Origin of the sequence: Bordetella genomosp. 7 (assembly GCF_002261415.1) — a bacterium.
GTDB lineage: Bacteria > Pseudomonadota > Gammaproteobacteria > Burkholderiales > Burkholderiaceae_B > Bordetella_A.
Genome location: NZ_NEVI01000005.1, coordinates 111,613 through 166,535, shown reverse-complemented (window position 1 = coordinate 166,535; position 54,923 = coordinate 111,613). Strand labels below are relative to the sequence as shown.

The 54,923-nt window shown below is 65.2% G+C and carries 53 protein-coding genes, 3 tRNA genes and 1 pseudogene (2 of these 57 only partly in view); 27 read left to right on the top strand and 30 right to left on the bottom strand.

All coding sequences use genetic code 11. The features are described from left to right. Together serS and CAL18_RS03540 are read right to left on the bottom strand one after the other, a co-directional pair. Positions 1–1,295, bottom strand: the 5' portion of a protein-coding gene (gene serS, locus CAL18_RS03545) for a serine--tRNA ligase (protein WP_026638418.1). The gene continues 52 nt to the left of window position 1, outside the view; only the first 1,295 of its 1,347 coding nucleotides appear in the window; its start codon is at positions 1,293–1,295; its stop codon lies off the left edge, out of view. Between the two features lie 42 nt (positions 1,296–1,337). Continuing rightward, on the bottom strand, positions 1,338–2,678 hold the full coding sequence (locus tag CAL18_RS03540; RefSeq protein ID WP_026638419.1) for a replication-associated recombination protein A: 1,341 nt from the start codon (positions 2,676–2,678) through the stop codon (positions 1,338–1,340). Between the two features lie 214 nt (positions 2,679–2,892). Here CAL18_RS03540 and CAL18_RS03535 point away from each other — a divergent pair, with 214 nt between their 5' ends. From CAL18_RS03535 to CAL18_RS03495, 9 genes are read left to right on the top strand one after another with little or no spacing between them, the layout of a single operon-like run. Further along, positions 2,893–4,176, top strand: coding sequence for an amino acid deaminase (locus tag CAL18_RS03535; RefSeq protein ID WP_051423630.1), 1,284 nt, complete (start codon positions 2,893–2,895; stop codon positions 4,174–4,176). A gap of 38 nt (positions 4,177–4,214) precedes the next feature. Continuing rightward, positions 4,215–5,774: an ABC transporter substrate-binding protein gene (locus CAL18_RS03530; RefSeq protein ID WP_026638421.1), complete on the top strand. Its 1,560-nt coding sequence runs from the start codon at positions 4,215–4,217 to the stop codon at positions 5,772–5,774. A gap of 27 nt (positions 5,775–5,801) precedes the next feature. Beyond that, entirely contained in the window at positions 5,802–6,743 is a 942-nt protein-coding gene (locus tag CAL18_RS03525; RefSeq protein ID WP_026638422.1) for an ABC transporter permease, read from the top strand. Between the two features lie 7 nt (positions 6,744–6,750). Then, positions 6,751–7,614: an ABC transporter permease gene (locus CAL18_RS03520; protein ID WP_026638423.1), complete on the top strand. Its 864-nt coding sequence runs from the start codon at positions 6,751–6,753 to the stop codon at positions 7,612–7,614. A gap of 24 nt (positions 7,615–7,638) precedes the next feature. Further along, positions 7,639–8,670 carry an ABC transporter ATP-binding protein gene (locus CAL18_RS03515; protein ID WP_094796392.1) on the top strand — a complete coding sequence of 344 codons (1,032 nt, stop codon included), beginning with the start codon at positions 7,639–7,641 and terminating at the stop codon, positions 8,668–8,670. Then, positions 8,667–9,650 (top strand): ABC transporter ATP-binding protein, encoded by a 984-nt coding sequence (locus CAL18_RS03510; protein WP_026638425.1) that lies wholly within the window; start codon positions 8,667–8,669, stop codon positions 9,648–9,650. The genes CAL18_RS03515 and CAL18_RS03510 overlap by 4 nt, the downstream gene beginning before the upstream one ends. Next, positions 9,647–10,555, top strand: a complete 909-nt coding sequence (locus CAL18_RS03505) for a MurR/RpiR family transcriptional regulator (RefSeq protein WP_051423631.1) — start codon at positions 9,647–9,649, stop codon at positions 10,553–10,555. The genes CAL18_RS03510 and CAL18_RS03505 overlap by 4 nt, the downstream gene beginning before the upstream one ends. 3 nt (positions 10,556–10,558) lie before the next feature. Further along, the gene (locus tag CAL18_RS03500; protein WP_094817346.1) at positions 10,559–12,022 is read left to right on the top strand and encodes an N-acyl-D-amino-acid deacylase family protein; all 1,464 of its coding nucleotides are present in this window, start codon (positions 10,559–10,561) and stop codon (positions 12,020–12,022) included. Positions 12,023–12,045: 23 nt separating this feature from the next. Next, positions 12,046–12,459 (top strand): RidA family protein, encoded by a 414-nt coding sequence (locus CAL18_RS03495; RefSeq protein WP_026638428.1) that lies wholly within the window; start codon positions 12,046–12,048, stop codon positions 12,457–12,459. 37 nt (positions 12,460–12,496) lie between these two features. Here the strand turns inward: CAL18_RS03495 and CAL18_RS03490 are convergent, their stop codons facing one another. The 3 genes from CAL18_RS03490 to CAL18_RS03480 are packed head-to-tail and all read right to left on the bottom strand — an operon-like array spanning position 12,497 to position 16,366. Beyond that, positions 12,497–13,393, bottom strand: a complete 897-nt coding sequence (locus CAL18_RS03490; protein WP_094817345.1) for an alpha/beta fold hydrolase — start codon at positions 13,391–13,393, stop codon at positions 12,497–12,499. Then, positions 13,377–14,003, bottom strand: coding sequence for an outer membrane lipoprotein chaperone LolA (lolA, locus tag CAL18_RS03485; protein WP_026638430.1), 627 nt, complete (start codon positions 14,001–14,003; stop codon positions 13,377–13,379). The genes CAL18_RS03490 and lolA overlap by 17 nt, the downstream gene beginning before the upstream one ends. Further along, positions 14,003–16,366 carry a DNA translocase FtsK gene (locus tag CAL18_RS03480; RefSeq protein WP_026638431.1) on the bottom strand — a complete coding sequence of 788 codons (2,364 nt, stop codon included), beginning with the start codon at positions 16,364–16,366 and terminating at the stop codon, positions 14,003–14,005. Before CAL18_RS03480 ends, lolA begins: the two co-directional genes overlap by 1 nt. A 42-nt stretch (positions 16,367–16,408) precedes the next feature. Between CAL18_RS03480 and trxB the strand changes: the two genes are divergently transcribed. The 3 genes from trxB to CAL18_RS03465 are packed head-to-tail and all read left to right on the top strand — an operon-like array spanning position 16,409 to position 18,349. Beyond that, entirely contained in the window at positions 16,409–17,365 is a 957-nt protein-coding gene (gene trxB, locus CAL18_RS03475) for a thioredoxin-disulfide reductase (RefSeq protein WP_094796071.1), read from the top strand. Beyond that, entirely contained in the window at positions 17,355–18,023 is a 669-nt protein-coding gene (locus tag CAL18_RS03470; protein ID WP_094817344.1) for a Smr/MutS family protein, read from the top strand. The genes trxB and CAL18_RS03470 overlap by 11 nt, the downstream gene beginning before the upstream one ends. Beyond that, positions 18,020–18,349, top strand: a complete 330-nt coding sequence (locus CAL18_RS03465; protein ID WP_094817343.1) for an SMR family transporter — start codon at positions 18,020–18,022, stop codon at positions 18,347–18,349. The genes CAL18_RS03470 and CAL18_RS03465 overlap by 4 nt, the downstream gene beginning before the upstream one ends. On the opposite strand, the gene CAL18_RS03460 is transcribed toward CAL18_RS03465, so the two are convergent. After that, complete coding sequence (locus CAL18_RS03460) at positions 18,350–20,431, bottom strand: sodium:solute symporter family protein (protein ID WP_094817342.1); 2,082 nt, start codon at positions 20,429–20,431, stop codon at positions 18,350–18,352. Continuing rightward, on the bottom strand, positions 20,431–20,712 hold the full coding sequence (locus CAL18_RS03455; protein ID WP_026638436.1) for a DUF4212 domain-containing protein: 282 nt from the start codon (positions 20,710–20,712) through the stop codon (positions 20,431–20,433). Before CAL18_RS03455 ends, CAL18_RS03460 begins: the two co-directional genes overlap by 1 nt. 346 nt (positions 20,713–21,058) lie before the next feature. Here CAL18_RS03455 and CAL18_RS03450 point away from each other — a divergent pair, with 346 nt between their 5' ends. Continuing rightward, positions 21,059–21,532, top strand: coding sequence for a pyrimidine dimer DNA glycosylase/endonuclease V (locus CAL18_RS03450; protein ID WP_081745616.1), 474 nt, complete (start codon positions 21,059–21,061; stop codon positions 21,530–21,532). Here CAL18_RS03450 and CAL18_RS03445 read toward each other — a convergent pair whose 3' ends face one another. Next, positions 21,533–22,669 carry a porin gene (locus CAL18_RS03445; protein WP_026638437.1) on the bottom strand — a complete coding sequence of 379 codons (1,137 nt, stop codon included), beginning with the start codon at positions 22,667–22,669 and terminating at the stop codon, positions 21,533–21,535. It lies immediately after the preceding gene. A 329-nt stretch (positions 22,670–22,998) separates the two neighbouring features. After that, positions 22,999–24,255, bottom strand: a complete 1,257-nt coding sequence (gene icd / locus CAL18_RS03440) for an NADP-dependent isocitrate dehydrogenase (protein ID WP_094817341.1) — start codon at positions 24,253–24,255, stop codon at positions 22,999–23,001. 227 nt (positions 24,256–24,482) lie between these two features. Between icd and CAL18_RS03435 the strand changes: the two genes are divergently transcribed. After that, positions 24,483–24,908: a DUF1841 family protein gene (locus CAL18_RS03435; protein WP_026638439.1), complete on the top strand. Its 426-nt coding sequence runs from the start codon at positions 24,483–24,485 to the stop codon at positions 24,906–24,908. A gap of 69 nt (positions 24,909–24,977) precedes the next feature. On the opposite strand, the gene CAL18_RS03430 is transcribed toward CAL18_RS03435, so the two are convergent. After that, the gene (locus CAL18_RS03430; RefSeq protein WP_094796066.1) at positions 24,978–25,337 is read right to left on the bottom strand and encodes a c-type cytochrome; all 360 of its coding nucleotides are present in this window, start codon (positions 25,335–25,337) and stop codon (positions 24,978–24,980) included. A 14-nt stretch (positions 25,338–25,351) separates the two neighbouring features. After that, positions 25,352–25,693, bottom strand: a complete 342-nt coding sequence (locus CAL18_RS03425) for a c-type cytochrome (protein ID WP_026638441.1) — start codon at positions 25,691–25,693, stop codon at positions 25,352–25,354. A gap of 151 nt (positions 25,694–25,844) precedes the next feature. On the opposite strand from CAL18_RS03425, the gene CAL18_RS03420 reads away from it, so the two are divergent. Continuing rightward, positions 25,845–26,717 carry an AAA family ATPase gene (locus CAL18_RS03420; protein WP_026638442.1) on the top strand — a complete coding sequence of 291 codons (873 nt, stop codon included), beginning with the start codon at positions 25,845–25,847 and terminating at the stop codon, positions 26,715–26,717. Positions 26,718–26,734: 17 nt separating this feature from the next. Further along, complete coding sequence (locus CAL18_RS03415) at positions 26,735–27,907, top strand: vWA domain-containing protein (RefSeq protein WP_094796064.1); 1,173 nt, start codon at positions 26,735–26,737, stop codon at positions 27,905–27,907. 11 nt (positions 27,908–27,918) lie between these two features. On the opposite strand, the gene CAL18_RS03410 is transcribed toward CAL18_RS03415, so the two are convergent. Then, positions 27,919–28,473, bottom strand: a complete 555-nt coding sequence (locus CAL18_RS03410; RefSeq protein WP_094796391.1) for a GNAT family N-acetyltransferase — start codon at positions 28,471–28,473, stop codon at positions 27,919–27,921. 46 nt (positions 28,474–28,519) lie between these two features. After that, on the bottom strand, positions 28,520–28,882 hold the full coding sequence (locus CAL18_RS03405) for a hypothetical protein (RefSeq protein WP_026638445.1): 363 nt from the start codon (positions 28,880–28,882) through the stop codon (positions 28,520–28,522). Positions 28,883–29,123: 241 nt separating this feature from the next. On the opposite strand from CAL18_RS03405, the gene CAL18_RS03400 reads away from it, so the two are divergent. Beyond that, positions 29,124–31,874 (top strand): M16 family metallopeptidase, encoded by a 2,751-nt coding sequence (locus CAL18_RS03400; RefSeq protein WP_094796063.1) that lies wholly within the window; start codon positions 29,124–29,126, stop codon positions 31,872–31,874. 103 nt (positions 31,875–31,977) lie between these two features. Here CAL18_RS03400 and dnaJ read toward each other — a convergent pair whose 3' ends face one another. The 7 genes from dnaJ to hrcA form a co-directional block, all read right to left on the bottom strand. After that, entirely contained in the window at positions 31,978–33,102 is a 1,125-nt protein-coding gene (gene dnaJ / locus CAL18_RS03395) for a molecular chaperone DnaJ (protein ID WP_026638447.1), read from the bottom strand. 113 nt (positions 33,103–33,215) lie between these two features. Continuing rightward, positions 33,216–35,129 carry a molecular chaperone DnaK gene (dnaK, locus tag CAL18_RS03390; protein ID WP_094796062.1) on the bottom strand — a complete coding sequence of 638 codons (1,914 nt, stop codon included), beginning with the start codon at positions 35,127–35,129 and terminating at the stop codon, positions 33,216–33,218. A 56-nt stretch (positions 35,130–35,185) separates the two neighbouring features. Next, positions 35,186–35,584 carry a thioredoxin family protein gene (locus tag CAL18_RS03385; protein WP_026638449.1) on the bottom strand — a complete coding sequence of 133 codons (399 nt, stop codon included), beginning with the start codon at positions 35,582–35,584 and terminating at the stop codon, positions 35,186–35,188. Between the two features lie 4 nt (positions 35,585–35,588). Continuing rightward, positions 35,589–36,146 carry a nucleotide exchange factor GrpE gene (grpE, locus tag CAL18_RS03380; protein WP_026638450.1) on the bottom strand — a complete coding sequence of 186 codons (558 nt, stop codon included), beginning with the start codon at positions 36,144–36,146 and terminating at the stop codon, positions 35,589–35,591. Between the two features lie 84 nt (positions 36,147–36,230). After that, entirely contained in the window at positions 36,231–36,476 is a 246-nt protein-coding gene (locus tag CAL18_RS03375) for a hypothetical protein (RefSeq protein WP_026638451.1), read from the bottom strand. 39 nt (positions 36,477–36,515) lie between these two features. Beyond that, positions 36,516–37,655 (bottom strand): ferrochelatase, encoded by a 1,140-nt coding sequence (hemH, locus tag CAL18_RS03370; RefSeq protein WP_051423633.1) that lies wholly within the window; start codon positions 37,653–37,655, stop codon positions 36,516–36,518. Between the two features lie 50 nt (positions 37,656–37,705). Then, on the bottom strand, positions 37,706–38,713 hold the full coding sequence (gene hrcA, locus CAL18_RS03365; RefSeq protein WP_026638452.1) for a heat-inducible transcriptional repressor HrcA: 1,008 nt from the start codon (positions 38,711–38,713) through the stop codon (positions 37,706–37,708). A 116-nt stretch (positions 38,714–38,829) separates the two neighbouring features. On the opposite strand from hrcA, the gene CAL18_RS03360 reads away from it, so the two are divergent. Next, positions 38,830–39,729: an NAD kinase gene (locus CAL18_RS03360; protein ID WP_026638453.1), complete on the top strand. Its 900-nt coding sequence runs from the start codon at positions 38,830–38,832 to the stop codon at positions 39,727–39,729. Between the two features lie 9 nt (positions 39,730–39,738). Beyond that, complete coding sequence (gene recN / locus CAL18_RS03355) at positions 39,739–41,400, top strand: DNA repair protein RecN (protein ID WP_094817340.1); 1,662 nt, start codon at positions 39,739–39,741, stop codon at positions 41,398–41,400. A 111-nt stretch (positions 41,401–41,511) separates the two neighbouring features. Here the strand turns inward: recN and fur are convergent, their stop codons facing one another. Then, positions 41,512–41,934, bottom strand: coding sequence for a ferric iron uptake transcriptional regulator (gene fur, locus CAL18_RS03350; RefSeq protein WP_026638455.1), 423 nt, complete (start codon positions 41,932–41,934; stop codon positions 41,512–41,514). Positions 41,935–42,093: 159 nt separating this feature from the next. Between fur and CAL18_RS19770 the strand changes: the two are divergent. Together CAL18_RS19770 and dapB are read left to right on the top strand one after the other, a co-directional pair. Further along, positions 42,094–42,630, top strand: a pseudogene (locus tag CAL18_RS19770) (outer membrane protein assembly factor BamE); the annotation flags it as partial. A gap of 184 nt (positions 42,631–42,814) precedes the next feature. Then, positions 42,815–43,606: a 4-hydroxy-tetrahydrodipicolinate reductase gene (gene dapB / locus CAL18_RS03340; RefSeq protein WP_026638456.1), complete on the top strand. Its 792-nt coding sequence runs from the start codon at positions 42,815–42,817 to the stop codon at positions 43,604–43,606. A gap of 10 nt (positions 43,607–43,616) precedes the next feature. Here the strand turns inward: dapB and murB are convergent, their stop codons facing one another. Continuing rightward, positions 43,617–44,684, bottom strand: a complete 1,068-nt coding sequence (gene murB / locus CAL18_RS03335; RefSeq protein WP_026638457.1) for a UDP-N-acetylmuramate dehydrogenase — start codon at positions 44,682–44,684, stop codon at positions 43,617–43,619. A 138-nt stretch (positions 44,685–44,822) separates the two neighbouring features. Here murB and CAL18_RS03330 point away from each other — a divergent pair. The 3 genes from CAL18_RS03330 (at position 44,823) to hutG (ending at position 46,871) form a co-directional block, all read left to right on the top strand. Beyond that, a tRNA-Gly gene (locus CAL18_RS03330) sits at positions 44,823–44,898 on the top strand. A gap of 299 nt (positions 44,899–45,197) precedes the next feature. After that, positions 45,198–45,911 carry an aquaporin Z gene (gene aqpZ / locus CAL18_RS03325; RefSeq protein WP_026638458.1) on the top strand — a complete coding sequence of 238 codons (714 nt, stop codon included), beginning with the start codon at positions 45,198–45,200 and terminating at the stop codon, positions 45,909–45,911. Positions 45,912–46,082: 171 nt separating this feature from the next. Further along, entirely contained in the window at positions 46,083–46,871 is a 789-nt protein-coding gene (gene hutG / locus CAL18_RS03320; RefSeq protein ID WP_094817339.1) for an N-formylglutamate deformylase, read from the top strand. A 3-nt stretch (positions 46,872–46,874) separates the two neighbouring features. Here hutG and CAL18_RS03315 read toward each other — a convergent pair whose 3' ends face one another. The 5 genes from CAL18_RS03315 to CAL18_RS03295 are packed head-to-tail and all read right to left on the bottom strand — an operon-like array spanning position 46,875 to position 51,761. Further along, positions 46,875–47,717 carry an SDR family NAD(P)-dependent oxidoreductase gene (locus CAL18_RS03315; protein WP_094796056.1) on the bottom strand — a complete coding sequence of 281 codons (843 nt, stop codon included), beginning with the start codon at positions 47,715–47,717 and terminating at the stop codon, positions 46,875–46,877. Then, a complete protein-coding gene (locus CAL18_RS03310; protein ID WP_026638461.1) occupies positions 47,714–48,454 on the bottom strand; it encodes an SDR family oxidoreductase in 741 nt (246 codons plus the stop codon). Before CAL18_RS03310 ends, CAL18_RS03315 begins: the two co-directional genes overlap by 4 nt. Before the next feature lie 2 nt (positions 48,455–48,456). Further along, a complete protein-coding gene (locus tag CAL18_RS03305; protein ID WP_094796055.1) occupies positions 48,457–49,239 on the bottom strand; it encodes a citryl-CoA lyase in 783 nt (260 codons plus the stop codon). Then, positions 49,236–50,753, bottom strand: a complete 1,518-nt coding sequence (locus tag CAL18_RS03300) for a class I adenylate-forming enzyme family protein (RefSeq protein WP_094817338.1) — start codon at positions 50,751–50,753, stop codon at positions 49,236–49,238. Before CAL18_RS03300 ends, CAL18_RS03305 begins: the two co-directional genes overlap by 4 nt. 18 nt (positions 50,754–50,771) lie before the next feature. Then, the gene (locus CAL18_RS03295) at positions 50,772–51,761 is read right to left on the bottom strand and encodes a Bug family tripartite tricarboxylate transporter substrate binding protein (RefSeq protein ID WP_094817337.1); all 990 of its coding nucleotides are present in this window, start codon (positions 51,759–51,761) and stop codon (positions 50,772–50,774) included. Positions 51,762–51,866: 105 nt separating this feature from the next. Between CAL18_RS03295 and CAL18_RS03290 the strand changes: the two genes are divergently transcribed. Beyond that, positions 51,867–52,616, top strand: a complete 750-nt coding sequence (locus CAL18_RS03290; protein WP_094817336.1) for an IclR family transcriptional regulator — start codon at positions 51,867–51,869, stop codon at positions 52,614–52,616. Here the strand turns inward: CAL18_RS03290 and CAL18_RS03285 are convergent. Further along, on the bottom strand, positions 52,613–53,416 hold the full coding sequence (locus CAL18_RS03285) for a class I SAM-dependent methyltransferase (protein ID WP_094817335.1): 804 nt from the start codon (positions 53,414–53,416) through the stop codon (positions 52,613–52,615). The genes CAL18_RS03290 and CAL18_RS03285 overlap by 4 nt on opposite strands. Further along, complete coding sequence (locus tag CAL18_RS03280) at positions 53,413–53,982, bottom strand: DUF2478 domain-containing protein (protein WP_094817334.1); 570 nt, start codon at positions 53,980–53,982, stop codon at positions 53,413–53,415. Before CAL18_RS03280 ends, CAL18_RS03285 begins: the two co-directional genes overlap by 4 nt. Positions 53,983–54,166: 184 nt before the next feature. Between CAL18_RS03280 and CAL18_RS03275 the strand changes: the two genes are divergently transcribed. Further along, positions 54,167–54,242 (top strand) — tRNA-Gly (locus CAL18_RS03275). 227 nt (positions 54,243–54,469) lie between these two features. Then, positions 54,470–54,543: transfer RNA gene (locus CAL18_RS03270), tRNA-Cys, on the top strand. A gap of 203 nt (positions 54,544–54,746) precedes the next feature. On the opposite strand, the gene CAL18_RS03265 is transcribed toward CAL18_RS03270, so the two are convergent. After that, positions 54,747–54,923: the final stretch of a DeoR/GlpR family DNA-binding transcription regulator gene (locus CAL18_RS03265; protein WP_094817333.1), read on the bottom strand. Its footprint extends 612 nt past the window's final position; only the last 177 of its 789 coding nucleotides appear in the window; its start codon lies off the right edge, out of view; its stop codon occupies positions 54,747–54,749.

Genomic DNA, 54,923 nt, shown 5'->3' with positions numbered 1-54,923 from the left:
ACCAGGACACTGCCATCGGCCTGCTGGTGGTTTTCGAGCACGGCCACCAGTGCGCGGCCCACCGCCAGGCCCGACCCGTTGAGCGTATGCACGTAATCGGGCTTGCCTTGCGCCCCCCGGAAGCGCGCCTGCATGCGGCGTGCCTGGAAGGTTTCGCAGTTGGATACCGACGAAATCTCGCGCCAGGTGTTCTGTGCCGGCAGCCAGACCTCGAGGTCGTAGGTCTTGGCCGAGCCGAAACCCATGTCGCCCGTGCACAGCAGCACGACCCGGTAAGGCAGTTCGAGCAATTGCAGCACGTGCTCGGCATGGCCCACCATCTCTTCGAGCGTGTCGTACGACGCATCGGGATGGGTGATCTGCACCATTTCGACCTTGTCGAACTGATGCTGCCGTATCATGCCGCGCGTGTCGCGGCCGCCGCTGCCGGCCTCGGAACGGAAGCAAGGCGTATGGGCGGTCAGGCGCAGCGGCAGGTCGCCCTGCGCGATGATGCTGTCGCGGGCCACGCTGGTCAGCGTGATTTCCGAAGTAGAGATCAGGTATTGGTCTTCGCGGGCCAGCACGTTGCCCCGTTCGTCGACTTTGGGCGCGTCGTCGTCGCCGCCCTTGGTGACGAAGAACATGTCGTCCTTGAACTTGGGCAGCTGCCCGGTGCCGAACAGCGTGGAACTGTTGACGATGTAGGGCGTGTAGCACTCGGTATAGCCATGCTGGCCGGTCTGTACGTCCAGCATGAACTGCGCCAGGGCGCGGTGCAGGCGCGCGACCGGGCCGCGCATGAACGAAAAGCGCGCCCCCGACAGCTTTGCAGCGGTGTCGAAATCAAGCCCCAGGGGCTCGCCCAGCGCGACATGGTCTTTGGGGTCGAACGGCAGCGGCGGCGGGTTGCCGTCGGCACCCGGCTGGCCGGGCAGCCAACGGCGCACTTCGACGTTGTCGTCGGCCGACGCGCCGATCGGCACGCTGGCATGCGGCAGATTGGGCACGGCCATCAGCATTTCGTTGAGCGACTGCTGCACCGATGCGAGATCTTCCTCGAGCTGCTTCAGGCGCGCGGGTATGGCCTGGGATTCGGCCATGACGGCGGATGCATCCTGGCCTTGCGCCTTGAGCTGGCCGATCTGCTTGGCCAGCGCATTGCGGCGCGCCTGCAAGGATTCGGTCTCGGTTTGCACGGCCTTGCGGCGCGATTCGAGTTCGTTGAACTGTTCCGTATCGAAGTCGACGCCGCGGGCTTTAAGGCGGCTGACGACGGTTTGCAGGTCTTTGCGCAGCAGGGTGGGATCTAACATGGACGAAGTGTTCAAGTGTGAGTAGAGGCGGCGGGCGCGCGGCTATCGTTTCCGCGCCCGTTCCTGGGCATCGAGTTCGCGCAGGAACGCCAGCTTTTGCTGGATTTTAGCCTCCAGTCCGCGATCGGTAGGCCGATAGAACGTGGCCTTGATGCCATCGGGAAAATACTGCTCGGCGGCTGCGTAGCCATGCGGCTCGTCGTGGGCGTATCGATACGCGCGGCCATGGCCCAATTGTTTCATCAACTTGGTGGGCGCGTTGCGCAAATGCAGGGGCACGGGCGCGCTGCCGTGTTCAGCGGCAAACTTGCGGGCTGAATTGTAGGCGTTATATACAGCATTGGACTTGGCGGCGCACGCCATGTAAACCACAGCCTGTGCCAGCGCCAGCTCGCCTTCGGGCGACCCCAGGCGCTCGTAGATGTCGGCGCCATGAATGGCCAGTTCAGTGGCGCGCGGGTCGGCCAGGCCGATGTCTTCGATCGCCATGCGCACCAGGCGGCGCGCCATGTACTTGGGGTCGGCGCCGCCATCGAGCATGCGCGCGAACCAATACAGCGCCGCGTCCGGGTCGGACCCGCGCACCGCCTTGTGCAGGGCGCTGATCTGGTCATAGAACGCATCGCCGCCTTTGTCGAAGCGGCGCAGGTTCTGCGACAGCGAGGTCTCGAGCCAGCCGGCGTCGACGACGTCGCGGCCGGCGGCCTGCGCGGATTCGGCCACCACTTCGACAGCGCTGATCAGCCGGCGGGCATCGCCGTCGGCCCATGCCGCCAGTTGCTCGCGGGCATCGTCGGTGAAACTGACGGGCGCAGCGTCGTCGCGTCCTTCGTTCAGGGCATGTACCGCGCGATCCACCAGTTGCTGCAGTTCGTCGGCGCTGAGCGACTGCAATACATAGACGCGCGCCCGCGACAGCAGCGCCGAGTTGACCTCGAACGAGGGGTTTTCGGTGGTGGCGCCAATGAAGGTGAACAAGCCGCTTTCGACATAAGGAAGAAATGCGTCCTGCTGTGACTTGTTGAAGCGGTGCACCTCGTCGACAAACAGGATGGTGCGGCGGCCCTGGCCTTGCGCCACCTGGGCGGTGGCCACGGCATCACGTATGTCTTTGACACCGCCAAGCACAGCAGAAATGGCGATGAACTGCGCGTCGAACCCATCGGCCATCAGCCTTGCCAGGGTGGTCTTGCCCACGCCAGGGGGGCCCCAGAAGATCATGGAGTGCGGCCGCCCCGACTCGAACGCCACGCGCAGCGGCTTGTCGGGGCCCAACAGGTGTGACTGGCCCACAACATCGGCCAGGGTGCGGGGGCGCAAGCGCTCGGCCAGCGGAACATAGGGCCGGTGCGCGGGATCGGCAGCGAAGAGATCTGGACTCATGCGGTGGATATACAACCGGCCATGCGGTGGTGACGCGACCCGCTCGGCCTGCGCGGTGCAACAAAGCACCCATTACACCATGTTGGCGCGCCGACTTCCGCCCCCCTCTTCCCTACCTCGCCCTACGGGTTAGCCCCAACTGCCTTTGTAAATTATTTTCATAATAATCGTGCATCGTCGATTTGACGGTAATTTTTTTCACAGAGACCGGGTCATGGAAAACACTGCCGACATCGCTCCGAATGCCGGGTTCGCGCTGGATGCCGACGGCAAAGGGCTGGGCGCGTTTCCCGGCGGCTGGCCGGCAGACCAGGTGGGCGAGCTGGGTTGGAACCTGTTGCGTGAAGATGTCAGCCTGCCGGTGGCGGTGCTGTACGAAGCCCGCATGAACCACAACCTGCAATGGATGCAGCAGTTCATGCAGGAATACCGGGTCAAGCTGGCGCCGCACGGCAAAACCACCATGAGTCCCGCGCTCTTCCAGCGCCAGATCCAAGGCGGCGCGTGGGGCATCACCCTGGCCACGGCGCCACAGGTGCGCGCGGCGTATCGCCACGGGATACGCACGGTGCTGATGGCGAACCAGTTGGTGGGGCGGGCGAACATGGCGATGATCGCCGAGCTGCTGCGCGACCCTGAGTTCAGTTTTTTTTGCCTGCTCGACTCGGCCGCCAACGCAGCCCAGTTGGGTGATTTTTTCTCCCGGCAGGGCCTGCGCCTGCCGGTGCTGATAGAACTCGGCGTGCCCGGCGGCCGCACCGGTGTTCGCGATGAATCGCAACTGCAGGCGCTGTTGGCTGAAATCGAACGTTGGCCGCAGGCCCTGGCGCTGTGCGGCATCGAAATCTACGAAGGCGTGCTGCAAGAAGAGGACGCGATCCGGGCCTTCCTGCAGCGCGCGACCCGCACGCTGAGCGCCCTGGCCGCACACGGCCGGTTGCGCAAAGACGGCCCTGCCATGCTGTCGGGCGCGGGTTCCGCCTGGTTCGACGTGGTTGCCGAAGAGTTCTCGGGCCTGGATATCGGCATGCCGCTGGACATCATCTTGCGGCCGGGCTGTTATCTGTCGCACGACGTAGGCATTTATCGCACGGCGGCCGAACGCATTGCCGCGCACAACCCGGTCGCGCGCCGTCTGGCGCCCGGCCTGCTGCCCGCTCTGCAGGTCTGGGCCTATGTCCAGTCGGTGCCTGAGCCCGGACGTGCCATCGTGGCCATGGGCAAGCGCGACGCGGCCTTCGACGCGGGCTTGCCGGTGCCTGCGGTGCATTACCGCCCGGGCGGCGCGGCTCCGTTGCCTGTCCCGCCGACTTGGCGGCTGACCGCCATGATGGACCAGCATGCGTTCCTCGAAGTCGCGCACGGCGAGGACATCCGGGTCGGCGACATGATTGCATTCGACATTTCCCATCCCTGCCTGACTTTCGACAAATGGCGGCAGGTACTCCTGATCGATGAGCAGTACCAGATCACTGGCGTGGCGCCGACCTGCTTCTGACGCCACCGCATGTTGTTGACCCCACTGGAGACAGACCCATGAAACTCTGTACCTTCCGGCAACGCGCCGGCTTGAGCGGTGTGCTTGCGGCCGGCGTCATCGGCCTGGCCACGCTGACGCTGCCGGCGACGGCCGCCACGCCAACCAAGGGCGGCACCATCACGGTAGCGACGATCGGCGAGCCGCCCACGCTGGACCCTATGGCCAGCACGGCCGACCTGGTCGGGATACTGACGCAGCACATCTTCGAAACGCTATATACCTTCGATGCAAAGTGGAGCCCCACGCCGCTGCTTGCGGCCAAGCTGCCGCAGATCAGCGACGACGGCCTGACCTACACCATCGCGCTTCGCCAGGGCATCAACTTTCATGACGGCTCGGCCATGGATTCGGCCGACGTCGTGGCGTCGCTCAAGCGCTGGACGGAAACGGCATCGCGCGGCAAGCAGGCCGCCAAGCTCATCAGCGCCATCGAAGCAACCGACGCCCACACGGTGCGCATCGTGCTGAAAGAACCCTACGCGCCGCTGACCGCCCTGCTGGCCATGAACAACAGCGCGGCAGTCGTCATGCCGCAGGAAAAGCTGGCCACGCCCCTTAAAGAGTTCATCGGCACGGGGCCCTACCAGCTCAAGGCCCGCGTGCCCGACCAGTACATCCAGCTCGCCCGCTACGATGGCTATCAACCCCTGGACGGAGAGCCCGATGGCTACGGCGGCGCGCGCAAGCAATATCTGGACGAGATCCGTTTCGCCCCCGTCAGCAATGCCAATACACGCGTAGAAGGCGCCGCGGCGGGGCAATACGACTATGTGGATGCCCTGTCCGTGGAGTCGATCGGCAAGTTGAAGAACGGCCGCTCGGATCCGGTATTGCTCAAGCCCTTCGGCTGGCCGCGCCTGGTGTTGAATACCCGCCAGGGCATCATGTCGAGCCTGCCCGCGCGCCAGGCCGTGCAACGCGCCCTGAACGAAGAAGACATGCTGTACGCGGCCTTTGGCAACAAAGACTTCTACAGCCTGAACGGCGACCTGTATCCGCAGGGCTTTCCCTGGGCCACGAGCCTGGGCGGCAAGGTCTACAACCAGGGCGATGCGGCAGGCGCGAAGAAGCTGCTGGACGAGGCAAATGTGCAGGACCGTACCATCCGCATCCTGACCAGCCAGCAATACGAGTTCCATTACAAAATGGCGCTGGTGGCGGCGGAGTACCTCAAGGCAGCCGGCTTCAAGGTCGACATGCAAGTCGTTGACTGGGCCACGCTGACGCAACGCCGCCAGGATCCCGCCTTGTGGGACATCTTCATCACCCACAGCCCGTTCCTGCCCGAGCCGGCGCTGATCGATTTCCCGTCCAAGGACGCGCCCGGCTGGTGGGACACGCCGCGCCGCGCCCAGGTGCTCGATGCCTTCAACCAGGCGCGCACGCAGGAAGAACGGATCAGGCTGTGGGCCGACGTGCAGCAGGCGGTGTTTGACGAAGTGCCGTTCATCAAAGTGGGCGACTTCAATTCGCTGGCCGCGAAATCGCCCTCGCTGCAGGGCGTGCAGCCGGCGCCGTGGCCGTACTTCTGGAACGCCTGGAAGGCAGCCAAATAATGCACGCGCAACACTGAGGACGGCACCGTGCTGCGCTATCTGTTGAACCGGCTGGTGGGCCTGGTGGCGGTGATGTTCATCGTGGCCACCATCGCATTCGTGATCCTGCGGCTGACGCCCGGCGACCCGGCGGCCGTGATGCTGGGCCCGCAGGCAAGCCAGCAGGACATCGACACCCTGCGTGCGCGCCTGGGGCTGGACCAGCCGCTGGCGCTGCAGTACGTCACCTGGCTGGGCCAGCTGGCCCGGGGCGACCTGGGCCAATCCATATTCCTGGACCAGCCCGTGATCTCTGCCCTGGCCGACCGCGCCGAGCCCACGTTCCTGCTGACCCTGATGTCCCTGGCCCTGGCCAGCGCCATTGCCGTGCCAGTGGGCATCCTGTCGGCAGTAAAGCGCGGCACCCGGCTGGATCAGTCGGTGTTGAGCTTTTCCATGTTCACCTCCAGCGTGCCCAGCTTCTGGCTGGGGCTGCTGCTGATGCAATTGTTCTCGGTAAAACTGGGCTGGCTGCCGGTGGCGGGCTATGGCGGCCCGGACGCCAGCCTTGCGACGCGCCTGTCGCATCTGGTGCTGCCGGCGGTGGTGCTGGGGCTGGTGAATTCCGCGCTGATCACGCGTTTCATCCGCGCCAGCATGCTCGACGTGCTGCGCGACGACTATGTGCGCACGGCCCGCGCGAAGGGGTTGCCGGAATTCAAGGTGATACTCAAGCACGCGGTGCGCAACGCGCTGATTCCCATCCTGACGGTGCTGGGCCTGACCACGGCACTGCTCGTCAGCGGGGCCGTGGTCACCGAAACCGTGTTCGGGCTGCCCGGCGTGGGCAACCTGGTGGTTTCGGCGGTGCTGCGCCGCGACTACCCGGTGATCCAGGGCGCATTGCTGGTCATCGCCGCGATCTACGTGTTGATCAACTTGTTTATCGATCTGCTGTATCTGCTGGTCGACCCCAGGGTGAAGTACTGACATGGGCATGGCAATCCCTACTCCGGCCGGCGGCGAGCGCTGGCAACTGTTGCGCCTGATGGCGGCGCGCAAGACGGTACTGGTCAGCCTGATTGTGCTGGTCGTGCTCGTGGGCGCTGCGTTGCTGGCGCCTTGGATCAGCCCTTTCGACCCTTACAAGCTTTCCATCATGAACCGCCTGCAGGCGCCGGGCGCGGCGCACTGGTTCGGCACCGACGACTTCGGCCGCGATGTCTTCAGCCGCGTCATATACGGTGGCCGGCTGTCGTTGCTGGTGGGGTTTCTCGTCGTGCTGCTGGCCAGCGTGCTGGGAATCGCCCTGGGCCTGACCGCGGGTTTCTTCCGCGGCGCCGACAAGGTGGTGTCGCGGCTGATTGACGCGATGATGGCGTTTCCCGACATCCTGCTGGCCATTGCGCTGGTGGCGGCGCTGGGACCTTCTCTGCTGAACGTCGTGATCGCGCTGGGCATCGTGTATGCGCCGCGGCTGGCGCGCATCGTGCGCGCGTCCACGCTGGTCATCCGCGAACTGCCATTCGTCGAAGCGGCGCGTGCGCTGGGCGTGCCGACGTGGCGCATCGTCACCGTGCACGTGCTGCGCAACCTGATGTCGCCCCTGCTGGTGCAGGGCACCTTTATTTTTGCGTACGCGATTCTTGCCGAGGCCGGCCTGTCGTTCCTGGGCGTGGGCGTATCGCCCGACATTCCCACCTGGGGCACCATGATCAACGCCGGTCAGCAATACATGGGCACCGCCGACTGGATCATGGTGTTTCCCGGCATAGCCATCGTGCTGTCCGTGCTGTCGCTGCAACTGGTGGGCGACGGCCTGCGCGACGTGCTCGATCCGCGCCTGCGCAACGAACTGTAGGCGGCGAAAACCATGGAACAACTCATGACTACGCCGGCCCCGGCCGCCGCGCCTGACCGGCAACAAGACATCATCCTGTCGGTCGATGGCCTGAAAACCTGGTTCCACAGCCGCGAGGGCATCGCCCGCTCGGTAGACGGCGTCACCTTCGACCTGGCGCGCGGCGAAACGCTGGCGCTGGTCGGCGAATCGGGTTCTGGAAAATCGGTCACCAGCCTGTCGATCATGGGGCTGCTGCCCAAGCCGGCCGGCCGCATACAGGCTGGCAGCATCCGGTTCCGCGACCGCCGCGGCCAGGTGCACGACCTCACCCAGGCATCGCCGGCCACGCTGCGCCGCATCCGCGGGGCCGAGATCGCGATGATCTTCCAGGAACCGATGACCAGCCTGAATCCGCTGTACACGGTGGGCGACCAGATCGCCGAAGCCGTGCTGCAGCACGAGGGCGGTACGCGGGCGGCCGCGACGGCTCGCGCGCGCGACATGCTCGAGCGCGTCGAAATACCGGCCGCCGCGCGCCGCGTGAACGACTACCCCCACCAGATGTCGGGCGGCATGCGCCAGCGTGTCATGATCGCGCTGGCGCTGGCGTGCAACCCGTCGGTGCTGATTGCCGACGAGCCCACTACCGCACTGGACGTCACAGTACAGGCGCAGATCCTGGACTTGTTGCGCCGCCTTCAGGCGGAATCGGGCATGAGCATTCTGTTCGTGACGCACAATCTGGGGGTGGTCGCCGAAATCGCGCACCGGGTGGCCGTCATGTATGCCGGCCGGGTCGTAGAGGACGCCGGGGTGCACGACCTCTTTGACCAGCCCTCGCACCCCTACACGCGCGGACTGCTGTCGTGCATACCCACGGCCGCCCTGCTCGCCTCGCGACAACGGCTGCAGCCCATTCCCGGCAACGTGCCCAGCGTGCTGGCCCTGCCGCCCGGCTGCACCTTCGCGCCCCGCTGCGCGCTGGCCGATGCCGCCTGCACGCAGGCTGTGCCCGAGCTGGCGCCGGTGCGGGCGGCGCACCTGGCACGCTGTATCAAGGTAACGCCTCAATGATGAAGCCGATATCCGCAGACCCCCTCGTACGCGTGCAGGGCCTGACCGTGCACTTTCCCACCGGCCCCGCACGTCGCGGACAGGTGGTGCGCGCCGTCGAAGACGTCAGTTTCGATGTGCCCCGCCGCTCGATTGTGGGGCTGGTGGGCGAGTCGGGCTCGGGCAAAACCACTACGGGCCGCGCCCTGCTGCGGCTGTTTCCCCCCACTTCGGGCAAGGTCGTCTTTGACGGTACCGACCTGACCCGGCTGGAAGAATCACGCATGCTGCCCTGGCGCCGCCGCATGCAGATCGTGTTCCAGGACCCTTATGCCAGCCTGAACCCGCGCATGACGGTGGGCGAGATCCTGGGCGAAGCTCTGGATACTCACGGCCTGGCGCGCAATCGGCGCACCGAGCGCATCGGCGAGCTGCTGGAGCGGGTGGGCCTGCATCCCGACCAGAGGCGCCGCTACCCGCACGAGTTCTCGGGCGGACAGCGCCAGCGCATCGGCATCGCGCGCGCGCTGGCCGTGGAGCCCGAATTTATCGTGGCGGACGAACCGGTGTCGGCGCTGGACGTGTCGGTGCAGGCGCAGGTGCTGAACCTGCTGCAGGACTTGCAGCGCGACCTGGGCCTGACCATGCTGTTCGTCGCGCACGACCTGGCCGTGGTGGACTACCTGTGCGATGAAGTGGTGGTCCTGTACCTGGGCCGCGTGATGGAACGCGGCCCCACGCGCCGCGTATACGATAATCCGCGCCACCCGTATACGCGCGCGCTGTTGTCGGCGGCGCCCGTGCCCGACCCGCGCGCCCCGCGCTCGCGGATTCTGCTCAAGGGCGAAATTCCCAGCCCGGTGGACCCGCCCTCGGGGTGCGTGTTCCGCACACGCTGCCCGCATGCGGCCGCCATCTGCGCCGATGCCGCGCCCGTCGCCCGCGACCTGGGTGACGGTCATTACGCCGCCTGTACCCGCCTGGACGAGATTCTTCCATGACAGCTTCTTCCCCTGCCGGCAAACGCAATACCGCCCTGCCCACGCCACGCGACATCGTCTACCAGGTACGCAGCCGGCGCGACGCACTGAGCGCCACCGAACGCAAAGTGGCCGACGCCATTCTGGACGACATTGCCGCCGCAGCAGCCGCTACCGTAGACCAGCTGGCCGCCAAGGCGGGCGTCAGCATCGCGACCATCTCGCGGTTTGCCCGGTCGGTGGGGTGCGACGACACCCGCGACCTCAAGCTGAAACTGGCGCAGGCCAGCGCGGTCGGCGAACGCTTTCTTGATCCGTCGACCCCCGAAGAAAGCACTTTCTACGCACGCCTGTACGCGGACATCGAGACCACGCTGCGCGAACACCTGCCGCTGTTTTCCGAGGCCCTGTTCGAACAGGCCGCAGGCATCGTGCGCGACGCGCGCATGACGTACGTATTCGGCATGGGCGGCGCCTCGGCGGTGCTGGCCCAGGAAATGCAGTCGCGGCTGGTGCGGCTGGGCTACGCCGTGGCGGCCTACAGCGATGCCGTGCTGCTGCGCATGGTGGCAGCCACGCTGGATGAACGCGACGTGGTGGTGGTGCTGTCGACATCGGGCCTCACGCCCGAGATCCTGGCGGCCGCGCGCATCGTTAAACAGTACGGGGCGCAGCTGCTCGCGCTGACCGATCCCACTTCGCCGCTGGCCGAGCTGGCCGACGTATCGGTGCCCATCCGCACCGCCGAAACGGACTTCATCTACAAGCCCTCATCGTCTCGCTACGCCATGCTGCTGGCGATCGACATCCTGGCGACCGAACTGGCCCTGGCGCGCCAGGAAGCCACGCAGGAACGGCTGCGCCGCATCAAGCTGGCGCTGGATGCATACCGTGGAGGCCCCAACCGCCTGCCGCTGGGAGACTGACACATGTACGACACCTTGATCCGCGGTGCGTGCGTGCTCGACGGCAGCGGCGCGGAAGGCTTCGTGGCCGACGTCGCGGTGGCCGACGGGCGCATCGCCGCCCTGGGCGACCTGGGCGAGGCCCGCGCGCGCGAGCACATCGACGGCGCCGGCCTGGCGCTGGCGCCGGGCTTCATCGACGTGCATACGCACGACGACACGAATGTGATCCGCACGCCAGACATGCTGCCCAAGCTGTCGCAAGGCGTCACCACGGTGATAGTGGGAAACTGCGGCATCAGCGCCGCGCCCGTGACGCTGCGTGGCGACCCGCCCGACCCCATGAACCTGCTGGGCGGCCGACGCGACTTCACGTATCCCTCATTCGCCGCCTATACCCGTGCGGTGGACGCCGCGCGGCCCACGGTGAACGTGGCGGCGCTGGTGGGCCATACGGCCCTGCGCAGCAACCACATGGACAGGCTCGACCGCCGCGCCACAGACGCCGAGATCCGGGCCATGCGCGCGCAGCTGCGCGACGCGCTGCAACATGGCGCCCTGGGTCTGAGCACCGGGCTGGCCTATGCATCGGCCCATCATGCGGATACATCCGAAGTGCAGGCGCTGGCAGAGGAACTCGACGCGTTCGGCGCCCTGTACACCACCCACTTGCGATCCGAATTCGCCGAGATCCTGCAGGCCATGCAGGAAGCCTACGACATCGCCGGGCATGCGCGCGTGCCCCTGATCGTTTCGCACCTGAAGTGCGCCGGCGCGGGCAACTGGGGCCGCAGCCACGAGGTGCTCGACAGCCTGGACACCGCCGGACGCTACTTGCCCGTGGGCTGCGACTGCTATCCCTATTCCGCCAGCTCGTCCACCCTGGACCTGAAGCAGGTCACCAGCGACTTCGATATCGACATCACCTGGTCGCAGCCGCATCCCGAGATGGCCGGCCGCAAGCTCGCGGCTATCGCCGAGCAATGGGATGTGTCGCTGCTGGAGGCCGCGCGCCGGCTGCAGCCGGCAGGCGCCGTCTATCACGGCATGCGCGAAGACGACGTGCGCCGCATCCTGGCGCATCGCCTGACGATGGTGGGTTCCGATGGCCTGCCCAACGACCCCCTGCCGCATCCGCGCCTGTGGGGCGCTTTCCCGCGCGTGCTGGGCCACTACAGCCGCGAACTGGGCCTGTTTCCCCTGGCCCAGGCGGTGCACAAGATGACAGGCCTGTCCGCGGCCCGCTTCGGGCTGCGCGAACGCGGGCTGCTGCGGCGCGGACACTATGCGGACCTGGTGCTGTTCGACCCGTCCAGCATCGCCGACCGCGCGACCTATGCCGAGCCCAGGCAGCCCGCGGCCGGCATCGTTGCCGTGTGGGTCAACGGGGCGCTTTCGTACCATGACGGCGGCCTTACCGGCGCGCGCGCAGGCCGCTGGCTGCCGCGCGGCGGCGACCTGCGCGACGGCTTCAACGCATTTTCCTAGTCTTGCCCATTCAGGAGCGCTACATGAATTCAAGCCCTACCGCCGACGCGAACGGCATCATCCGCTATGGCGCCGCGGGCGGCACCGGCCAGGGCGGCCAGCACATGCCATTTTCGCGAGCCGTGCAGGCTGACGGCTGGCTATACGTGTCGGGCCAGGTGCCCATGCGGGACGGAGAAGTCGTAGAAGGCGGCATAGTCACGCAATCGCGCGTGGCCATCGAAAATGTGCTGGCCATCCTGCGCGAGGCAGGCTACGGGCCGGAGCACGTGGTTCGCTGTGGCGTCTGGCTAGACGACCCCCGCGATTTCGCCGCATTCAATAAGGTGTTCCTGGAGGTCTTCGGCGCCCATCCGCCGGCGCGGGCCTGCGTGGAATCGCGGCTGGTGATCGACGCCAGAGTAGAGGTCGACTGCGTAGCGTACAAGAAGCCCTAGCCCTGCACGGCCGGTGCAGGGCACGCTGCCGGAATGCTTATGGCAGCGGCTGGCCGGCAAACCAGCGCGACAGCAGGTCGTTGACCACGGCCGCGCCTTCGTACTGCACCCAATGGCCCGCATCGGGCACGACACGCCATTCACGCCCCGCCCCCTGCGCGGCGATGGCGGGCGCCACCTGGCGCGCCCGGGCAGTGACGTCTTGTTCGCCCCAGATCAGCAGCACGGGGCCGGCGTACTGGCGCAGCGCCCGCACCATGCCGTCGCCCTGCGAAGCCGTGCGGCTGCGAAAGCGCGTGGCCAGGCAGCTGATCTCGTGCACATCCAGGGCGAGCTCGTCGGGGTCGTGCCGATACAACATCAATTCGTTGAGGTTGTGGCGCAGGATGTCGCGCCGCTGCGTGGCCGAGCCTGCCGAGCGCCACTGGCGCAGGTCCAGCGTGCGCGGACGCGGCGTGCCATGGCCACCCGAGCCCATCAAGGCCAGCCGCGTCACGCGAGGGCGCTGCGCAGCCAGGCGCGCCGCGACCAGGCCGCCAAAAGAAAAGCCGGCCAGGCCGATGGGCGTGTCGGGCCCGACGGCATGGTCCAGCGATGTACGCAGCGCGTCCAGCAAGGGCGCCAGATCGTCGTCACCATCGGCGGGCGGAACATCGGCCGAATTCAGGTAGCCCGGCATGTTGGGCACCCACACCGTGTAGCGCCGCGCCAGCGCCTCGATGTTGCGTATCCAGTGCAGCCAGCTTCCATGGCCGCCGTGCAGCAGCACCAGCGGTTCGCCGCTGCCCAGCCGCTGCCACCGCACCGTGCCGTGCGGTCCGGGAACATCCAGGGACTCTACCCGTGCGCCAAGCCGCAGAATTTCCGGGTGCGCGGCCGAAACCGCCCCGGGCGTGCCCGCCACGCGGGCTGGTGCGTCACATCTTGACGACATCGACGCCGGCCGGCGGGGTGAAACCGAACTCGCCAGCGGGCAGCGCAGGGTTGGCCTGGATATTGGAAAGCTCGACGCGCGTGGTCTGGCCGAAGGCATCGAGCAGCTCGACACGCGCCGGCAAGTTGCCGCGCATGCCGATGTCCACCTGCGCAAAGCCGGCGTCGGCGTTGCGGGGCTTGGCACGCAGCCATTCCATGCCATCGCGGGCCGGCAATGCGCTGACCTCGAACGCCTGTTCCAGTTCGCCCGAGCCGAACAGGATGGCGGCCGGAGAGGTGCCGATTGCCTGGTCGACCTTGCGTACGGTTACCTGGGCCAGATCGGGGTCGTATTGGTACACCTGCTGCCCGTCCGACACCACCAGCTGTTCATAAGGCTGGCTGACCGCCCACTTGAACTTGCCGGGGCGCTGGAAGGCGAAGGTGCCGCTTTGCGGCCGTTGCGGGTTGCCCTGCGGCCCTGTGGTGGACTGCGTGAAGCTGCCCGTGGCGGTTTTGATTTCGGCCACGAAGGCCTTGAGCTGGGTGCGCGCGTCGGCCGCCATGGCGGCAAGGGGGCAAAGCAGCAGCAACGTGGCCGTGGCGGCCAGGCGGCGTAGACCGGGCATCAGGCTTCCTCTTTGGACGGCACCAGGATTTCGCGGTTGCCGTTGGATTGCATAGGCGACACCATACCCGATTGTTCCATTTGTTCGAGTAACCGGGCCGCACGGTTGTAACCGATCCGCAAGTGGCGCTGCACCAGTGATATCGACGCGCGGCGGTGCTTCAGCACGACTTCGCATGCCTGGTCGTACATGGGATCGCTTTCGGAATCGGTGAATCCGGTAACGCTGCCCACGCCGTCGCCCGTTTCGCCTTCCACCGCACCTTCGAGCAGGCCCTCGACATAGTTGGGTTCGCCCTGCGTTTTCAGGTGCTCGACCACCCGGTGCACTTCGTCATCGGACACGAACGCGCCGTGCACGCGCACCGGCAGGCCGGTGCCCGGCGGCATGTACAGCATGTCGCCCTGGCCCAGCAGGGTTTCCGCGCCCATCTGGTCGAGGATGGTGCGCGAATCGACCTTGGACGACACCTGGAACGCGATGCGCGTGGGGATGTTCGCCTTGATCAGGCCCGTAATGACATCGACGCTGGGCCGCTGGGTGGCAAGAATAAGATGAATGCCGGCTGCGCGCGCTTTCTGCGCCAGGCGGGCGATGAGTTCTTCGATCTTCTTGCCCACCACCATCATCAGGTCGGCAAGTTCGTCGATCACCACCACGATAGTGGGCAGCGTCGTAAGCGGCTCGGGCTGGTCGGGCGTCAGCGAGAAGGGGTTGGGTATGGGCTCTTCGCGCTTGATGGCATCGCGTATCTTGGCGTTGTAGCCAGCCAGGTTGCGCACCCCCATCTTGCTCATCAGGCGGTAGCGCTTTTCCATTTCGCCCACGCACCAGTTCAGCGCGTTCGCGGCCTGCCGCATGTCGGTGACCACCGGCGAAAGCAGGTGCGGAATGCCTTCGTAGACGCTCATTTCGAGCATCTTGGGGTCGATGAGGATCAGGCGCGTGTCGGTGGCGCTGGCCTTGTACAGCAGCGACAGGATCATCGCGTTGATGCCCACCGACTTGCCCGAGCCCGTGGTGCCCGCCACCAGCAGGTGGGGCATCTTGGCCAGGTCGGCCACCACCGGATTGCCGGCGATGTCCTTGCCCAGCGCCATGGTCACCGTCGAATGGCTGGCGTGATAGGTTTGCGAACCCAGGATTTCAGACAGCTTCACCATCTGGCGGCGCGGGTTCGGCAGTTCCAGGCCCATGAGGTTCTTGCCCGGAATGGTTTCCACGACGCGGATACTCACCAGGCTCAGGGCGCGCGCCAGGTCTTTGGCCAGGTTGACGATCTGGCTGCCCTTCACGCCGGTGGCCGGCTCGATTTCATAGCGCGTGATCACCGGCCCCGCCTGGGCGGCCACGACCGTGACATTGACGCCGAAGTCGGCCAGTTTCTTTTCGATCAGACGGGACGTGAATTCGATAGTCTCGGCAGAGACGGTTTCCTGGTTGGTTGCGGCAGGATCGAGCAGGCTGACGGCGGGCAAGTCGCCCTCGCCGGCCGGCGGCGCGAACAGGGTCTGCTGCTTTTCTTTTTCGACTCGGTCGGAACGCGGCACGACGGTGATGGCAGGTTCGATGCGCACCGGCTGTTCGTGGGTCAGCTTTTCGTGCTTGGCCTCGACCTGTTCGGTACGCACGGCCTTGGCAACTTCGCCCACTTTGCGGTCCTGGCGGGCCGCGTACGAATCGCGCGCACGCCGCACCAGGTTTTCGATCCAGCCGCCCACGCGTTCGGCCACCTGCAGCCACGAGAACGAGAAGAACAGGCTCAGGCCCACCGCCAGCATGACCAGCAGCGCCAGCGTGCCGCCGGTAAAGCCCACGCCTTCGGACAGGGCGCCGGCCAGCATCTGGCCGATGACGCCGCCCGCGCCGCTGGCGCCGTCGGTACCGCCGGGCAGGTGCATTCCCCAGCTGTACAGGCGCAATGCCTCGATGCCCAGCGACCCCACCAGCACCAGGAAGAAACCGATGCCTTCTTCCCAGTGCACACGCGGCAGCACCTCGGGCTGGCGCGCATCGGACGTGCGCAGGTGGCTGGCCAGGCGCCGATAGCCCGCACGTACCCGGTGCAGCAGCAGCACGACCCACCACCAGGCGGAATATCCGAACAAATACAGAAGAATATCGGACAGGTACGCGCCCAGGGTACCCCCGCGGTTATGCACCACGCCGCCGGGTACGGAGTGCGACCACCCAGGGTCGGCGGGCGACCACGTGGCCAGCACCAGCGTCAACCACGCGGCCAGTGCGGCGAACAGAATCCAGCGTGCTTCACGCAGCAGCGCCGAAATGCGAGTCTGCAGGGGCGAAGGGCCGTTTCGGGTGTTGCGCGAGGCGCGCGGAGAGGCAGTTGAAATACGCGGCATGCGGCTCATTATAATTGGGCATCCACCTAAAGATACTTACCTATGTCCACGCCCAAACACGCTAAAGTCCTGATACTCGGGTCCGGCCCCGCCGGTTACACGGCCGCCGTCTATGCCGCGCGCGCCAATCTGGCCCCCGTACTTGTTACAGGCCTGGCCCAGGGCGGCCAGCTCATGACCACCACCGATGTCGATAACTGGCCGGCCGATGCCGCGGGCGTGCAGGGCCCCGACCTCATGCAGCGCTTCCAGCAGCACGCCGAGCGCTTCAATACCGAGATCATTTTCGACCACATCGCCAAAGTGGACTTGTCCAAGCGTCCGTTCACGCTGACGGGCGATACCGGCAACATCTACACCTGCGATTCGCTCATCATCGCCACGGGCGCTTCGGCCAAGTACCTGGGCCTGCCTTCTGAAGAAGCCTTCATGGGGCGCGGCGTGTCCGGCTGCGCCACCTGCGACGGGTTCTTCTACCGCAACCAGGATGTCGTCGTGGTGGGCGGAGGCAATACGGCCGTCGAAGAGGCACTCTACCTGTCCAACATCTGCCGCAAGGTCACGCTGATCCATCGCCGCGACAAGTTCCGCGCCGAGCCCATCCTGGTCGACAAGCTGATGGACAAGGTTGCCAACGGCAACATGGAGCTCAAACTGTTCCACACCCTGGAAGAAGTGCTGGGCGACGACAGCGGCGTCACCGGCGTGCGCCTGCGCCATACCGAAACCGGGGCCACGCAAGAGCTCGCGGCCACCGGTGCATTCATCGCCATCGGCCACCAGCCCAACACCGGCATCTTCGAAGGCCAGCTCGAGATGAAGGACGGCTACATCATCACCAAGAGCGGCCTGTCCGGCATGGCAACCATGACCTCCGTGCCCGGCGTCTTTGCCGCCGGCGACGTACAGGATCACGTCTATCGCCAGGCCATCACCAGCGCCGGTACGGGCTGCATGGCCGCGCTGGACGCTCAACGGTGGCTGGAGAATGCGCAGTAAAAAGATCGGCCTGGCCGACCTCAAGCATCTGCGCAAAGAAATACGCCAGTCACAAACGCAGGCGCGCGCGGCAGTGTCCGCCGCGCCCGTGGCCGAACCCGCCGACGATGGCGAGGCCTTGCGCCGCGCGCTACGGTCGGTCACGCCGCTCAAACCATCGGGCCGCCACACGGCGGCGCCTGCCGCCCCGGCCCCGTCCGGCACTGCCATCGCCTTGCGACGCGCCGCCGCGGTGGGCGAATCCGCAGCACGTGCCGATGCCGGGGTTTCCGACGGCGGCGACGTCGCCCACCTGCTTTCAGAAGGGGGCACGGCATATGTGCGCGCCGACGCCGCACCCGATACGGCGCGCAACCTGCGGCGCGGGCAATGGCCCGCCGGCGCCGAACTGGACCTGCACGGCCTGCGCGTAGCCCAGGCCCGCCATGCCGTGCTGGCCTTCCTGGACGAATGCCTGGAACACGGGATACGCTGTGTGCGCATCGTGCACGGCAAAGGCTACGGTTCGCAGGGCCTGGAGCCGGTGCTGAAAGACAAGGTGCGCACGTGGCTGGTACAGAAGCCCGACGTCATGGCCTTTTCGCAGGCTCCCGAACGTGAAGGCGGCGCAGGCGCGCTGCTGGTGCTATTGCGTAACCACAGCGGGCGGCGCACATGAAATGGGTATATCTCGGGTCGGCCATCCTGGCCGAAGTCATCGCCACCAGCGCGCTGAAAAGCGCCGATGGCTTCACACGGCTATGGCCATCGGTCATCACCGTGGCGGGCTATGCCGTCGCGTTTTACTTCCTTGCCCTGACGCTGCGCGACATACCCGTAGGCGTAGCCTATGCCATCTGGTCAGGGGTAGGCATTGTGCTGATCTCCCTGGTGGGCGCGCTGTTTTTCAAACAAAACCTGGACGCCCCGGCGCTGCTGGGCATGGGGCTGATCATCGCCGGTGTGGTGGTGATGAACCTGTTTTCGAAGTCCGTGGGGCACTGATCACTGCGCCACGCGCGGCGGGCCTTCGGGCTCGCGCAGGTACTGCACCAGCATCGCGGTGGCCCGGTCGGGCGGCGGCGTCAGCAGCGACACGACGATAATCGTCAGGAACGCCACGGGCGCTCCGAATACACCGGCGGCGATCGGCTGTATGCCCCACCACAGCTCCACCGGCTGGCTGCGCTCTACCCCGAACACCCATTCGCGCATCCATGGGTGCGTGTGCGACATATAGGCAAAGGTGGCGGCCAAGCCCGCGAGCATGCCGAACGTGGCGCCCCACTTGTTGGCACGCCGCCAGAAAATGCCCATGACCAGGGCCGGAAAGAACGACGATGCGGCGAACGAAAATGCCGCCGACACCATGAACAGAATGTCCGCCGGCTTGCGCGCGGCCACCCAGGCCGCCGCGAAAGCCACCGCCAGCAGCAATATCTTGGACACCATCACCCGCCGCGCCGCCGTCATGCGAGGCGACACCAGGCGATACCACATGTCGTGCGACAGAGAATTTGACAGGGTCAGCAGCAGGCCGTCCGCCGTGGACAGCGCGGCGGCCAGCCCGCCGGCGGCCACCAGCCCGGATACCACGTAAGGCAGCCCCCCGATCTCGGGCATGGCCAGCACCACCACGTCGGCGCCCATGCTGATCTCGCCCAGCTGCACCGTTCCGTCGCGATTGACATCGAGCAGCTGCAGCAGGTTCACGTCCACAGCGCTCCAGGCATGCACCCAACTGGGCAAGGATGCGAACTCAATGCCCACCACTTGCGTAAAGACCTCGTACTTCACCAGCAATGCCAGTGCGGGCGCCATGAAGTACAGCAGCAGGATGAACAGCAACGACCAGAATACCGATCGACGCGCCTCGACCACCGACGGCGTGGTGTATGACCGCATCAGAATGTGCGGCATGCCGGCGGTGCCGAGCATCAGGCACAACACCAGGGCCAGGAAATTGACGCGCATATCGGCGCGCTCTTTCGGGTCCTTGGCCGGATAGGGCTCGGCGTGCGGCACCGGCGGCGATCCGCGCGCTTCGTACACCGCGCGCGCCTGCGACCAGACGGCGCGCGCCTCTTCGACACTGGCCGGGTAGGTCTCGAGCTCGCGCTCCAGCGTGCGGATCTCGACCATGGGCGCGTCGGCGGCCGTCAGCGCGCCCAGCTGGCTGCGCAGGCGGTCTCGCTCCTGTGTCCACGAATCCGGCAGCGCCTGCAGGCGCTGAGTCATCTGGTCGGCGCGCGCCTGCCACAGCTGGCGGACTTGAAGCTCGGCCACATCCCTGCCCAGCTCGTCTTCCCGTTCGGTCACCTGCTGCAGCACTGTGCCGGCAGACAATTGCGGCAGCGGCATGCCTGTGTGCTTGACCGAGAGCCACACGACCGGCACCAGGTAAGCCACCACCAGGATGATGTACTGCCCCACCTGCGTCCAGGTCACGGCCCGCATGCCGCCCAGGAACGAACACACCAGCATGCCGCCCAAGGCGACAAAAATGCCCAGCTCGAACGATATGCCGGTCATGCGGGTGGTGATGATGCCCACGCCGTAGATCTGGGCCACCAGGTACGTAAACGAGCAGAGCACTGCGCAGGCCACGCCCGCCAGGCGCGCCAGATTGCCGCCGTAGCGCGCGCCCATGAAGTCGGGAATGGTGTACTGGCCGAATTTGCGCAGGTAAGGGGCAAGCAGAAGCGCCACCAACACGTAGCCGCCCGTCCATCCCATGATGTACGCCAGGCCGCCGTAGCCGGTAAGGTATAGCGTACCTGCCACGCCAATGAACGACGCCACCGACATCCAGTCGGCGGCCGTGGCCATGCCGTTATAGACGGCCGGCACGCGCCGCCCCGCAACGTAGTATTCGACCTGATCGGAGGTGCGGCACAGAATGCCGATCCCGGCATACAGGCTCACCGTCACCAGCAAAAATGCATAGCCTATCCAGTTGCGCGCCATGCCCGCGACTTCGGCAAGCGCCAGCAGCACGATCAACAGGACGAAACCGGCGGTGTACAGCACATAGATGCGCCGCAGGCGGATGTCGAATTGCCGGGGGTTGTCGCCGGTAAAGGGCATCAGCCGCTCCGCCCCGCGTCGTCTTCAGGCGGCCGCTCGTCGGCGCGGTTCATCACGCGCGCATAGATGCCGATCAGCACCAGGTACAGGAGCGGCGCGCCGTAGGCCGCCATCCAGAATGAAAACGGCCAGCCGATGAAGTCGAACGACAGTTCGCGGGCAAAGTACGCCGGCAGAAACGTCAATGCGGCCCAGCACGCACCCAGAATGGCGATCAGGATCAGGTTGCGCCGCCAGTAGCGGCGCGCGGCGATGGGGGTCGGGGCGCGGTTATCCGGCATGGGTCAGTATCCGGCTACGCACCGCTCTGGAAAGCCTGTGTGCACAAAAGCGGGCCCTGTAAGCGACAACGGCCGGCACGAAATGGTGCCAGCCGTTGTGCATTTTGCTTTTATAAGTACTGCTCGTTTTTTATACCGGTGCCGCCGGCCGCCCTTGCAGGGCTGTTTGTCTCCTCACCTGCATGGAAGAGGATTCTGCACCAGGAACGGGATTGCCACACTAGGGGAATGCCCTAAGACAGCGCGTGCCGGCCGATTATGCACCATATTGGTGCAACATTGTCCGCGGACCTATGGCCGGCTCGCCTACCCGCTAAGATACGAAAAGCACAAGTTTCGTATCTTTATGACCCGCATCAACTGCATCCCCGTCCAGGAACTGACCCGCCAGCACCTGATCGCCGAATACCGCGAACTGCCCCGCGTGTTCGCGCTGGCCCGCAAGGCCCATGAACGCGGGCCCGTGCCGCGGCCCACGGAATACACCCTGGGCAAGGGCCATTTGCTGTTTTTCTACACGCGCCTGGGTTACCTGGCGCGGCGCCAGGCCGATCTGGTGCTGGAAATGCAGCGACGCGGCTACCGGCCTTCGTACCTGACGCCGCTGGAGCAGGCCTACGCCGACCTTCCGGCCGAACTTTGGGGCGACTGGCAACCCACGCCCCAGGCCCAGCATCTGAACCGCCAGCGCATCGCAGAGCGGGGCGGTCCGGCCTACGCGCCGCCAGCGCCGGCCGCCAAAAAAAAGGCCACCCACATCGTGGATGGCCAAGAACAAGGCGCCCCGACTCCGCTCGGAAAAGGGCAACCCGTACCCTGATCAGAAGCGGTGACGCACGCCGACGCCGACGGTGGTCATCTTGTTGCCGTCGACGAAAGCATAGCCATCGGCATACGAGCCCACCGCATAGAGGTTGGTGCGCTTGGACAGGTCATACGTGTAGCCCACGCTGTAGATGTCCATGTTTTCCAGGCCCTGGTTGGGGTCGGCGCGCTGCCACGACGCAAACACATTGCTGGCCCCGCCGACGGGCGCGCTCAAGCCCACCAGGTACGAGTTGATTTTCAGGCCGTCCCAGGTGAAGCGATCGTTGGTGTCGCCCAGGCCGCGGGCCGGCGTGTTGTCGTTGAAAGCGCCGCCGCCCAGGTCGAAGTTCTGGCCGACGAACACGCCGTCCTTGGTGCGGCCATAGGCCAGCGCCAGCTTCACGACTTCGAAGTCATAGGCCGCGCCCAGGATGAACTGCTGGGGTTGCGGCTGGCTGGGATAGCGGAACTGCTGGTCGTAGGTAAAGGCGACTTGCAGCGGGCCGTTGGCATAGCGGATACCGGCCGTGATGGCGCGGTTGTTCTCATCGCTTTCAAAGTTGGTGGGGCCTTCGACGTCGTCGGTCGAGAAGGAATAACCCACGCCAGCCTGGAAGCCGCTCCAGCTGGGGGTCTGGTACATCACCATGTTGTCATAGCGTACCGTGTCGGCCGCGCTGAACGCCGTGCCCATGGACGAGTTCAGGTAGCTGAGCGAGAAAGGATCGATATCGGCGAAGTACTTCGATGCGATATTGGTTTGCCGGCCCAGATCCAGGCGGCCCCATTGATCGTGCTGCAGACCGACGGTGGCCTGGCGACCGAACAGGCGGTCACCCTGCAGGCTGTTGCCATTGCGGGCGCCGAAGCCGCTTTCCAGCACGAATACCGCCTGCAGGCCGTCGCCCAGGTCTTCCGTGCCGCGCAACCCCCAACGCGAACCGCTCTGGATGCCGTTGGTCATGCCGATGCGGGATTGGTAATCGCCGCCATATTGGCCGCGGTTGACATCGTCCGTGCCGACTTTGCCGCGCTGATACGTAATGCCGAGGTCGATCAAGCCGTACAGGGTCACCGACGTTTCCGCGTATGCCGATGCGCCGACACCGGCGAGTATGGCGCCGGCGAGCAAGGTTTTTGTTAGTTTCATTTCCTCATCCCGATCAAAAGTGATAGCCGCCTGTTTCCGCCCCGGAAACAGTCCCAAGCCATAAGGTAGGGAATACCGGCATTTCTACCAAAACCAGGAACTACACAAGTAATCAAAAGATTTCCGCGCAACCGCCCAAATTGCTGGCCCTGTAGCGGAATCTGCACCTTTCAGAATAAATACTTACGAAATACGCTTTTAATAACGATGATTTATGGCATACAAGCAACGGAAGTCGTTACGAATATCCGCGCGCCTTTTGTCGCATGGCGAAAAAAAACCGCCCGAAGGCGGTTTTTTTAAGAGCCGGGCGCGAAGGGCCCGGACAATTACATATTGTCGATCATGACCTGGCCAAAGCCCGAGCACGACACCTGCGTGGCGCCTTCGAGCAACCGGGCGAAGTCGTACGTGACCTGTTTGGACAGGATGGATTTTTCCATGCTGGAAATGATCAGGTCTGCCGCTTCGGTCCAGCCCATGTGGCGCAGCATCATTTCGGCCGACAGGATCTCGGAACCCGGATTGACGTAGTCTTTGCCAGCATACTTGGGCGCGGTGCCGTGCGTGGCCTCGAACATGGCTACCGAGTCGGACAGGTTGGCGCCCGGGGCGATGCCGATGCCGCCCACTTGCGCGGCCAGCGCGTCGGAGATGTAGTCGCCGTTCAGGTTCAGCGTGGCGATGACGTCGTATTCGGCCGGACGCAGCAGGATCTGCTGCAGGAAGGCGTCGGCGATCGAATCCTTGACGATGATCTCGCGGCCGGTCTTGGGGTTCTTGAATTTGCACCACGGGCCGCCGTCGATCAGCTGGGCGCCGAATTCGTTGCGGGCGAGCTCATAGCCCCAGTCACGGAAGCCGCCTTCCGTGAACTTCATGATGTTGCCCTTATGCACCAGGGTCACCGACGCGCGGTCGTTGTCGATGGCGTACTGGATGGCCTTGCGAACCAGGCGCTCGGTACCTTCGCGCGACACCGGCTTGATGCCGATAGAGGACGTGTTCGGGAAGCGGATCTTGGTGACGCCGAGCTTGGTCTGCAGGTACTGGATCAGTTCCTTGGCCTGCTCGGATTCGGCCATGTATTCGATGCCGGCGTAGATGTCTTCGGAGTTCTCGCGGAAAATGACCATGTCGGTCTTTTCGGGCTCGCGCACCGGCGAGGGAACACCCTTGAAATAGCGCACCGGGCGCAGGCAGACGTACAAGTCGAGCTGCTGGCGCAGGGCCACGTTCAGCGAGCGGATACCGCCACCCACCGGAGTGGTCAGGGGGCCCTTGATGGACACGACGTATTCCTTGACGACGTCGAGCGTTTCGTCGGGCAGCCACACGTCGGGGCCGTACACCTTGGTGGCCTTCTCGCCGGCATAGACTTCCATCCAGTGGATCTTGCGCTTGCCACCGTAGGCCTTCTGCACAGCAGCGTCCACGACCTTGATCATGACGGGCGTGATATCGGCGCCGGTGCCATCACCTTCGATGTAAGGAACGATGGCCTGATCAGGCACGTTCAGCGAGAAATCGGGATTGACCGTGATTTTCTGGCCCCCTGCGGGAACCTTGATATGTTGGTAGGACATGAATGCTCCAGTTGCTCCGGGTGGTTTGCGCGCTCGCCAGACCGGGGCGCCGACGCAGGCGGAAAACCGCGCAGCAACCGGGCCGGATGGCGGACAACCCCCAATTCTAGCTCGCATTGGCGCCAAGCGCCCGCCCCTGCGCCGCGCTCCCTGGCCCTTCCGCGACGGCAAGGCGCCCGGGCGGCGGTAAAATGCCAGGGTTCATTGCCCTATTCCCTGCCGTACCCATGTTCAACCCGTCCCGGGACCAAGTCCGCGAGTTCTTCGTCCAAACCTGGCGCAAGCACCGTGCGGCAGAAGTCCTTACCCCCCTGGAATCCATGGCCCTGGACTGGGTGCTGGAGCATCCGGAATACCACGGCGACCTGGAACACCCCGACGCCATGACGGCGGAATATCCCGTCGAGCAGGGCCGCACCAATCCCTTCCTGCACCTGTCGATGCACCTGGCCATCGCCGAGCAACTGTCCATCGACCATCCGCGCGGCATCCGGGCGGCCTACCAGAAGCTGGTCAACCGCGGCGACGCGCACCAGGCCGCGCACGAAATCATGGAATGCCTGGGGCAGGTGGTCTGGGAAGCCCAGCGTCTGGGTACGCCGCTCGACAGCGACACCTATATCGATCTCATCCGCCAGCGCGCCGAACGTTAGCGCGCGCCGCCGCGCAAAAAAAAAAACGCCCCGATGACGGGGCGTTTCTGCGGGGTCGGCGCCAGATGCCTAGCGGCGCACGCCCAGGTCGCTCGGCTGGGCAGACAGCCAGGCCGACACGTTTTCGATGTCCTGATCGGACAACTGCACTGCAAAGGCGCCCATGATGGGGTTGTTGCGCACGTTGGCCGTCGGCGCAGCGCCCGCCGCACCGCGCTTGTAGGCCTTCAGCGCCTGCTCGAGGTAGTCGGCATGCTGGCCGGCCAGCACCGGATAGGACGGATCGACCGAAGTCTTGGCGTCGGTGCCGTGGCACGATGCACAGTTGAACTTGTCGAACACCGCCTTGCCGGCGGACAGGTCTTGAGCCTGCGCGGAGCCAGCCATGGCCAGAACGGCGCCCGCAAGGGTAAGCGTAAAGCGTTTCATGTGGGGCCCTCGCATTACTTGAGGTTGGAGTAGTAGGCGGCCAGGTCGGCGATGTCCTGGTCGCTGAGGCTGCCAGCGATCGCTTTCATGGACGGATGGCTGCGCGCGCCTTTTTTGTACTCGTTGAGGGCGGTTTCGATGTACTTGGCGTTCTGCCCCGCGATCATCGGGACGTGGTACAGCTCGGGAAAGCTGGCCTTGTAGCCCTGAATGCCATGGCAACCGATGCACATGGAGATTTTGTCACGGGCGTTCTGGGCATTGCCGACCGGCGCTGCATCGGCAGCGGCCGCCTGACCGACGACCGAACAGGACGCCACCATGGCCAGCGCGGACAGAGAGGTTCTCAACTTCATTGGAATGGCTCTTGGTAAGGCTGAAAACTGGGCTAGGGATGAGCGCCGGGTCTGTGCCCAGCTACAAAACCCTGCGATTGTACGATAATTGTTCCGAACCTATGCCAAACCCCTTCCGGTTTGCCCTTCCGGTCTCTAATTTCCATTGCCCATGTCCGCTGCCCAAAGTTCTGCCGCCCCCCGCTTTGATGGAACCGATCGATATGTCGCCACCGACGATCTCAAGCTTGCGGTCAATGCCGCGCTGACACTGCAGCGGCCCCTGCTGATAAAAGGCGAACCGGGCACCGGCAAGACGATGCTGGCCGAAGAAGTGGCGCACGCGCTGGGCCGGCCGCTGCTGCAGTGGCATATCAAGTCCACCACCAAGGCGCACCAGGGCCTGTACGAATACGACGCCGTGTCGCGCCTGCGCGATTCCCAGCTGGGCGACGAGAAGGTGCGCGACATCCGCAACTACATCGTGCAAGGCACGCTGTGGCAGGCGTTCGATTCGCCCGAGCCGGTAGTGCTGCTGATCGACGAAATCGACAAGGCCGACATCGAGTTTCCCAATGACCTGCTGCGTGAACTCGACCGCATGGAATTCCATGTGTACGAAACGCGCCAGACCATCGTGGCCCGCCACCGGCCGCTGGTGATCATTACGTCGAACAACGAAAAAGACCTGCCCGACGCATTCCTGCGGCGCTGCTTCTTCCACTACATCCGTTTCCCCGAGCGCGAGACCATGCGCGACATCGTCGCCGTGCATTTTCCCGATCTCAAGCAAGACGTCCTGCGCGCCGCGCTGGATACCTTCTTTGCCTTGCGCGAAGCGCCGGGGCTGAAGAAGAAACCGTCGACTTCCGAATTGCTGGACTGGCTGCGCCTGCTGCTGGCCGAGGGCGCCACGGCGGCGCAGATCGACGCGCATGCGGCCGGCGCGGTGCCCATGATGGCGGGCGCCCTGCTCAAGAACGAACAGGATGTGCAACTGCTGGAGCGCCTTGCCGCCATGACCCGCGGCAATCCGCGACGCTGATCCGCTGGCCGGCCGCCATGTTGATCGACTTTTTCTACCATCTGCGCAAGCACAGGCTGCCGGTATCGGTGAAGGAATACCTGACGCTGCTCGACGCCCTGCGGCACAACGTCATGGCGCCTACGCTCGACAGCTTTTATTACCTTGCCCGCGCCGCGCTGGTAAAAGACGAATCCCTGTACGACCGCTACGACGCCGCGTTTGGCGCCTATTACCGCGGCATCGAAGCCGCCCTGCCGGCCGGCAAGGACATCCCCATCGATTGGCTGATCAAGCAATTCGAAAAAAGCCTGACGCCGGAAGAAAAAGCCGCCATCGAGCGCCACGGCTGGGACAAGCTGATGGAGCTGTTCAAGCAGCGGCTGGAAGAACAGCAAGAACGTCACGCCGGCGGCAATAAATGGATAGGCACCGGCGGCACGTCGCCGTTCGGCAATGGCGGCTACCACCCCGAAGGCATACGGGTGGGCGGCGCGTCGGCCGGCCACCGGACGGCAATCAAGGTGTGGGACATGCGGCAGTTCCGCGACTACGACGACAGCCTGGAATTGGGCATCCGCAATTTCAAGGTGGCGTTGCGTCGCCTGCGCCGTTTCGCCCGCGAAGGCGCCGAACTCGAGCTGGACCTGGACGACACGATAGCCAGCACCGCGCGCAACGCCGGCCACCTGGATCTGCGCCTGGTGCCCGAACGCCACAACACTGTCAAGGTGCTGATGCTGCTGGACGTGGGCGGCAGCATGGACGACCACATTACGCGTGTAGAAGAGCTGTTCTCGGCCGCGCGCAGCGAATTCCGCAACCTGGAAGTCTATTATTTCCACAACTGCCCGTACGAAAGCCTGTGGCGCAGCAACAGCCGGCGCCAGAACGAGCGCTTCGACACCTGGGACGTGCTGCGCAAGTACAACGCCGACTGGCGGCTGATCATCGTGGGCGACGCCACCATGAGCCCCTACGAAATCCTGCAACCCGGCGGCTCGGTCGAGCACTACAACAAAGAACCGGGCGCCGTTTGGTTGCGCCGGCTGCTGGATGCGTGGCCCAAGGCAGTGTGGCTGAACCCCGAGCCCACGGCGTCATGGCAATACCGGCAATCCATCGCGCTGCTGCGCGACATCATGCAGGCGCGCATGTATCCGGTCACTGTCGCAGGCCTTGAGCAGGCCATGCGGCTGCTGTCCAAGTAACGCGGGCCGGCTCAGCCGTCGATGGGCTGGGCGGGCGTGTCCAGCGTCAACTGGTAGAAGGCCAGGTCCAGCCACCGGCCGAACTTGAAGCCCGCGTGCCGTATGGTGCCGGCGTGCACGAACCCCAGCTTTTCGTGCAAACGGATACTGGCCGCGTTGGCCGCGTCGATGCCTCCCACCAAGACATGCAGCTGCGCCTGGCGGGCGCGCTCGATGATCAGGCGCAGCAGCGCTTCGCCCAGGCCCTGCCCCCGGAACCGCCCGTCGATATACACCGAATGCTCGACGGTGTATTTGTTGGCGGGATAGGGCCGGAACGCGCCATAGCTGGCGAAGCCCATCAGCCGGCCCCGGCCGTCTTCATATCCCAGCACGGGAAATCCGCCTGCCTGCTTGGCGTGAAACCAGGCCTGCATGGCCGCTGCGGTACGCGGATGGTAGTCGTACAACGCGGTGGAATGCAGGATGGCGTCGTTGAAGATGGCCAGGATGGCCTCGGCATGCCGCGCATGCGAGCACTCGACCAGGACGGCGCCGGCAGGCGGGGTGGCAGCAGAGTTTTCCATGCCGCGCATTGTAGCGACGCGAGCCCGTCCGGCGCACCCGCCAGGCTTATGCCGCGTGGCGCACGGCAAAGCGCTCCTGAGGCGCCGGGCAACTGCGCCAGCACACTTCGTCGTTGTCCATGTCCAGGTCGAACAACTCGTTGGCGGCCAGCCGGGGCACGCGCCGTGTAGGCACGCCTTCCATTTCGAGCACGTGCCCGGCGAAGCCCCGGGGGCAGCCCGCCCCTTCTGCAAAGTAGCGCCGGCCCGCAACGTCGACCACGTAGGTCGTCAGGTCGTGCCCCAGGATGGCAACGAATTGCCCGTCGTCGCTGGCATAGGCATAGCGGAAACGCCCTTTGATGTGGTCGTGGTTCAGGGGCGCGCCCATGAGCTGGGACAAGGCGCGCGTGACGAGTTCGGTCAGCATGGCCGTCGGTTCTCCGGTTGGGTAGGCCGGCAAGACGCCGGCGTGGAACGCGCGAACGACACCCCTGCGGGCGCGGCCCAAGGGGGCGAGACGGAGCGGCCGCAGCGGTCTGTCGCGCTCTCCGTCTGGCACAGCTGTGTATAGTCGCCAGCTTACACCCGGGCCGGGACGCGGTTCAAATCGGAACCTTCCCGGGCGTATACACTCCAACGACCATCGCCCGCAATACGGACACCCTGCCATGCGTCTTTCGCTCCCGGGCCTGGCGGCCCGCCTGAATGCCCTGCTGCTCACGTCCTTCCTGGCCTTCCAGGCCGCAGCGAGCCCGGCGCCCGCCGGCGTCACCGAGGTCTCATCGGTCGAAGGCATCACCGAATACCAGCTGGCCAACGGCCTGCGCGTGCTGCTGGCCCCCGATGCATCCAAGCCCACCACCACGGTCAACATGACCTACCTGGTCGGGTCGCGGCACGAAAACTACGGCCAGACCGGCATGGCGCACTTGCTGGAACACATGTTGTTCAAGGGCACGCCCGGCATCCGCAACGCGCTTGGCGAATTCTCGCGGCGCGGCCTGCAGGCCAACGGGTCCACTTCGGCCGACCGCACCAATTACTTCGCAAGCTTTGCCTCCAACCCCGAAACGCTCAAGTGGTACCTGGGCTGGCAAGCCGACGCAATGGTCAATTCGCTGATCGCCAAGGAAGACCTCGATTCCGAAATGACCGTGGTACGCAACGAAATGGAAAGCGGTGAGAACAATCCGTTTCGCGTACTGATGCAGAAAATGCTGGCCGCCGCGTTCCAGTGGCACAACTACGGCAAAAGCACCATCGGGGCGCGCTCCGACGTCGAGAACGTCGATGTAGACCAGCTGCGCGCCTTCTATCACGAGTACTACCAACCCGATAACGCAGTGCTTATCGTGGCCGGCAAGTTCGAGCCGCAGGCAACCCTGGCCGCCATCCAGGACACGCTGGGCCAAGTGCCGCGCCCCAAGCGCAAGCTGCCGCCTGAATATACGGCCGAGCCGGTGCAGGATGGCGAGCGCGCCGTAACCTTGCGACGCGCCGGGGGAACGCCGCTAGTGGCCGCCATGTACCACATTCCCGCAGCCGGCAGCCCGGACTACGTGCCGTTCGACCTGGCCACCACCATTCTGGCCGATACGCCGTCGGGCCGCCTTTATCATGCCCTGGTGCCGACCAAGCTGGCTGCCGATGTGTTCGGGTTCACAATGGACCAATACGATCCGGGCGTGGCCATGTTCGGCGCCCAGCTGCAACCCGGCATGAACCAGGACCAGGCCTTGAAAGCCCTGACCTCCACCCTGGAATCCCTCGGCGACAAGCCCTTCACCCAGGACGAGCTCGACCGGGCGCGCAGCAAGTGGCTGATGGCCTGGCAGCAGATTTACGCCGACCCCGAGAAAATCGGTGTGGCGCTTTCGGAAGCCATCGCCGGGGGCGACTGGCGGCTCTTTTTCCTTCAGCGCGACCGCGTGCGCGAGGCCAGACTCGAAGACGTGCAACGCGTGGCGACCACCTACCTGGTGGCCAGCAACCGTACCGAAGGCCGCTACATTCCCACCCAGAACCCCCAGCGTGCGCCCGCCTTGCAGCGCCCCGATCTGGCCGAGCTGCTGAAAGACTATCAGGGCGACCCCGACTTCCAGCAGGCAGACGCTTTCGACCCCACTCCTGCCAATATCGACAAGCTCACGCAGCGCAGCACGCTGGACCTGCCCAACGGCCCGGTGCAATTGGCGCTATTGCCCAAGGCCACCCGCGGCGGGCGCGTACAGGCAGAACTACTGGTGCAGTTCGGCGATGCCCAGACCCTGCGTGGGCAGCGGGTCAACGCATCGGCGGTGGCCGACTTGCTCGAGCGCGGCACCGACAAGCTGTCGCGCCAGGAAATCCAGGACAGGTTCGACGCGATGCAGGCCCAGGTCAGCTTCCAGGGGTCCGGCACCGACCTCAGCGTATCGATGTCCACGGCGCGCGAGCACCTGCCCGCGCTGGTCGGGCTGGTGCTCGACGTCATACGCAATGCCACCTTCCCTGCCGATCAGGTCGAGGAATACCAACGCCAGGCCCTGACTTCCATACGCAGCGCCATGACCGAGCCGACCGCGCTCGCCTCGCGCGCCCTGGCGCGCCACGACAACCCCTGGCCGACCGACGATGTGCGCTATGTGCCCACGTTCGAAGAAGCGCTGGCCGACGCCGAAAAGCTGGACCGCAAGGCGCTGGTCGATTTCCATCAACGCTTCTATGGGGCCGGCCACATCAAGTTCTCGGCCGTGGGCGACTTCGATCCCGACGCCGTGAAGCAGTCGCTGGCCACCGGCCTGCAAGGCTGGCAGAAGGCGCCCGCCTATACCCGCCCGGACGACCCATACCGCGCGCTGAAGGCCGAACGCTTTACCATCGACACGCCCGACAAGGCCAACGCGTTCTACATTTCGCGCATGCCCCTGCAACTGCAGGATACCGACCCGGACTTCGAAGCGCTGTACCTGGCCAATTTCATGCTGGGCACCTCCGAGACGTCGCGCCTGTGGAACCGCGTACGCGAAACCGAGGGGTTGTCGTACAACGTGCGCAGCAACCTGACCGTGTCGTCGTTCGAGCCCACCGCCAACTGGACCATCTACGCCATCTATGCGCCCCAGAACCGCGAACGGCTTGAAAGCGCCATCTCCGAAGAACTGCAGCGCGTGCTGAAAGACGGCTTCACCGCAGAAGAAGTCAAGGATGGCATCGCCGCGCTGCTCAACTATCGCAAGCTCGCGCGCGCCCAGGACAGCGTCCTGGCAACCACGTGGGTCAGCTACATGAAGCGCGGACGCAGCTTCGCATGGTCGGCCGAAGTCGACGACAGGCTCGCCGCCCTGGATGCCGATGCCGTCAACAAGGCCGTTCGCAAGTACCTGCAGCCCGACGCCTTCAGCACGGCAATAGCGGGCGATTTCAACAAGGCCCAATAGGCCCACAATAGGCCCGATAGGTCCGATAGGCCCGCAATTCGCGCGCCAATGTGAAACCGGCCCCTGAAGGGGCCGGTTTCTTTTCATGCTGCAGCGGTTCGCATCAGCTGAAGAACTCTTTCACCCGATCGGTCCAGGACTTGCTTTGCGGCGAGTGGCGGTCGCCCCCGTCGTTCAGCGAAGCCTCGAACTGCCGCAAGATGGCCTTTTGCTCGTCGCTCAGGCGCACTGGCGTTTCGACCGCCACGTGGCAATACAGATCGCCGGGGTAACTGGCGCGCACGCCGCGTATGCCCTTGCCGCGCAAGCGGAAGGTCTTGCCCGATTGCGTACCTTCGGGAATCGAGATCTCGGCCTTGCCGCCCAATGTGGGCACCTGCAGCTCGCCACCCAATGCCGCCGTGGTGAACGGAATGGTCAGCTCGCAGTGCAGGTCGTCGCCATCGCGCTGGAAGATCTTGTGCGGCTTGATGTGGATTTCCACGTACAAGTCGCCCGGAGGCCCGCCGTTGATGCCCGGCTCGCCATTGCCGCTGGAGCGGATGCGCATGCCGTCATCGATGCCCGGCGGAATCTTGACCTGCAGGGTCTTGTTGCGGCGTATACGGCCTACGCCATCGCAGGCCGTGCACGGGTCGGTGATTTCCTTGCCCGACCCGTGGCAGGTGGGGCAGGTCTGCTGCACGCTGAAAAAGCCCTGCTGCATGCGTACCGCGCCAGAGCCGCCGCATGTGCGGCAGGTCTTGGGCGACGTGCCGGGTTTGGCGCCGCTGCCGTGGCAGGTATCGCAGTTTTCCCAGCTGGGCACGCGGATTTCGGTGTCGAAACCATGAGCGGCCTGCTCCAGCGTGATTTCCAGCGCGTACTTCAGGTCGGCGCCGCGGTACACCTGCGGGCCGCCGCGGCGGCCGCCCGCACCGCCGAATATTTCGCCGAAGATGTCGCCGAAGGCATCGGCAAATCCGCCGCCCATGCCCGCGCCGCCCATGCCCGCGGCATTGGGATCGACGCCCGCATGACCATAACGGTCGTAGGCCGCGCGCTTTTGCTCGTCGCCCAGGACTTCGTAGGCTTCTTTGATTTCCTTGAACTTTTCTTCCGCTTCTTTGCTGTCCGGATTGCGGTCCGGATGGTACTTCATGGCCAGCTTGCGGTAGGCCTTTTTCAGTTCATCGTCCGAGGCGTTCTTTGCCACGCCCAGGGCTTCGTAGTAATCACGTTTTGCCATAATCGATGGGCCCGGGAAAGAGCCAGATAACTTGTCGGTGCTGAACGAATCCGCCCGGTAGCCGGATATTCCGGACTACCGGGCGCGTTCAGGCGTTATGGACGGCCATCGCCTTATTGGTCTCGCTTGACTTCCTTGAAGTCGGCATCAACCACGTTTTCGTCCACCGGCTTGGCCTGGTCGGCCGCCTGTTGCTGCGCAGCCTGCATGTCGGCGTACATCTTCTCGCCCAACTTCTGCGAAGCCGCAGACAAGGCTTCGACCTTGGCGTCGATGGCCGCCTTGTCGCCCTCTTTCAGAACCTCTTCGAGTTCCTTGATGGCGCTCTCGATGGCTTCTTTTTCAGAGGCTTCGAGCTTGTCGCCATACTCGGTCAGCGACTTGCGGGTGGCGTGCACCAGCGCGTCGGCCTGGTTGCGGGTCTGGGCCAGTTCGGCAACGCGGCGGTCTTCGTCGGCATTGGCCTCGGCATCCTTGACCATGCGTTCGATTTCTTCTTCCGACAAGCCGGAATTTGCCTTGATGGTGATCTTGTTTTCCTTGCCGGTGCCCTTGTCTTTGGCAGACACGTGCAGGATGCCGTTGGCGTCGATGTCAAACGTGACTTCGATTTGCGGCATGCCGCGCGGCGCGGGCGGGATCCCTTCGAGGTTGAACTCGCCCAGGCTCTTGTTGCCCGCGGCGATTTCCCGCTCGCCCTGGAACACCTTGATCGTCACGGCCGGCTGGTTGTCGTCGGCAGTAGAGAACGTTTGCGAGAAACGCGTCGGGATCGTGGTGTTCTTCTGGATCATCTTGGTCATGACGCCGCCCAGGGTTTCAATACCCAGCGACAGGGGCGTCACGTCAAGCAGCAGAACGTCCTTGCGGTCGCCCGACAGCACCGACCCTTGAATGGCGGCGCCGGCGGCCACGGCTTCGTCCGGGTTGACGTCTTTGCGCGGATCTTTGCCGAAGAATTCCTTGACCTTTTCCTGCACCTTGGGCATGCGGGTCATGCCGCCGACCAGGATGACGTCGTCGATTTCGGAAACCTTCACGCCGGCATCCTTGATGGCCACGCGGCAGGGTTCGATGGTGCGGTCGATCAGCTCTTCGACCAGCGCCTCGAGCTTGGCGCGCGTGATCTTCAGGTTCAGGTGCTTGGGACCGGACGCGTCGGCCGTGATGTACGGCAGGTTGATTTCGGTCTGCTGGCTGGACGACAGTTCGATCTTGGCCTTTTCGGCCGCTTCTTTCAGGCGCTGCAGGGCCAGGACGTCCTTGGTCAGGTCAACGCCCTGCTCTTTCTTGAATTCACCGATGATGTAGTCGATGATGCGCTGGTCGAAGTCTTCGCCGCCCAGGAAGGTATCGCCGTTGGTCGACAGCACTTCGAACTGCTTTTCGCCATCGACGTCGGCGATTTCGATGATCGACACGTCGAACGTGCCGCCGCCCAGGTCATATACGGCGATCTTGCGGTCGCCCTTTTCGGACTTGTCGAGCCCGAACGCCAGCGCCGCCGCAGTCGGCTCGTTGATGATGCGCTTGACGTCCAGGCCCGCGATGCGGCCCGCGTCTTTGGTGGCCTGGCGCTGGCTGTCGTTGAAATACGCCGGAACCGTGATCACCGCCTCGGTGACGGGTTCGCCCAGGTAGTCCTCTGCGGTTTTCTTCATCTTGCGCAGCACGTCGGCCGACACCTGGGGCGGCGCCATTTTCTTGCCGCGCACTTCGACCCAGGCGTCGCCGTTATCGGCCTTGACGATGCTGTAGGGCATCAGGTCGATATCTTTCTGGACGGCTTTCTCGTCGAACTTGCGTCCGATCAGGCGCTTGACAGCGTACAGAGTGTTCTTGGGGTTGGTCACCGCCTGGCGCTTGGCGGGCGCGCCCACCAGGATCTCGCCGTCGTCCATGTAGGCAACGAGAGAGGGCGTCGTCCGGGCGCCTTCGGCGTTTTCGATGATCTTGACCTGGCCACCGTCCATCACAGCCACGCAGCTGTTGGTAGTGCCCAGGTCGATGCCGATGATTTTGCTCATGGTGGAGTACCTTGAATATATTGATCCGTGGAAACGGGAATAAAACGAGTCTTAGCCTAACTGGGGCTGCCCGAGGGGTTTTTCAAGAGCCGCTCGATGGTCTCCGTGAACCGGGGCAGCCCGGGCCACCCGGTGATGCGGCCAAGGCGGCGTCCCCCGCGATACAGCACGAACGTGGGCACGCCATGCAGGGAAAACCTTCGTCCCAAGGCCTCGTCGGCGTAGACATCGGCCTGGAACCACGTCAGCCCAAGCGCCAGCAGGGCTTGCCGGTGCAGCAATGCGGCCTGCTTGAACAAATTGCAATTGTAACAATCCTCGCCCCACAGAAAGACGCACCGCAGATCGTCGCCAGGCGCCTGCACGACTTGCTGGTCGAAGTCGGCCGACGCAACCGGGCGCATGGCAAACGCCTGGAAGACCTGCGCGGGGTCGAACTCGGCGGGGCTGGCCATGAGGCTACGCCTGCCCGGACGACACCATCACCAGGGCCGGCCGCAACACGCGGTCGGCGATCACGTAGCCCTTCTGGAGCATCTGCGTGACGGTGTTGGCGGGCTGGTCGGAAGGCACCGACGAAATGGCCTGGTGCAGATGCGGATCGAATTTGTCGCCCTGCGCGGGCGCGATTTCCTTGAGCAGGTTGCGCTCGAAAGCCGCAGTGAGCTGCTTCAACGTCATTTCGACACCTTCGCGCATGGTGTCCAGAGTTTGCTCTTGCTGGGCCAGGGCGGCTTCCAGGCTGTCCCGGACCGGGACGAGGCTCTCGGCGAACGATTCGATGCCGAACTTGCGGGCCTTGGCCACGTCATCCTGAGCGCGGCGACGCACGTTTTCGGCTTCGGCATGGGCGCGCAGCAGTTGGTCCTGCTGGCCGGTGACGGTGGCCTGGGCAGCCTCGAGCTCGGCGCGCAACGCCGCCACTTCAGCCTGCAGCGCTTCGACAGTTACGGGCTCGGCCGGGGCCGGCCCGCCGGACTCAGGGGCCTGATCCACAGGCTCTTGGGGTGCCGTCATTGGGAATTCCTCCAAAAAACAATAGCGTCGGCCCCGATAATGGGGGCCGATCTGTTGGTTTCAAGAGGGAACGGCCCAGAAAACTCAGGCTTTGCCGGGCTGGCTGGGCGCCGGTGGGTCGCTTGCCGGAAAAGTCTCTTGCAGCGCCTCGTCTACGGTGGACTCGGATTCGCGCTGCGGGGCATCGTCGGGCGTGATGGCGATCGGGTCACTGGCGGGAAAGGTGTCTTCCAGGGCTTCGTCGAGGTCGCGCTCGACCGGATCCTCTTTCAAATTAGAGTGTCCAGGGGCCGAGGATGTGCCTACGCCGGGTCTCGGGGTGGTATTCATAAGCTGGCTCCTGCAAAGTTCGAACAGTGGCGGCGATTTTCAGCCGTCGCGCTCCGCCACGGCGGATACGCCAGCGTTCAGTGTACGTGTTGCCGAGGAACGCGTGGGCCAGCCTTGTAAGTGATTGTCGACAAGCGCGGCCAGGGCCTCGATCCAGGCCGGGTCGTCGTTCAGCGCGGGAATGTAGCGAAACTGCCGTCCGCCCGCGGCAATGAAGGCGTCGCGGCATTCCTGGCTGATTTCCTCGAGCGTTTCGAGACAGTCGGCCACGAAACCCGGACACACCACGTCGATGTCGGTAACACCTTGGGCGGCCAGCTCTTTCAGGGTGGGCTCGGTATAGGGTTCGAGCCAACGGGCCGCGCCAAAGCGGCTCTGGAAGGTAACTTCGACCTGGTCGGGCGTCAGTTGCAAGCGCTCGCGCAGCAAGCGCGCGGTTTCGACGCAGTCGCGATAATAGGGATCGCCCAGTTCGACCGAATACCGGGGCAGGCCGTGGAAACTCATCAGCAACTTCTGCGGGCGGCCGTGGGCCTGCCAGAACGCCGAAATACGGCCGGCCAGCGCATCCAGATAACCCGGATCGTCGTGGAAGCGCTTCACGAAGCGCAGTTCCGGCTGGTCGCGCAAGCGCCTGGCATGCGCAGCCACCGCGTCGACCACCGTGGCCGTGGTGCTGGCGGCGAATTGCGGATACAGCGGCACCACCAGAATGTGGTCGCACCCCTGCTGGCGCAGCCGCTCGACAGCCTGCTCGATCGAGGGCTCGCCGTACCGCATAGCCAGTTCGACCCGCACGGCAAGGCCGCGCGCGGTCAGGGCCTGTTGTACGCCTTCGGCCTGCCGTCGGCTGTACACCAGCAAGGGCGAGCCGCCCTCCATCCAGATGCCTTCGTAGCGCGGCTGCAGGCGACGCGGCCGACGCACCAGCACCATGCCGTGCAGGATGGGCAGCCACAAATAGCGGGGTATTTCGATGACGCGCGGGTCGGACAGAAAAGCGGCCAGGTAGCGTCGGATATCGCGCGGGGCCGTGGTCTCGGGCGTGCCCAGGTTGACCAGCACGACCCCGACGCCGGCCGGCGGCCGCGGCGGCGGATTATCGTTGAAAGGGTCCGCCTGCTGCGGTTCGGGCAGGTAGCGCTCGGGCCACAAATACTTGAACAGGCGTAGAAACACAAAATACCCCTTTGGGGCGCGCTTCGGATGAAGGCAGGCCCGTTACTGGATCACTGGTTGTTGCTGAAGGCATTCGACAACAGGCGCGCCGTAATGTCGACGATGGGGATGACACGTTCGTACGCCATGCGGGTAGGCCCGATGACCCCCAACGTGCCGATCACCCGGCCATCGACGCCGTATGGCGCCGTGATGACCGAGATTTCTTCCAGGGGCAGCAACTGGGACTCGCCCCCGATATAGATCTGCACGCCCTGCGCGCGGCTGGAGACGTCCAGCAGTTGCAGCAGGTCGGTTTTCTGCTCGAACAGCGCGAACATCTTGCGCAGGCGGTCCATGTCGGACGCGATGTCGGTCACGTCGAGCAGCTTGCGTTCGCCGGATATGACCACGCCGTCGCCGTCTTCGACCGCTTCGGCGCCGGCTTCGACCGCTGCCTGCATCAGCCGCGAAATATCTTCGCGCAGCTGCGCCAGTTCGGTGGTAAGCGTACGCCGCACGGCATCGAACGACTTGCCGGCGAAGTGCACGTTGAAGAAATTGGCCGCCTCGATGAGCTCGGACTCGGAATAGTCGCGCTGTACCGACAGGATGCGGTTCTGCACATCACCATCGGGCGTGACGATAATAAGCAGCACCCGCTTTTCGGACAGGCGGATGAATTCGACCTGCCTGAATACCTGGGCCCGCTTGGGCGTGAGCACGACGCCGGCGAACTGCGTCAGGTTCGACAGCATGACCGCGGCAGCCGTCACCGCCCGCGAGGGCTCGGCGGCCGACAGCGACGCCTCGCTGAACTGCTGCGGCTGGAATTCGAACGGCTGCACCGCCAGCAGCGAATCGACAAACATGCGGTAGCCGCGCGGCGTGGGCACCCGCCCGGCGGACGTGTGCGGGCTGTGGATCAGGCCCATGTCTTCGAGATCGGCCATCACATTGCGGATAGTGGCCGGAGAAAGGTCGAAAACCTTGGAAAGCGTGCGCGAACCGACCGGTTGTCCGTCGGCGATGTGGCGTTCAATCAACGCTTTCAGCAATGCGCGTGCACGATCATCCATATCGGCTATTGTAAGGAAACTTTCAGGGATGGGCGATTTTGTCCCGCAGCACAACATGCGGCCCCATATAATCGCCGAATCTGCTCAGACTGAAAAATTCTGCCCTTATCGCCATCATGCACTTTCCCACTGTCGCCCTGATAGGCCGGCACCAGGACACGGGCCTGGATACGCCTTTGCGCGCCCTGGCCGACATGCTGGTCAAGGCCGGCCGCCGCGTGCTGGTGGAAGCCGACACCGCCAGCAATACCGGCGTGCACGAATATCCAGTGGCCACCCTGAAGGAAATCGGCGAAAGCGCGTCGCTGGCCGTGGTAATGGGCGGCGACGGCACCGTGCTCGGGGCGGCGCGCACCCTGGCGCCCTACGGCGTGCCCCTGGTGGGCATCAACCACGGGCGGCTGGGCTTTATTACCGATATCCCGCTGCAGGAAGCCCACGCCGCGCTGGCGCGCGTGATCGAGGGCAACTACCAGGCCGAAGACCGCATGCTGCTGGTGGGCAGCGTATGGCGCGGCGACCAGCTCATGTACACGGCGCCCGCGCTGAACGACGTGGTGCTCAACCGCGCGGGGCGTGGCGGCATGATCGAAGTGCGCGTCGAGCTCGACGGCGCCTTCATGTACGCGCAGCGTGCCGACGGGCTGATCATCGCCACCCCAACCGGCTCGACGGCGTACGCCCTGTCGGCCAACGGCCCCATCCTGCATCCGGGGCTGGACGCCATGGTGCTGGTGCCGGTGGCGCCCCAGACCCTGTCGAACCGGCCCATCGTCATTCCGGGCGACGGCGTGCTGAACATGACGCTTACCGCCATCGGCCGGGTGGAAATCGGCGCCAGCGTGCACTTTGACATGCAGACCTGGTCTGACCTGCAACCCGGAGACCGCATCTCGGTACAGCGCGCGCCGCACACGATACGATTCGTGCACCCCGAAGGGTATAGCTTCTTCTCGACGCTGCGCCGCAAATTGCACTGGAACCTGATGCCGCAGGCGTCGGACAGCGTGGAGTAACAGCAAAACATGCTGCGCACCCTGCATATTCGCGACTTTGTCATCGTCGAGCAGGCCGAAATCCATTTCGGGCCTGGCTTCACCGTGTTTTCCGGCGAGACCGGCGCCGGCAAATCCATCCTGATCGACGCGCTGGCGCTGGCGCTGGGCGAACGGGCCGACGCTGGCGTATTGCGCGAAGGCGCGGCGCGCGCCGACATCACCGCCATCTTCGACGCCCCCGACACCCTGCGCGCCTGGCTCGCCGAACGCGACCTTGATGCAGGCGACGAACTCGCGCTGCGCCGGGTGGTCGACGCCCAGGGCCGCAGCCGCGGCTATATCAACGGCATGCCTTCCCCTCTGGCGCAATTGCGTGAACTGGGCGATAGCCTTGTGGACATTCACGGCCAGCACGCGCACCAGAGCCTGATGCGGGCCGATGCGCAGCGCGATCTGCTGGACACGCACGGCGGACATGGCGAACTGCGGCACGCCGTGGCGCAGGCCTGGAAAGACTGGCGCGGCCTGGCCCGCCAGCTCGAGCTCGCCGAAAAAGATGCGGCAGGCCTGGCGGCGGAACGCGAACGTCTGCAGTGGCAGGCCGAGGAACTCGACCAGCTGGCGCTGCAGCCAGACGAATGGGACGCCCTGCAAGCCGAGCAATCGCGCCTGGCGCATGCCCAGGGCCTGCTCGATGGAGCCGCCCAGATACTCGAGGCGCTGGACGGCGAAGACGATTCCGCGCGGCACCGCCTGAACACGGCGCACCACCGCCTGCAGCAGATGCTGCGGCACGATCCCGCCCTGCAGGGCGTCGCAGAGGAACTCGAATCGGCGCGCATTGCGGTGGCCGAAGCCGTCTCCGACCTGAACAACTATGTCAGCCGGGTCGAGCTCGATCCGCAACGCCTGGCAGATGTCGAAGCCCGCATGAGCGTGGTCTTCGATACCGCCCGCAAGTTCAAGACCGAACCGGAAGCCCTGCCGGCGCTGCAGACATCGGTGCATGCCCAATTGGCCGACCTGCAGGCGGCCGCCGACGTGGACGCGCTACGCGAGCGCACCCAGGCGGCCGCCGCACGATATGAAAACGCGGCCGCGAAATTATCCGCGGCTCGCGCAAAGGTTGCCAAAAACCTGGGCAAGCAGGTAACGCAGGCAATGCAGACGCTGGCGATGCAAGGCGGCCGTTTCGAGCCCGTCGTGTCGCCGGGGTCGCCGTCGGCGCATGGCAGCGACCACGTGGAATTCCTGGTCGCCGGGCACGCCGGCACCTCGCCGCGCCCCTTGGGGAAGGTGGCGTCGGGCGGCGAGCTGTCGCGCATATCTCTGGCGCTGTCGGTCATCGCCAGCAAAGCCGCGCGGGTGCCCACGCTGATTTTCGACGAGGTCGACAGCGGCGTGGGCGGCGCCGTAGCCGAAGTCGTGGGCAAGCTGCTGCGCGAACTTGGCGACCGCCATCAAGTGCTGTGCGTGACCCACCTGCCCCAGGTCGCGGCTTGCGGCACGGCCCAATACCGGGTCAGCAAGACCGAAACGGCCGGCGCCACCCGTTCGCACATTGCCGAACTGGATGCGGACGAACGCGTGGAAGAAATCGCGCGCATGCTGGGCGGCATCAAGATTACCGCCACCACGCGCGACCACGCGCGCGAAATGCTGGGCACGCTGACCGAATCGTCGCGATAGGGCGCGCACGCGCCCCAGCGCGATCCGCGCAAGGCGCGGGCGGCAAGATTCGAAGCACAAAGAAGAAGCCGCCGGCGCGAACGCGGGTTCGCGCCGGCGGCCATGCACAAATCAGCGCTTGTGCTGGCAGTCTCCGCAGATGCCGTACAGCACCATTGCGTGGCTTTCAAGGGCAAAGTTGTTGTCCTTGGCCACTTTGTACTGGCGCCTTTCGATATCGGGATCGGAAAACTCGACGACCTTGCCGCAATTGGTGCAGATGAGGTGGTCGTGGTGATCGCCGTCGTTCAGTTCGAAGACGGCCTTGCCGCTGTCGAACTGGCTGCGGGTCAGGATGCCGGCCTGCTCGAACTGGGTAAGCACCCGGTAAACAGTGGCCAGGCCGATTTCCACGTTTTCGCTGATAAGGGCGCGATACACGTCTTCTGCGCTCAGGTGGCGCAGTTCGGCCTTACGGAAGATATCAAGGATCTTCAGGCGAGGGAAAGTCGCCTTCAGGCCCATGTTCTTCAGTTCGCTTTGGTCGGTAGTCATGGTGTAATCGCCCTCCGTACGCCATGTAGTATGGGGCAGGAACGCGGCAGAGAACGGGCAGCGCACCGCCTTTTTTGCTGTCCGCGGAACTCCCGCATTATGAAACCTTTATGATAACGGTTTTACCGGCTTTAATTTAGATAGGGGCGCCTGGAGTCCATGATTGCACGTATTCCGACTCGGTTTATCAAGACCGCGCTCGCCACGACATCGATTGCCCTCGCCCTGGCAGGCTGCACATCCGACAAATGGGGTTTCCCGTACAAGGCGCCCGTACAGCAGGGTAACTGGATTACCCAGGAACAGGTAGCCCTGCTGCAGCCCGGCATGACGCGCGAGCAGGTGCGCTTTGCGCTGGGCAGCCCCACGCTCACCAGCGTGCTGCACGCCGACCGCTGGGACTACCCCTACTATTTCAAGCCTGGCTACGGCGACGCCCAGGAGCGCAAGTTCACCGTCTGGTTCGAAAACGACAGGCTGGTGCGCTGGGAAGGCGACCAGCAACCCGCGCTGCAACCCTTCCAGCTCGACGCGGCGGGGAACCCCGCCCAGGAAAAAATCGACGAAGAGATCGACACCGAGACGGCGCGCCGGGATGCACAGGGGGCCGACCGCGTCGCGCCCGCGGCGCCCGCCGACCCCGCGCAGCTGCCCGCGCTGGGCACGCCGCCGGGCGGCATGCAACCGGTCGAGCCCGCCGACCCGGCGATGCGCGCTCCGGACATGCAGGGCCCGGCGCCCACGCCTGCGCCCGCCGACACCCCGCCGCCGCGCCGCGAACTATTGATCAATTCACCCCTTACGCAGCCCAGCCCCATCGGCCAGCCCGGCGGCGGCGCCGAGCCGCTGCGCTGATCCAACCCGGCACAAGGAACCCACCATGCGCATCGCCATTGCCGGCGCCAGCGGCCGTATGGGCCACATGCTGATCGAAGCCGTACTGAACCATGCCGACCTGACCCTGTCCGCGGCGCTGGCCCGCACGGGGTCGGCCGCCATCGGCCAGGACGCCGGCGCCTTTCTCGGGCGCGATACCGGCGTGGTCATCACCGACCAGCTCGACGCCCTGGCCGACGCCGATTGCCTGATCGACTTCACCCGGCCCGAAGCCACACTGCAGCACCTGGAGGCCTGCGTGCGCCACGGCACGCACATGGTGATCGGCACGACGGGGTTCGACCAGGCCGGCCGCGCAGCCATCGAAGTCGCGGCGCAGAAAACCGCCATCGTCTTTGCCCCCAACATGAGCGTGGGCGTCAACGCCACCCTGAAACTGCTGGACGTGGCGGCGCGGATCCTGAACTCGGGGTACGACGTCGAGGTTTTCGAAGCGCACCACCGCAACAAAGTCGACGCGCCCTCGGGCACCGCCCTGAAAATGGGCGAAACCGTCGCCTCGGCATGGAACGTGGCGCTGCCCGATGTGGCCACCTGGGAACGCCATGGCGACACGGGCCCGCGCAAACCGGGCACCATCGGCTTTTCGGTGGTGCGGGGCGGCGATATCGTGGGCGACCATACCGTGTACTTCTGCGGCACCGGCGAACGCATCGAGATCACGCACCGCTCGAACAGCCGCAGCACCTACGCCGAAGGGGCCGTGCGCGCCGCGCGCTTTCTGCAGAACCGCCGCAGCGGCCTTTTCGACATGCAGGCGGTGCTGGGGCTGTAGCCCGCTCGCGTCACGCGCCCGGCGCGCGGGCGTCGCGCCACACCACCGGCTCGGGCTCCAGCTGTACGCCATAGCGTTGCGCCACGTCGCGCTGGATGGCGGCCGCCAGCCCCATGACATCGCTCGCGGTCGCGCCGCCGCGATTGACCAGCACCAGCGCCTGCCTGTCGTGCACGCCGGCCGCCCCCAGTTGCCTGCCCTTCCAGCCGCATTGGTCGATCAGCCAGCCCGCGGCCAGCTTGAAACGCCCGTCGGGCTGCGCATACGAAACCAGCCCGGGATGCCGCTCGGCCAGCGCGTTGCGCGTGGCGGCATCGACCAGCGGATTCTTGAAGAAACTGCCCGCATTGCCGATGACGGTCGGGTCGGGCAGCTTGGCGCGGCGGATGCTGCACACCGCTTCATAGATATCGCGCGCGCTGGGCGCAGGGCCCATCGACGCAGCCTGGCGCTGCAGGTCGGGATAGTCCAGCACCGGACGCCAGGGCCGCGGCAAGGCGAACCGCACCGAAATGATCACCCACGCGCCGGGCGCATCGTGCTTGAAGATACTGTCGCGGTAGGCGTAGCGGCAGGCCGCGGCGTCCATGTCGACCAGCCGGCGTTGCCGCACGTTCCAGGCAGTAAGCCCCAGGAAACGGTCGGCCAGTTCCACGCCATAGGCGCCGATGTTCTGCACCGGGGCGGCGCCGACCGTGCCTGGGATCAAGGCGAGGTTTTCGAGCCCATCCCAGCCGTTGGCCACGCAGGCGGATACAAACCCGTGCCAGTTCTCGCCTGCGCCGGCTTCGATGATCCACGCGTTCGGCCGGGCCTCGACCAGGCGCACGCCGGCCAGCGCAACTTGCGCGACCAGGCCTTCTACCTGCGGCGGCAACACCAGGTTGCTGCCGCCCCCCAGCACCAGCAAGCTGGCATAGCGGTCGGCCAGGTCTGACAGGGCGGGCAGTTGCGCGGGCGATCGCAGGCAGACGAAGGCCGGGGCACGCGACTGCAGCCCCAGCGTGTTGAGCGTGGTCAAGTCCCGCGCCGTGGGGGTCAAAGAGGTATCAGGCGGGGCCTGCGGGATGTCCGGCATGGAAAGCGAATCGGGATCTATCAGTAGCAGCAAAGCTGCATATTAACGGTATCCCGCTAATCATTTGCACACCGGCTGGAAAACCGCTATGATGCCGGTCTTCGCTGATCGGCCGGTTGTTTTAGCCGGCTCGGCAATGCGGGAGTAGCTCAGTTGGTAGAGCGCAACCTTGCCAAGGTTGAGGTCGCGAGTTCGAGACTCGTCTCCCGCTCCAGAATTTTTATCCGTGGCATCCATCGATGTTCATGGATCATGAAAAAGAAAGGCCGAAAACTCTGTTTTCGGCCTTTTTTTCGTCCAGCAACATCCGCTGCCGGGCCGTCCGAATACAGCGCTGGCTATGGCGAGTCGGCCCGCAGGGCAGGCGCTGAACAGGGCCAAGGCGTCGATGCCGGCCTGGATTGCTGCTGCCCCGTTCACAGTTACGGTCAAGAACTGTCAATATTCACATTGCTTTGAAGTTGCCGTCTGCGCACCGCGATACCCTGGCGTCTTTCATCCTTGGGGTCGGAAATGTCATCACTTGGCAAGCGGTGTGGCGCGGAATTTTTCGGTACGTTCTGGCTGGTGTTGGGCGGCTGCGGCGCGGCGGTGCTGGCTGCCGGGTTTCCAGGGCTGGGCATCGGCTTTGCCGGGGTGGCGCTGGCTTTCGGCCTGACCGTGCTGACCATGGCGTTCGCCGTCGGCCACATTTCAGGTGGGCATTTCAATCCGGCCGTGACGGTTGGCCTGGTGGCGGGCGGCCGCTTTCCCGCCCGGGAAGTCGCACCCTACGTGGTTGCGCAGGTGCTGGGCGCCATCGTCGCAGCAGCGGTGCTGGCCGCCATCGCCAACGGCCAGCCGGGCTTTGACCTGCAGGGCAGCCGCTTCGCAGCCAACGGCTACGGAGAATATTCGCCGGGCAAGTACTCGATGCTGGCCGCACTGCTTACCGAAGTCGTCCTGACCGCAGGTTTCATCTTCGTCATCCTGGGCGCCACCAGCAAGCGCGCGCCCGCCGGTTTTGCCGCGATACCCATCGGCCTGGCGCTTACGCTGATCCACTTGATCAGCATCCCGGTGACCAACACTTCGGTGAACCCGGCCCGCTCTACCGGTCCGGCGCTGTTCGTGGGGGGCTGGGCGCTGGAACAACTGTGGCTGTTCTGGGTCGCACCGATTGCCGGCGCAATTATCGGCGCCATCGCCTACAGGCTGATCAGCGAGCCGGAGCAGGAACGGGGCTGACCCGCGCTTCGGGAATGCCCATCCATCGAGATGGCGAATCCCATGGCCGGACGCGCGCAGTGAAATGGCGAGCGTCGGTTCCAATAAAATGGCCGAAACCTTGCGTTTCGGCCATTTTATTTTTTCCTTGGCGACACTGCGCCGACCCGTGCAACAGTGTCCAGCAACACCATGACCGACATCTACCACTTCGAAGCGGGAACGGCGCCCCTGCTGATTTCCATCCCCCACCTGGGCAGCCAGATCCCGGAGCCCTTGAGGCCCGCCATGACCGCGCTCGCGCTGCGCTCGGGCGACACCGACTGGCACCTGGACCGGCTGTACGCCTTTGCGCGCAGCCTGGGCGCATCGTTTCTGTGGGCCCGCTATTCGCGCTATGTGGTAGACCTGAACCGCCCGCCCAACGACGACGACCTGTACCCGGGCCAGGCCAAGACGGGCCTGTGCCCCACGCACACGTTCCACGGAGAGCCCCTGTACCTGGACGCACGCGACAGCATCCCGGACACCGAGCGCGAAGCGCGCCGGCAGGCCTATTGGCAGCCTTACCACGACAAGCTGCGCGCCGAAATCGACCGTCTGAAGTCGCAGCACGGCAAGGTGCTGCTATGGGAAGCGCATTCCATCGCGAGCGTGATCCCCCGCCTGTTCGAGGGCAAGCTGCCCGACCTGAACATCGGCACCGCCAACGGCGCGGCATGCGGCCCGGCCCTGGAAGCCGCGATACGCCGCGAGCTCGAACAAGGCCAGTACACCTGGGCGATCAACGGCCGCTTCAAGGGCGGGTACATTACCCGCCACTATGGGGCGCCACAAGGCAACATACACGCCATCCAGCTGGAAATGTGCCAGTCCACCTACATGGACGAGACGTATCCGTATGCCTGGCGGGACGAGCCGGCCGAACGGGCAGGCGCCGCGGTCGAGCGCCTGGTGCGCAGCGCCTGCGCACAGCTCTGAGCGTCAGGCATATTTGCCGATAAGGCCGCCGTCGACGACGAGTTCGGTGCCGGTAATGTAGGCCGCTTCGTCCGAGGCCAGGAACGCCACCGCATTGGCGACTTCCCAGGGTGTTCCCATGCGGCCCATGGGAACCTGGCGCGCGCGCGCCGCACCGGCTTTCTCGGCGTCGCCGTCGGCCGTGAACATGCGCGCCACCGTGTGGCGCACGCGCGGCGTATCGATCAGGCCGGGCACCACCGTGTTGGCCCGTATGCCATAAGGCGCATATTGCTGCGCGATCATGCGTGCGAACTGAATGACCGCGGCCTTGGTGACGTTATAGGCCAGGTGCGGGTACCCCAGATAACGCAAGCCCGCTACCGACGACACCGCCACGATGGCGCCGCCGCCCTGCTCTCGCATGATGGGCAAGACCAGGCGGCTGGCAATGACCAGGCTGTCGACGTTGACCTTCTGGATGCGTTCCCAGTCGGCCAGGTCGATGTCTTCGGGGCCGCCCACTTTGCCGATCCCGGCGTTGGCCTGCAGAATATCGAGCCGCCCGTATTCGGCCATGATGGACTGCACGGCATCCTGCATGGCTTGCGGGTCGGCCACGTCAGCCTGCAGCGCCACGCCTTTGCCGCCCAGCGCCTGCACAGCAGCCAACGCATCCCGGGCCGAGTCGAGCCGGGCGTCCAGCACGCACACCGTGGCGCCGTGACGCGCCAGTGTCGCGCAACAGGCCTTGCCGATGCTCCAGCCGGGGCCGCTGGATCCGCCGCCCGCCACCAGGGCCACTTTGCCGGCCAGGCGCGTACTGGCCGCGGGCAGCCGGGCCTGCATTTCGTCGCAGGCAGTCATGCGGCGTGCCCCAGGCCCACCGTCATGCCGCCACACACGTACAGCACCTGGCCAGTGATGAAACCGGCGCGATCGTCCAGCAGTGACGCAACGGCATGGGCCACATCGGCCGGCGTGCCCATGCGCTGCACTGGAATGCTGGCGCGGATTTTCTCGGTTTGCGGCGCGCCCGGCGGGTTGACACGCTCGAACAGTTCCGTGGCGATGGGCCCGGGCCCTATCGCGTTGACCGTAATGCCGTCCGCGGCGGTTTCCAGCGCCCAGGTGCGCGTCATGCCCAGCAGGCCCGCCTTGGTGGCCGCGTACACCGTACGAGCCGTCTTGCCCAGGGCCGCACGGCTGGACACGTTGACCACGCGCCCGAACCTGCGGCGCCGCATGGCGGGCAGCAGGCCCTGCAGCAACAGCATGGGCGCCTGGATATTCAACGCCGTCACGATCGCCAGGTCTTCGGGGGTGGCGTCTTCCAGCAGGCCCGGGCGCACCGTGCCCGCATTGTTCACCAGGCGCAGCACGTCGCGCTCGGCCGCCAGGGCGGCAACGGCCGCGCGGGTGGCCTCGGCATCGCACAAATCCACCGTCCGGCAGGTTTCGCCGGGCAACAGCTCGGCGGGTGCCTTCAGGTCAAAGTTGACGACCTCATAACCGTCGCGCAACAGGCGCTCGATGATCGCGCGGCCGATGCCGGCGCTGCCACCCGTCACAAGTGCGACGGGCGTGGAATCTGTGGCTGACATTGTCAGTCTCCTTGGCTGTGGGCGGACTTGCCCGCCCCTACATAGGGAATCTCGCGGTCGATAGTTTCCCAGATGAAACGGCCAGAAGGACAGTCCTGTTCTTCAGCAACGTGCGAAACCAGTCCGGCAGCGCGCGAAATCACGGCAAACCCCCGCATCAGCCTGGTGGGCACGCCCAGCTCGCCCAGCAACGCGGCCACCGCGCCGGTGGCATTGATCGTGATATGGCGGCCATACACTTGGTCAACGGTGCGGGCCAGCAGCTCCAGCGCATCCAGCCACTTGCCTTCCAGGTCGGACTCGGCCCGAGCCAGGGCCAGCAGCTTGATGGAACGCGGGTCGTCAGGTTTGTGCAGATGGTGGCCGAAGCCCGGCAAAGGCTTTTTGTTGTCGCGGTACGACTGCACGATGGCGCGCGCTTCGGCATGCATATCGTCTGACCGGAGCATGCGCTCGAGCAACTGCGAGCAGTTTTCCATCGTGCCCACAAAGCTGCTGCCCACCGCCATGAGACCGGCGGCGACGGCGCCCTGCAGATTCTCCGGCGCGCTCATGTACACCACGCGCGTGGCAATGGCGCTGGGCGTCAGGCCGTGCTCCATCAGCGTGATGAGCACCGCGTCGACGATGCGCAGATCCACCGGACGCGCTTCACGGCCGGTGATCTGCGAAAACATGACTTCGACGAAGCTTTTCTTGCCCAGCAGGTCTTCGACCAGATCGGCATCGCGGTACGACATGCCCTCGAGATGATGGGCGCAAAGGCGGGTAACGGGGCGGTTCATGCAAGCTCCTTCATGACAGTTTCACGCACGGCATTCTTCAACACCTTGCCCACGGACGATCGCGGCAGGCTGTCGAAAACGTGTATGCGCTTGGGCGTATGCACCGGGCCCAGTTTTTCCCGTACAAACGCCATCAGTGCGTGGGGTTCCACCGATGCGTCCGGATGCAGTTGCACCGCCGCCTGCACGGCCTCGCCCCACTTGTCATCGGGAACGCCGAACACAGAGCATTCGTACACGGCCGGATGCCGCGCCAGGGCGTTCTCGACATCGATGGGATAAACATTGAAACCGCCCGTGATGATGACGTCGCGCAGGCGGTCTTTGATGAACAGGTAGCCGCGCTCGTCCACGACCCCTACGTCGCCGGTATGCAGCCAGCCGTCGACGATGGTTTCGGCGGTTTTTTCGGGCAGGCGCCAGTACCCGGCCATGACGAGGTCGCCGCGCACCACCACCTCGCCGGGCTGGCCCGCAGGCAACAAGCGTCCTTGCCTATCCATGATGGCGAATTCCGAAAACCAGGTCGCGCATCCCACCGAGCCGTGGTTGGCCGGGTCGGCCAGTTCGGCGGGCGTGATCGCCGTGACGATCTGCGGCGACTCGGTCTGGCCGTAGGTGGATCCCACCACGGGACCAAAAAACGCCTGCACCTGCGCCAGCTTGTCGACCGGCATGGGCGCGCCCCCGTAGATCAGGTTGCGCAGCTGGGGAAAATCCGCGCGCGACACGCCGGGCTGCGCCATGAGCATATAAATCAAGGTGGGGGGCATGAACGCCAGCGTGCCGCCCCGCTCGCGAAACGCCGTGGTGATCGACGCAGGCGACGTTTCTTCCAGGAACACATGGGCGCCGCCCTGCGCCAGTACCGGCAACAGGTAGGTCGACGTGCCATGCGTGACGGGCGCAGCCACCACGTACCGGTCGGCGCTGGTCAGTTGCCAGGCGTGGATCTGATTCACGATCACGGCGGTCCACGCCCGGTAGGGCTGCATGACGCCCTTGGGCAGCCCCGTGGTGCCGCCGGTGAACTTGATGGCCTGGGTCGCGTCCACCCCCGGCTCGCAGCGCCGCGGCTCGCGCCCCGCATAAGCGCGCAGCAGGCCTGCCAGCGTGCGCGGATCCGTCTCCGTGCGGCCGTCGGGATCCAGCCGGATGTGTGCCGCGCCGCCGGGCTGCACCAGGGCGCTGCCCGTATCGTCCGTACACACAATACCGGGCTGGGTCGCGTCCACGATACGCGCGATTTCCGCAGCCGTGCTGCGATAGTTCAGCGGCACCCATACCTTGCCCGACGCCAGCACCGCCAGCAGGGCCACCACATGCTGCGCCGTGTTGCCGGCGCAGATCGCCACGCGGCTCTGCGGTGCCGGGTCCAGTTCCTGGAAAGCGGCGGCAAGCGCCTGCACCTCGCTGCGCAAGCGGGCATAAGTCCATGCGCCGGCCGGAGTATCCAGCGCGACGCGGTCGGGAAAGCGGGCGGCCGCCCGCAGGAAAAAGTCGATGGGGTACACAAACGGCTCCTGGTACTGCTATTGCACTTTCAGTCCGGCGGACTTGACGACCTTGCCCCACTTGTCGATTTCGCTGTCGATCCACGAGCGCAGCGTCTCGGGGGTGTTGGGCGTGGCGGGAAGCACGAAGCCGGCCGATTTATAAGCCTCGCGCATAGACTCGCTGGCCAGGCCGTCGGTGATGGCCTGGTTCAGCTTGGCGACCACGGGCCCGGGCGTGCCGGCCGGCGCCACGACCGCAAACCATGACTGGACCGAGAAGCCATCCAGCCCCGATTCGGCCAGTGTGGGCACGTCGGGCGCGAAAGGCGCGCGCTCGGGCGAAGTGACCCCCAGGGCGCGCAACTTGCCCGCCTGCACATGAGGCAGCGATGAAGGCAGGTTGTCGAACATGGACCCCACCTGCCCGCCCAGCAAGTCGGCAACCGCCGGCCCACTGCCCCGATACGGCACGTGCAGGATATCGGTGCCGGTCGCCATCTTGAATATCTCGCACGACAGGTGGATGGACGAACCGCTGCCCGATGATGCGCAGGTCAGCTTGCCCGGATTGCTCTTGGCATACGCCACGTATTCCTGCACCGATTTGATGGGCAGGTCCGGATGCACCACCAGGATATTCGGGATGGTAGCCAGCAAGGCCACCGGCTCGAAGTCCTTCTTGAAGTCGTAATTGAGCTTTTCGTACAGCGTGCGGTTGATCGTGTTCGCAATCGAGCCGACGTACAGCGTATAGCCGTCGGGCTTGGACCGGGCCACCACTTCGGCGCCGATGTTGCTGTTTGCGCCGGTACGGTTTTCCACGACCACCGGCTGGCCCAGCGAGTCCGACAGCGACTTGGCGATCAGGCGCGCCACGATATCGGTGGCGCCGCCTGCTGCATAGCCCACCACCAGTGTCACCGGCCGTTGTGGATAGTCGGACGCGGCCTGCACGGCCGTGGCAAACCCCAGACCGGCCAGCCATAGGGCCGCCGGGCGAATAACGCGTTGCATAACAGATCGCATGACTTTGTCTCCTATCGGTGTTTATTATTCGGACGCATATACGGAATACGTCGCAGCTATGATGTACCGTGATCCAGCCCATTAAGAAGCAAGGATGTTCGAATAATGAACGACATTACGTCCGCCGGGCCCGGCGCCAGCACCCTGCGCCGCGGCCTGCGCATGCTGGCAGCCTTGCGCCAGGCGCCTGACGGCCTGGACGTGGCAGGCATCGCCCGAGCGCTGCGCATGCAGCGCACCAGCGTGTACCGCTATGTATGCGTGCTGGTCGAAGAAGGTTATGCGCTGCGCGACCCGCAAACCGGCCGGTACCGCGCCGCACCAGCCTGGCCATCGCCGCCGGACGAACAGACGCTTTCAGTGGCGCAGCTGGCGCCGGCCATGCGCCGCATCAGCGACCATACTGGCGATTCGTCTTTCCTGATCTGCCGGGTCGGGGCCGACTCGCTGTGTCTGCACCGGGAAATCGGCAGTTATCCGGTGCAAGTGCTGGCCGTGACCATCGGCCACCGCCAGCCGCTGGGCGTGGGCGCCGCCGGCCTGGCGTTGCTGGCAGCGCTGCCCGAAGCCGAAGCCGAGGCGCTGATCCAGCAGAACCGGGCTGCGCTGCGCTCGTACGGCAACATGACGGCCGGCCACATGCGGTTGCTGGTCGACGCCACGCGCCGGCGCGGCTGGTCGGCGGTGGGCAATGCGGCGGTGCCGGGCGTACTGGGGGTGGGCGTGGCGTTGCGCGACCGCTCGGGCTATCCGCGCCTGGCCGTCAGCGTATCGTGCATACTCGACCGCATGCCGGCCACGCGCCAGCGCACCATCGCGGACTTGATACGGAAAGAAATCGGCGGCACGACCTAAGCCCCGCCCCGGTCGCGCGTATCCCACCAGATGAAGGCCCAGCGCAGCGGCGCCCCGGCCCGCTCGGCCGGCGTGGCGGCGTCATACCAGACGCGCAGGCGTTGACGCTCTGCATCATCCAACCCGCCCATGGAACGCGCGACCCGGCGCGCGTAGTCATCGAAATCCGCCGCCCCCTGTAGTGCGCCGGGCACCGCGATGTAGTCCAGCCGTGGATATATGCCCATGCCGCGCAGGATGTTCAGGATATACAGGCACCCGGGCCCCGGCGGGCGCACGCGGCCCGTTGCCTGCTGGATGGCCGGATCCAGGAAATGGCCATCGGCGACATGGGTCAGGTAGACACGCAAGCGTGCATGGGCGTGCAGTTTCGCCAATGCCGCCGCCATATCGGGCACCATGGTGGAACGCGACGCCACCGCAAGATCGCAAACAGGAACATCCGACCAATCATCTTCCCACGCGCGCAGCATCGGCTGCACATTGCGCACGCCCTGCATGCGAGCGCCGTCTTCCAAGGCGCGCAACATGCCGGAACTGTAGTCCAGCGCAATCACACGATCCAGTCGGCCGGCAACGGCAAGCGCGAGCGTGCCGGCGCCGCAGCCCACATCGAGCAATGTGCGGGCGTCATCGAAGTGCATGCGCGCGATGAAATCCCGCGCATAACCGCTTACGTCCGTGCGAGGCTTGATAGCGTCGGCGCGCTCGTCCCACACCTGGGGCGGCCGAGGCCGGCCGCGCGTGGCAAGGTAGTGTTTCTTGTAGAGTTCGGCGAAATCGATCGTGTCCAGGCTCATGGCGCGGCCCCCTGTGTCTGTGCCGCCTTCGGCGCCCGGGCCACGCACCGGTCGAACCAGGCCTGCAGCGCCGGGCGCGACACGGGCAACTCGGCACCCGCCTGCCCCGTAAAGCGGCGCCAATCGTCGGCCAGGCTTGCCGAAACCAGTGTGACCACGGGAATGCCGGCGCTCATCAGGGCCAGCATTTCGTTCGCAAACCCGCCGCCGGCAGCCTCGGCCAGGCCGTAGCGGCTGACAATGACCAGGTCGGCGCGGGCTTGCAGCGCGTGGCGCAAAACCTGGCTGGCCGCGGCCAGCGCCCCCGTATCCAGGCTGCACGCCCGTGAGCCAGGCCCCAGGTCTTGCGACAGCGCGTAGCGCCGGCCCGATGCGAGATCAAGCAATTCACGAGCGGCCCTGCCCCCGCCGGCCGGCACGATTTCGTATTGCACCAGCCCGTGCACGCGCCAACCCTGTGCCTGCAAGTCGCGCGCGAACCCGGCCAGAAGCGGGTCGGCGCCATGCGACGAAGCGTGGTACATCAGCGCCGCAACCGGCAGCGAAAAGGCGGAATCGTCATTCATGGATCAGCGGACCGGCGGTCGGCGCCAGCCGGGCAGATTGCAGATGTGGTCACTCTATACGCGCCGACTGCCCCGCGAAAGCCCTGCCGTCGACATAGCGCCGTGTGCGTATGGCAGGGCGCAAAAAACAATGCTATAATTTTTTTCTTTGTTGCCGCGCCTGTAATTTTGTGGCGTGCAGCATGCGGGAGTAGCTCAGTTGGTAGAGCGCAACCTTGCCAAGGTTGAGGTCGCGAGTTCGAGACTCGTCTCCCGCTCCAGAATTTTTGCCCGCCGCCAAGTGGCAATGCGGCAGGCGCCAGGCAGAAGGGGCTCGTCCAGGGACGCGCCCCTTTTTCGTTGGGGCGGCCGTTCTTTTGCGCGTCGGTTTGCGCGGCGGCACGCGCGCCACATCGCCGCCGCGTGCCCTGGGCGCTTGCGGCTTACCCCGGCAAGACACAAACGTCAGCTTTCCTGTACAATAGCGGGCTTGGCAAATGACGCCCCTGGCGCAATGGCAGAGTGGTTATGCAGCGGATTGCAAATCCGTGTACGTCGGTTCGATTCCGGCTTGCGCCTCCAGCAGAATCAAGGCTCTCAGCAATGAGGGCCTTTTTCTTTTGGTGCGGCATATAAGCACTATCGGCAGGCAAAATGGTGGGCAAAATCTGCCATTCAACCGCCGCCATCCTGGCCCTGAACCGGCCCACCCTTTGCCCGACCCACCCGGCATTCATGGCGAGCCCCCTCAGGCAGATGCGCCATCGGCCCGGGCAAACGTGCTGTCAAGAACCCTGAGCCAGAACAACTTCCACGCCCTGCCGGCGAATGGCTTCGAGCACGGAAGGTTCGACCGCTCGGTCGGTAATCAGCCGCTGCACCTGTTGCCATCCGCACACCCGAAAGCTGGCGTGCGCTTGAAACTTGGTGTGGTCGGCCAGCACAGTCGTGCGGGTCGCCGC

What these genes read in the sequence shown, in the direction of transcription:
- CAL18_RS03540 (WP_026638419.1), bottom strand. Translation starts at nt 2,678, where the DNA reads ATGAGTCCAGATCTCTTCGCTGCCGATCCCGCGCACCGGCCCTATGTT.
- CAL18_RS03535 (WP_051423630.1), top strand. Translation starts at nt 2,893, where the DNA reads ATGGAAAACACTGCCGACATCGCTCCGAATGCCGGGTTCGCGCTGGAT.
- CAL18_RS03530 (WP_026638421.1), top strand. Translation starts at nt 4,215, where the DNA reads ATGAAACTCTGTACCTTCCGGCAACGCGCCGGCTTGAGCGGTGTGCTT.
- CAL18_RS03520 (WP_026638423.1), top strand. Translation starts at nt 6,751, where the DNA reads ATGGCAATCCCTACTCCGGCCGGCGGCGAGCGCTGGCAACTGTTGCGC.
- CAL18_RS03515 (WP_094796392.1), top strand. Translation starts at nt 7,639, where the DNA reads ATGACTACGCCGGCCCCGGCCGCCGCGCCTGACCGGCAACAAGACATC.
- CAL18_RS03510 (WP_026638425.1), top strand. Translation starts at nt 8,667, where the DNA reads ATGATGAAGCCGATATCCGCAGACCCCCTCGTACGCGTGCAGGGCCTG.
- CAL18_RS03505 (WP_051423631.1), top strand. Translation starts at nt 9,647, where the DNA reads ATGACAGCTTCTTCCCCTGCCGGCAAACGCAATACCGCCCTGCCCACG.
- CAL18_RS03500 (WP_094817346.1), top strand. Translation starts at nt 10,559, where the DNA reads ATGTACGACACCTTGATCCGCGGTGCGTGCGTGCTCGACGGCAGCGGC.
- CAL18_RS03495 (WP_026638428.1), top strand. Translation starts at nt 12,046, where the DNA reads ATGAATTCAAGCCCTACCGCCGACGCGAACGGCATCATCCGCTATGGC.
- CAL18_RS03490 (WP_094817345.1), bottom strand. Translation starts at nt 13,393, where the DNA reads ATGTCGTCAAGATGTGACGCACCAGCCCGCGTGGCGGGCACGCCCGGG.
- lolA (WP_026638430.1), bottom strand. Translation starts at nt 14,003, where the DNA reads ATGCCCGGTCTACGCCGCCTGGCCGCCACGGCCACGTTGCTGCTGCTT.
- CAL18_RS03480 (WP_026638431.1), bottom strand. Translation starts at nt 16,366, where the DNA reads ATGCCGCGTATTTCAACTGCCTCTCCGCGCGCCTCGCGCAACACCCGA.
- trxB (WP_094796071.1), top strand. Translation starts at nt 16,409, where the DNA reads ATGTCCACGCCCAAACACGCTAAAGTCCTGATACTCGGGTCCGGCCCC.
- CAL18_RS03470 (WP_094817344.1), top strand. Translation starts at nt 17,355, where the DNA reads ATGCGCAGTAAAAAGATCGGCCTGGCCGACCTCAAGCATCTGCGCAAA.
- CAL18_RS03465 (WP_094817343.1), top strand. Translation starts at nt 18,020, where the DNA reads ATGAAATGGGTATATCTCGGGTCGGCCATCCTGGCCGAAGTCATCGCC.
- CAL18_RS03460 (WP_094817342.1), bottom strand. Translation starts at nt 20,431, where the DNA reads ATGCCCTTTACCGGCGACAACCCCCGGCAATTCGACATCCGCCTGCGG.
- CAL18_RS03455 (WP_026638436.1), bottom strand. Translation starts at nt 20,712, where the DNA reads ATGCCGGATAACCGCGCCCCGACCCCCATCGCCGCGCGCCGCTACTGG.
- CAL18_RS03450 (WP_081745616.1), top strand. Translation starts at nt 21,059, where the DNA reads ATGACCCGCATCAACTGCATCCCCGTCCAGGAACTGACCCGCCAGCAC.
- CAL18_RS03445 (WP_026638437.1), bottom strand. Translation starts at nt 22,669, where the DNA reads ATGAAACTAACAAAAACCTTGCTCGCCGGCGCCATACTCGCCGGTGTC.
- icd (WP_094817341.1), bottom strand. Translation starts at nt 24,255, where the DNA reads ATGTCCTACCAACATATCAAGGTTCCCGCAGGGGGCCAGAAAATCACG.
- CAL18_RS03435 (WP_026638439.1), top strand. Translation starts at nt 24,483, where the DNA reads ATGTTCAACCCGTCCCGGGACCAAGTCCGCGAGTTCTTCGTCCAAACC.
- CAL18_RS03430 (WP_094796066.1), bottom strand. Translation starts at nt 25,337, where the DNA reads ATGAAACGCTTTACGCTTACCCTTGCGGGCGCCGTTCTGGCCATGGCT.
- CAL18_RS03425 (WP_026638441.1), bottom strand. Translation starts at nt 25,693, where the DNA reads ATGAAGTTGAGAACCTCTCTGTCCGCGCTGGCCATGGTGGCGTCCTGT.
- CAL18_RS03420 (WP_026638442.1), top strand. Translation starts at nt 25,845, where the DNA reads ATGTCCGCTGCCCAAAGTTCTGCCGCCCCCCGCTTTGATGGAACCGAT.
- CAL18_RS03415 (WP_094796064.1), top strand. Translation starts at nt 26,735, where the DNA reads ATGTTGATCGACTTTTTCTACCATCTGCGCAAGCACAGGCTGCCGGTA.
- CAL18_RS03410 (WP_094796391.1), bottom strand. Translation starts at nt 28,473, where the DNA reads ATGGAAAACTCTGCTGCCACCCCGCCTGCCGGCGCCGTCCTGGTCGAG.
- CAL18_RS03405 (WP_026638445.1), bottom strand. Translation starts at nt 28,882, where the DNA reads ATGCTGACCGAACTCGTCACGCGCGCCTTGTCCCAGCTCATGGGCGCG.
- CAL18_RS03400 (WP_094796063.1), top strand. Translation starts at nt 29,124, where the DNA reads ATGCGTCTTTCGCTCCCGGGCCTGGCGGCCCGCCTGAATGCCCTGCTG.
- dnaJ (WP_026638447.1), bottom strand. Translation starts at nt 33,102, where the DNA reads ATGGCAAAACGTGATTACTACGAAGCCCTGGGCGTGGCAAAGAACGCC.
- dnaK (WP_094796062.1), bottom strand. Translation starts at nt 35,129, where the DNA reads ATGAGCAAAATCATCGGCATCGACCTGGGCACTACCAACAGCTGCGTG.
- CAL18_RS03385 (WP_026638449.1), bottom strand. Translation starts at nt 35,584, where the DNA reads ATGGCCAGCCCCGCCGAGTTCGACCCCGCGCAGGTCTTCCAGGCGTTT.
- grpE (WP_026638450.1), bottom strand. Translation starts at nt 36,146, where the DNA reads ATGACGGCACCCCAAGAGCCTGTGGATCAGGCCCCTGAGTCCGGCGGG.
- CAL18_RS03375 (WP_026638451.1), bottom strand. Translation starts at nt 36,476, where the DNA reads ATGAATACCACCCCGAGACCCGGCGTAGGCACATCCTCGGCCCCTGGA.
- hrcA (WP_026638452.1), bottom strand. Translation starts at nt 38,713, where the DNA reads ATGGATGATCGTGCACGCGCATTGCTGAAAGCGTTGATTGAACGCCAC.
- CAL18_RS03360 (WP_026638453.1), top strand. Translation starts at nt 38,830, where the DNA reads ATGCACTTTCCCACTGTCGCCCTGATAGGCCGGCACCAGGACACGGGC.
- recN (WP_094817340.1), top strand. Translation starts at nt 39,739, where the DNA reads ATGCTGCGCACCCTGCATATTCGCGACTTTGTCATCGTCGAGCAGGCC.
- fur (WP_026638455.1), bottom strand. Translation starts at nt 41,934, where the DNA reads ATGACTACCGACCAAAGCGAACTGAAGAACATGGGCCTGAAGGCGACT.
- dapB (WP_026638456.1), top strand. Translation starts at nt 42,815, where the DNA reads ATGCGCATCGCCATTGCCGGCGCCAGCGGCCGTATGGGCCACATGCTG.
- murB (WP_026638457.1), bottom strand. Translation starts at nt 44,684, where the DNA reads ATGCCGGACATCCCGCAGGCCCCGCCTGATACCTCTTTGACCCCCACG.
- aqpZ (WP_026638458.1), top strand. Translation starts at nt 45,198, where the DNA reads ATGTCATCACTTGGCAAGCGGTGTGGCGCGGAATTTTTCGGTACGTTC.
- hutG (WP_094817339.1), top strand. Translation starts at nt 46,083, where the DNA reads ATGACCGACATCTACCACTTCGAAGCGGGAACGGCGCCCCTGCTGATT.
- CAL18_RS03315 (WP_094796056.1), bottom strand. Translation starts at nt 47,717, where the DNA reads ATGACTGCCTGCGACGAAATGCAGGCCCGGCTGCCCGCGGCCAGTACG.
- CAL18_RS03310 (WP_026638461.1), bottom strand. Translation starts at nt 48,454, where the DNA reads ATGTCAGCCACAGATTCCACGCCCGTCGCACTTGTGACGGGTGGCAGC.
- CAL18_RS03305 (WP_094796055.1), bottom strand. Translation starts at nt 49,239, where the DNA reads ATGAACCGCCCCGTTACCCGCCTTTGCGCCCATCATCTCGAGGGCATG.
- CAL18_RS03295 (WP_094817337.1), bottom strand. Translation starts at nt 51,761, where the DNA reads ATGCGATCTGTTATGCAACGCGTTATTCGCCCGGCGGCCCTATGGCTG.
- CAL18_RS03290 (WP_094817336.1), top strand. Translation starts at nt 51,867, where the DNA reads ATGAACGACATTACGTCCGCCGGGCCCGGCGCCAGCACCCTGCGCCGC.
- CAL18_RS03285 (WP_094817335.1), bottom strand. Translation starts at nt 53,416, where the DNA reads ATGAGCCTGGACACGATCGATTTCGCCGAACTCTACAAGAAACACTAC.
- CAL18_RS03280 (WP_094817334.1), bottom strand. Translation starts at nt 53,982, where the DNA reads ATGAATGACGATTCCGCCTTTTCGCTGCCGGTTGCGGCGCTGATGTAC.